54 protein-coding genes and 1 pseudogene (2 of these 55 only partly in view) are annotated in these 55,746 nt (G+C 60.1%); 28 read left to right on the top strand and 27 right to left on the bottom strand.

What is annotated here, in order from left to right; translation table 11 throughout:
• The 3 genes from EL18_RS02735 to EL18_RS02745 form a co-directional block, all read right to left on the bottom strand.
• Positions 1-3, bottom strand: partial view of an extensin-like domain-containing protein gene (locus EL18_RS02735; RefSeq protein WP_036479547.1) — the 5' portion only. Its footprint begins 690 nt before the window's first position; only the first 3 of its 693 coding nucleotides appear in the window; it begins with the start codon at positions 1-3; its stop codon lies off the left edge, out of view.
• Positions 4-60: 57 nt separating this feature from the next.
• The gene (locus EL18_RS02740) at positions 61-486 is read right to left on the bottom strand and encodes a DUF3775 domain-containing protein (protein WP_036483811.1); all 426 of its coding nucleotides are present in this window, start codon (positions 484-486) and stop codon (positions 61-63) included.
• A 68-nt stretch (positions 487-554) separates the two neighbouring features.
• Positions 555-1,451: a DMT family transporter gene (locus EL18_RS02745; protein ID WP_036479550.1), complete on the bottom strand. Its 897-nt coding sequence runs from the start codon at positions 1,449-1,451 to the stop codon at positions 555-557.
• 347 nt (positions 1,452-1,798) lie between these two features.
• Between EL18_RS02745 and greA the strand changes: the two genes are divergently transcribed.
• The 4 genes from greA (at position 1,799) to EL18_RS02765 (ending at position 5,818) form a co-directional block, all read left to right on the top strand.
• Complete coding sequence (gene greA / locus EL18_RS02750) at positions 1,799-2,272, top strand: transcription elongation factor GreA (protein WP_036479552.1); 474 nt, start codon at positions 1,799-1,801, stop codon at positions 2,270-2,272.
• Positions 2,273-2,334: 62 nt separating this feature from the next.
• On the top strand, positions 2,335-3,372 hold the full coding sequence (locus EL18_RS02755) for a glycosyltransferase family 4 protein (protein ID WP_036483814.1): 1,038 nt from the start codon (positions 2,335-2,337) through the stop codon (positions 3,370-3,372).
• Positions 3,369-4,313, top strand: coding sequence for a glycosyltransferase (locus EL18_RS02760; protein WP_036479555.1), 945 nt, complete (start codon positions 3,369-3,371; stop codon positions 4,311-4,313). Before EL18_RS02755 ends, EL18_RS02760 begins: the two co-directional genes overlap by 4 nt.
• Positions 4,314-4,390: 77 nt before the next feature.
• Entirely contained in the window at positions 4,391-5,818 is a 1,428-nt protein-coding gene (locus EL18_RS02765) for a glycosyltransferase (RefSeq protein ID WP_051913702.1), read from the top strand.
• Here the strand turns inward: EL18_RS02765 and EL18_RS02770 are convergent.
• The gene (locus EL18_RS02770) at positions 5,732-6,211 is read right to left on the bottom strand and encodes an Lrp/AsnC family transcriptional regulator (RefSeq protein ID WP_036479558.1); all 480 of its coding nucleotides are present in this window, start codon (positions 6,209-6,211) and stop codon (positions 5,732-5,734) included. The genes EL18_RS02765 and EL18_RS02770 overlap by 87 nt on opposite strands.
• A 255-nt stretch (positions 6,212-6,466) precedes the next feature.
• On the opposite strand from EL18_RS02770, the gene trxB reads away from it, so the two are divergent.
• Both trxB and EL18_RS02780 read left to right on the top strand, forming a co-directional pair.
• On the top strand, positions 6,467-7,441 hold the full coding sequence (gene trxB / locus EL18_RS02775; RefSeq protein WP_036483820.1) for a thioredoxin-disulfide reductase: 975 nt from the start codon (positions 6,467-6,469) through the stop codon (positions 7,439-7,441).
• 45 nt (positions 7,442-7,486) lie between these two features.
• Positions 7,487-8,377 (top strand): LysR family transcriptional regulator, encoded by an 891-nt coding sequence (locus EL18_RS02780; RefSeq protein WP_036479561.1) that lies wholly within the window; start codon positions 7,487-7,489, stop codon positions 8,375-8,377.
• A 345-nt stretch (positions 8,378-8,722) separates the two neighbouring features.
• On the opposite strand, the gene EL18_RS02785 is transcribed toward EL18_RS02780, so the two are convergent.
• The 3 genes from EL18_RS02785 to EL18_RS02795 form a co-directional block, all read right to left on the bottom strand.
• Complete coding sequence (locus EL18_RS02785; RefSeq protein ID WP_036479566.1) at positions 8,723-10,759, bottom strand: elongation factor G; 2,037 nt, start codon at positions 10,757-10,759, stop codon at positions 8,723-8,725.
• Positions 10,760-10,893: 134 nt separating this feature from the next.
• Positions 10,894-12,420, bottom strand: a complete 1,527-nt coding sequence (locus tag EL18_RS02790) for a putative bifunctional diguanylate cyclase/phosphodiesterase (protein WP_036479568.1) — start codon at positions 12,418-12,420, stop codon at positions 10,894-10,896.
• 113 nt (positions 12,421-12,533) lie between these two features.
• Complete coding sequence (locus EL18_RS02795; RefSeq protein WP_036479571.1) at positions 12,534-13,736, bottom strand: pyridoxal phosphate-dependent aminotransferase; 1,203 nt, start codon at positions 13,734-13,736, stop codon at positions 12,534-12,536.
• A gap of 175 nt (positions 13,737-13,911) precedes the next feature.
• On the opposite strand from EL18_RS02795, the gene EL18_RS02800 reads away from it, so the two are divergent.
• From EL18_RS02800 to EL18_RS02810, 3 genes are all read left to right on the top strand, one after another.
• The gene (locus EL18_RS02800; RefSeq protein ID WP_036479574.1) at positions 13,912-14,871 is read left to right on the top strand and encodes an EAL domain-containing protein; all 960 of its coding nucleotides are present in this window, start codon (positions 13,912-13,914) and stop codon (positions 14,869-14,871) included.
• Complete coding sequence (locus tag EL18_RS02805) at positions 14,872-15,741, top strand: EAL domain-containing protein (protein WP_036479576.1); 870 nt, start codon at positions 14,872-14,874, stop codon at positions 15,739-15,741. It abuts the gene before it with no gap.
• A gap of 92 nt (positions 15,742-15,833) precedes the next feature.
• Positions 15,834-16,433: a glutathione S-transferase family protein gene (locus EL18_RS02810; RefSeq protein WP_036479578.1), complete on the top strand. Its 600-nt coding sequence runs from the start codon at positions 15,834-15,836 to the stop codon at positions 16,431-16,433.
• Between the two features lie 54 nt (positions 16,434-16,487).
• Here the strand turns inward: EL18_RS02810 and EL18_RS02815 are convergent, their stop codons facing one another.
• Both EL18_RS02815 and EL18_RS02820 read right to left on the bottom strand, forming a co-directional pair.
• Complete coding sequence (locus EL18_RS02815; protein WP_036479580.1) at positions 16,488-17,045, bottom strand: hypothetical protein; 558 nt, start codon at positions 17,043-17,045, stop codon at positions 16,488-16,490.
• A gap of 188 nt (positions 17,046-17,233) precedes the next feature.
• A complete protein-coding gene (locus EL18_RS02820; protein ID WP_036479582.1) occupies positions 17,234-17,455 on the bottom strand; it encodes a hypothetical protein in 222 nt (73 codons plus the stop codon).
• Positions 17,456-17,933: 478 nt separating this feature from the next.
• On the opposite strand from EL18_RS02820, the pseudogene EL18_RS18350 reads away from it, so the two are divergent.
• The 3 genes and pseudogenes from EL18_RS18350 to EL18_RS02835 all read left to right on the top strand — a co-directional run.
• Positions 17,934-18,368, top strand: a pseudogene (locus tag EL18_RS18350) (transglycosylase SLT domain-containing protein); the annotation flags it as partial.
• A gap of 147 nt (positions 18,369-18,515) precedes the next feature.
• On the top strand, positions 18,516-19,523 hold the full coding sequence (locus EL18_RS02830) for a daunorubicin resistance protein DrrA family ABC transporter ATP-binding protein (RefSeq protein WP_036479586.1): 1,008 nt from the start codon (positions 18,516-18,518) through the stop codon (positions 19,521-19,523).
• A complete protein-coding gene (locus EL18_RS02835; RefSeq protein ID WP_036479588.1) occupies positions 19,520-20,323 on the top strand; it encodes an ABC transporter permease in 804 nt (267 codons plus the stop codon). The genes EL18_RS02830 and EL18_RS02835 overlap by 4 nt, the downstream gene beginning before the upstream one ends.
• A 4-nt stretch (positions 20,324-20,327) precedes the next feature.
• Here the strand turns inward: EL18_RS02835 and EL18_RS02840 are convergent, their stop codons facing one another.
• The 4 genes from EL18_RS02840 to EL18_RS02855 are packed head-to-tail and all read right to left on the bottom strand — an operon-like array spanning position 20,328 to position 21,404.
• Entirely contained in the window at positions 20,328-20,630 is a 303-nt protein-coding gene (locus tag EL18_RS02840) for a hypothetical protein (RefSeq protein ID WP_036479590.1), read from the bottom strand.
• Positions 20,627-20,848 (bottom strand): hypervirulence associated TUDOR domain-containing protein, encoded by a 222-nt coding sequence (locus EL18_RS02845; RefSeq protein WP_036479592.1) that lies wholly within the window; start codon positions 20,846-20,848, stop codon positions 20,627-20,629. Before EL18_RS02845 ends, EL18_RS02840 begins: the two co-directional genes overlap by 4 nt.
• A 59-nt stretch (positions 20,849-20,907) precedes the next feature.
• Entirely contained in the window at positions 20,908-21,213 is a 306-nt protein-coding gene (locus tag EL18_RS02850) for a type II toxin-antitoxin system HicB family antitoxin (RefSeq protein ID WP_244444501.1), read from the bottom strand.
• The gene (locus tag EL18_RS02855; RefSeq protein ID WP_036479597.1) at positions 21,210-21,404 is read right to left on the bottom strand and encodes a DUF2283 domain-containing protein; all 195 of its coding nucleotides are present in this window, start codon (positions 21,402-21,404) and stop codon (positions 21,210-21,212) included. Before EL18_RS02855 ends, EL18_RS02850 begins: the two co-directional genes overlap by 4 nt.
• 88 nt (positions 21,405-21,492) lie before the next feature.
• Between EL18_RS02855 and EL18_RS02860 the strand changes: the two genes are divergently transcribed.
• The gene (locus EL18_RS02860) at positions 21,493-22,575 is read left to right on the top strand and encodes a DUF4062 domain-containing protein (protein WP_036483824.1); all 1,083 of its coding nucleotides are present in this window, start codon (positions 21,493-21,495) and stop codon (positions 22,573-22,575) included.
• A 37-nt stretch (positions 22,576-22,612) separates the two neighbouring features.
• On the opposite strand, the gene carB is transcribed toward EL18_RS02860, so the two are convergent.
• Both carB and EL18_RS02870 read right to left on the bottom strand, forming a co-directional pair.
• The gene (carB, locus tag EL18_RS02865; RefSeq protein ID WP_036479599.1) at positions 22,613-26,110 is read right to left on the bottom strand and encodes a carbamoyl-phosphate synthase large subunit; all 3,498 of its coding nucleotides are present in this window, start codon (positions 26,108-26,110) and stop codon (positions 22,613-22,615) included.
• A 274-nt stretch (positions 26,111-26,384) separates the two neighbouring features.
• Positions 26,385-26,648 (bottom strand): hypothetical protein, encoded by a 264-nt coding sequence (locus EL18_RS02870; RefSeq protein WP_036479601.1) that lies wholly within the window; start codon positions 26,646-26,648, stop codon positions 26,385-26,387.
• A gap of 119 nt (positions 26,649-26,767) precedes the next feature.
• On the opposite strand from EL18_RS02870, the gene EL18_RS02875 reads away from it, so the two are divergent.
• The 4 genes from EL18_RS02875 (at position 26,768) to EL18_RS02890 (ending at position 31,046) form a co-directional block, all read left to right on the top strand.
• Positions 26,768-27,685, top strand: a complete 918-nt coding sequence (locus EL18_RS02875) for a LysR family transcriptional regulator (protein ID WP_051913704.1) — start codon at positions 26,768-26,770, stop codon at positions 27,683-27,685.
• Between the two features lie 112 nt (positions 27,686-27,797).
• Positions 27,798-28,709 (top strand): KPN_02809 family neutral zinc metallopeptidase, encoded by a 912-nt coding sequence (gene ypfJ / locus EL18_RS02880; RefSeq protein WP_036479603.1) that lies wholly within the window; start codon positions 27,798-27,800, stop codon positions 28,707-28,709.
• 39 nt (positions 28,710-28,748) lie between these two features.
• Positions 28,749-29,258, top strand: coding sequence for a DUF2937 family protein (locus EL18_RS02885; protein ID WP_036479605.1), 510 nt, complete (start codon positions 28,749-28,751; stop codon positions 29,256-29,258).
• A gap of 111 nt (positions 29,259-29,369) precedes the next feature.
• Entirely contained in the window at positions 29,370-31,046 is a 1,677-nt protein-coding gene (locus EL18_RS02890) for a TadE/TadG family type IV pilus assembly protein (protein WP_244444502.1), read from the top strand.
• 61 nt (positions 31,047-31,107) lie between these two features.
• On the opposite strand, the gene carA is transcribed toward EL18_RS02890, so the two are convergent.
• Entirely contained in the window at positions 31,108-32,310 is a 1,203-nt protein-coding gene (gene carA / locus EL18_RS02895) for a glutamine-hydrolyzing carbamoyl-phosphate synthase small subunit (RefSeq protein ID WP_036483830.1), read from the bottom strand.
• 308 nt (positions 32,311-32,618) lie between these two features.
• On the opposite strand from carA, the gene EL18_RS02900 reads away from it, so the two are divergent.
• The gene (locus EL18_RS02900; RefSeq protein ID WP_036483833.1) at positions 32,619-33,068 is read left to right on the top strand and encodes a GatB/YqeY domain-containing protein; all 450 of its coding nucleotides are present in this window, start codon (positions 32,619-32,621) and stop codon (positions 33,066-33,068) included.
• A 78-nt stretch (positions 33,069-33,146) separates the two neighbouring features.
• On the opposite strand, the gene EL18_RS02905 is transcribed toward EL18_RS02900, so the two are convergent.
• Positions 33,147-35,507: a bifunctional diguanylate cyclase/phosphodiesterase gene (locus EL18_RS02905; RefSeq protein ID WP_036479607.1), complete on the bottom strand. Its 2,361-nt coding sequence runs from the start codon at positions 35,505-35,507 to the stop codon at positions 33,147-33,149.
• Positions 35,508-35,706: 199 nt separating this feature from the next.
• Here EL18_RS02905 and dnaG point away from each other — a divergent pair, with 199 nt between their 5' ends.
• Together dnaG and rpoD are read left to right on the top strand one after the other, a co-directional pair.
• On the top strand, positions 35,707-37,626 hold the full coding sequence (gene dnaG, locus EL18_RS02910) for a DNA primase (RefSeq protein WP_036479609.1): 1,920 nt from the start codon (positions 35,707-35,709) through the stop codon (positions 37,624-37,626).
• Between the two features lie 319 nt (positions 37,627-37,945).
• Positions 37,946-39,940 (top strand): RNA polymerase sigma factor RpoD, encoded by a 1,995-nt coding sequence (rpoD, locus tag EL18_RS02915; RefSeq protein ID WP_036479611.1) that lies wholly within the window; start codon positions 37,946-37,948, stop codon positions 39,938-39,940.
• A 72-nt stretch (positions 39,941-40,012) separates the two neighbouring features.
• Here the strand turns inward: rpoD and EL18_RS02920 are convergent, their stop codons facing one another.
• A complete protein-coding gene (locus tag EL18_RS02920; RefSeq protein ID WP_036479614.1) occupies positions 40,013-40,420 on the bottom strand; it encodes a VOC family protein in 408 nt (135 codons plus the stop codon).
• A 65-nt stretch (positions 40,421-40,485) separates the two neighbouring features.
• Between EL18_RS02920 and EL18_RS02925 the strand changes: the two genes are divergently transcribed.
• Positions 40,486-41,199 carry a winged helix-turn-helix transcriptional regulator gene (locus tag EL18_RS02925; RefSeq protein WP_036479616.1) on the top strand — a complete coding sequence of 238 codons (714 nt, stop codon included), beginning with the start codon at positions 40,486-40,488 and terminating at the stop codon, positions 41,197-41,199.
• A gap of 13 nt (positions 41,200-41,212) precedes the next feature.
• Here the strand turns inward: EL18_RS02925 and EL18_RS02930 are convergent, their stop codons facing one another.
• Complete coding sequence (locus EL18_RS02930) at positions 41,213-41,800, bottom strand: TetR/AcrR family transcriptional regulator (protein WP_036483835.1); 588 nt, start codon at positions 41,798-41,800, stop codon at positions 41,213-41,215.
• Between the two features lie 70 nt (positions 41,801-41,870).
• Between EL18_RS02930 and EL18_RS02935 the strand changes: the two genes are divergently transcribed.
• Together EL18_RS02935 and EL18_RS02940 are read left to right on the top strand one after the other, a co-directional pair.
• Entirely contained in the window at positions 41,871-42,281 is a 411-nt protein-coding gene (locus tag EL18_RS02935; RefSeq protein ID WP_036483838.1) for a VOC family protein, read from the top strand.
• A 125-nt stretch (positions 42,282-42,406) separates the two neighbouring features.
• Positions 42,407-42,826 (top strand): secondary thiamine-phosphate synthase enzyme YjbQ, encoded by a 420-nt coding sequence (locus tag EL18_RS02940; protein ID WP_036479618.1) that lies wholly within the window; start codon positions 42,407-42,409, stop codon positions 42,824-42,826.
• A gap of 3 nt (positions 42,827-42,829) precedes the next feature.
• On the opposite strand, the gene EL18_RS02945 is transcribed toward EL18_RS02940, so the two are convergent.
• Together EL18_RS02945 and pyrC are read right to left on the bottom strand one after the other, a co-directional pair.
• A complete protein-coding gene (locus tag EL18_RS02945; protein WP_036479620.1) occupies positions 42,830-43,531 on the bottom strand; it encodes an orotate phosphoribosyltransferase in 702 nt (233 codons plus the stop codon).
• A 30-nt stretch (positions 43,532-43,561) separates the two neighbouring features.
• Positions 43,562-44,602, bottom strand: a complete 1,041-nt coding sequence (gene pyrC, locus EL18_RS02950; protein WP_036479623.1) for a dihydroorotase — start codon at positions 44,600-44,602, stop codon at positions 43,562-43,564.
• A gap of 138 nt (positions 44,603-44,740) precedes the next feature.
• Here pyrC and EL18_RS02955 point away from each other — a divergent pair, with 138 nt between their 5' ends.
• The 3 genes from EL18_RS02955 to EL18_RS02965 all read left to right on the top strand — a co-directional run bounded on the left by EL18_RS02955 (position 44,741) and on the right by EL18_RS02965 (position 46,995).
• The gene (locus EL18_RS02955; protein ID WP_036479626.1) at positions 44,741-45,124 is read left to right on the top strand and encodes a YciI family protein; all 384 of its coding nucleotides are present in this window, start codon (positions 44,741-44,743) and stop codon (positions 45,122-45,124) included.
• Positions 45,125-46,399, top strand: coding sequence for an RNA polymerase sigma factor (locus tag EL18_RS02960; RefSeq protein ID WP_036479629.1), 1,275 nt, complete (start codon positions 45,125-45,127; stop codon positions 46,397-46,399). It begins immediately after the preceding gene.
• 158 nt (positions 46,400-46,557) lie between these two features.
• Positions 46,558-46,995: an FKBP-type peptidyl-prolyl cis-trans isomerase gene (locus EL18_RS02965; RefSeq protein ID WP_036479632.1), complete on the top strand. Its 438-nt coding sequence runs from the start codon at positions 46,558-46,560 to the stop codon at positions 46,993-46,995.
• Between the two features lie 89 nt (positions 46,996-47,084).
• On the opposite strand, the gene EL18_RS02970 is transcribed toward EL18_RS02965, so the two are convergent.
• From EL18_RS02970 to EL18_RS02995, 6 genes are all read right to left on the bottom strand, one after another.
• The gene (locus EL18_RS02970; RefSeq protein ID WP_036479634.1) at positions 47,085-47,378 is read right to left on the bottom strand and encodes an HlyU family transcriptional regulator; all 294 of its coding nucleotides are present in this window, start codon (positions 47,376-47,378) and stop codon (positions 47,085-47,087) included.
• Between the two features lie 101 nt (positions 47,379-47,479).
• A complete protein-coding gene (locus tag EL18_RS02975; RefSeq protein WP_036479637.1) occupies positions 47,480-47,917 on the bottom strand; it encodes a YqaA family protein in 438 nt (145 codons plus the stop codon).
• 86 nt (positions 47,918-48,003) lie between these two features.
• Complete coding sequence (locus EL18_RS02980; RefSeq protein WP_036479640.1) at positions 48,004-48,909, bottom strand: NAD(P)-dependent oxidoreductase; 906 nt, start codon at positions 48,907-48,909, stop codon at positions 48,004-48,006.
• Between the two features lie 32 nt (positions 48,910-48,941).
• The gene (locus EL18_RS02985) at positions 48,942-49,712 is read right to left on the bottom strand and encodes a GntR family transcriptional regulator (RefSeq protein WP_152552943.1); all 771 of its coding nucleotides are present in this window, start codon (positions 49,710-49,712) and stop codon (positions 48,942-48,944) included.
• Between the two features lie 26 nt (positions 49,713-49,738).
• Positions 49,739-50,731: a D-erythronate dehydrogenase gene (gene denD, locus EL18_RS02990; RefSeq protein ID WP_036479643.1), complete on the bottom strand. Its 993-nt coding sequence runs from the start codon at positions 50,729-50,731 to the stop codon at positions 49,739-49,741.
• 23 nt (positions 50,732-50,754) lie between these two features.
• Entirely contained in the window at positions 50,755-52,572 is a 1,818-nt protein-coding gene (locus EL18_RS02995; protein WP_036479646.1) for an IlvD/Edd family dehydratase, read from the bottom strand.
• Between the two features lie 201 nt (positions 52,573-52,773).
• Here EL18_RS02995 and EL18_RS03000 point away from each other — a divergent pair, with 201 nt between their 5' ends.
• Both EL18_RS03000 and EL18_RS03005 read left to right on the top strand, forming a co-directional pair.
• Positions 52,774-53,835, top strand: coding sequence for an MBL fold metallo-hydrolase (locus EL18_RS03000; protein WP_081871071.1), 1,062 nt, complete (start codon positions 52,774-52,776; stop codon positions 53,833-53,835).
• Positions 53,836-53,929: 94 nt separating this feature from the next.
• On the top strand, positions 53,930-55,746 hold the 5' portion of the coding sequence (locus EL18_RS03005) for a TonB-dependent receptor domain-containing protein (protein ID WP_036479648.1). 112 nt of this gene lie beyond the right edge of the window; the window shows 1,817 of its 1,929 coding nt (coding positions 1-1,817); its start codon is at positions 53,930-53,932; its stop codon lies off the right edge, out of view.

The raw sequence follows: 55,746 nt of genomic DNA on the forward strand, positions 1-55,746 counted from the left end.
CATCAAATCTTCCCGGTTCAAATAACAGAACCTGGACCATGCACCCGGAATTGAGCCTTTTTATGCCCCGATCTGCTCGAGGGCGTCGTCCAGCCAGTCGCCCAGCATCGGCATGGAAAGGAGATAACCTGCCAGCCGCTTGTTGATGCGGCTTGCGGCAGCCGCGCGCGCATCTGCCAGTTCGCTCGCCTCGAAATCGGCGCGGCCGATCAGCGCCAGTGCGAGAAGATCGGTTGCCTCGTCCACATTGAGATCGGCGACAAGTTCCCTGAACTCGGCTTCGGTGAGGTCGTCTTCCTCTTCTTCGGCAAGTCCGCCATGCTGATGGGAGTCCTTGCCATCACCGGTGATTTCGATTTCGTGCTCGTGCCCGTCCTCATAGTCATCATTGACCGCGGCGCTGAGCATGCGCGCCTTTGCTGCCAAGAAGCGGACAGTGTCGGGATCGATTGACAGATCCCATTCCTTTGCGGGCCGGCTGCGTATCACCTCAAACCCTCCTCACGGGTTGCGATCATAGCGCAAATGGAAGGCTTTGGCTGCAGCGTCGCGATTTACTCCGCCGGTGCAGGGCGGCGGCCTCTCAGGAGAGGCGGGACGATCTCGACGATGAGTATGGCCGCGAAGATGAGGGCACAGCCAACGAGGCCGGCGGCAGGGATGCGCTCGGCGAGGAATATCGCGGCGAATGCGGCTGCGAAGACGGCTTCGGTCGAAAGGAAGATCGCGGCCTGCGGTCCGGTCGTGTAGCGCTGGCCGACGACCTGGAGCGTGAAGGCGATACCCCCGGAAAAGATGCCTGCATAAAGGATCTCGGGAGCTGCAGCGAGGATGGCGTTCCACTCGATGGGTTCGATGAACAGCGCGACTGCGAGTGCAATGACGGCGGTGACTGCGAATTGTGACACGGCAAGGGTAACCGGACGGCCCGTATGGCTTGCCGAGCGCGCAATGAGAAGCACCTGGCAGGCCCAGAATGCCGCGCACAGGATGGTCAGCCAGTCACCGATGGCAAGCGATATCGCGCCGCCGCCCGAAAGCAGCCAGATGCCGACGAGTGCCAGCATGGCCGACGGCCAGACCACGGGGTGGGGAAACTGCCGGAACAGGATGACGCCGAAAAAGGGCACCATCACCACGTAAAGGCCGGTGAGAAAGCCGGAATTGGTGACGCTCGTGGTCAGCAGGCCCACCTGCTGGGACGCCATCCCGCCAAAGAGCAGGACGCCGATCAGAGCGAAGTTGCGCCAGTCGGCGGATACGAGCTTGTGTTCCGCCTGTCTGCCTTCGCGCAGCGCAAAGGGCAGCATGGACAGGGTGGCGATCGCAAAACGCAGGCCAATGAAAAGGAATGGTCCGATGGCCTCCATGGCCGTCGACTGGGCGACAAAGCCCATGCCCCACATCGCGCCGGATGTCAGCAGCAGCATGTTTGCCTGGAAGCGGGTCATGGATGTTCACCTGTCATTGCATTCGGGCTTTGCAATGGCGAAGGCAAAGCGACATGGCAAGGGCTGAATCTGCGCCAGCGCATGCGGGTTCTTGGGCCAGGACCAGTGCCGTTGGACCAGCGCAGTCGCAAGCGGTATTCCCGCCCGCTTCCGATGACTCTCCCGGCTTGCCAAAAAATTTAGTGAAAATTCCTTTTGCCTTGCTTATATTCGTCCGGTTCGTGACTGGCGGTTCCGCAAGCAATTGGGCTTTCGGACCGTTTTCTTTTTGTCTTGCTGAAGGCGGAAGGTGCTTTGTCCGAGGGGGCGAAGACCGCCGTACTTACGGCATGGAAAGGTGGTGTAGGATGAACAAGGTCCCGATGACTTTGTCCGGTTTCGATGCGCTCAAGGAAGAGCTGCGCTGGCGCCAGCAGGAAGAGCGCCCGCGCATCATCGAAGCGATTGCCGAGGCGCGCGCCCATGGCGACCTTTCGGAAAATGCCGAATATCATGCAGCCAAGGAAGCGCAGAGCCTGAACGAAGGCCGCGTGAGCGAGCTTGAGGATTACCTTGCGCGCGCGGAAGTCATCGACGTCAAGAAGCTTTCCGGCGACACGGTGAAGTTCGGCGCGACGGTTGTCCTGGTGGACGAGGATACCGAGGAAGAGAAGACCTATCAGATCGTTGGCGATCAGGAAGCCGATGTGAAGTCAGGCAAGATCTCCATCTCGTCTCCCATCGCACGCGCGCTGATCAGCAAGTCTGTAGGCGATTCAGTCGAGGTGAATGCACCCGGCGGCGCGCGCGGCTACGAGATCGTCGAAATCCGCTTCGGCTGATTGGCGGGGTTGCGGCCATGCCCGATTTGCCGGATGGCAGGGCCGCGGCAGCGCGCGTGGACATGCGCGATGTCGTTGTGGTCGCTCCCAACTTCAAGAAGCGCCTTTCAGGCGTAACCAGCACCATCATTCAGCTTGTGCCGTTCCAGGCGCGCGATCTTGGTATCGCCGCGCTGGGACCGGGCCTGCCCGATGACCTGCCCAAGATGCGCTGGTGGCAGGTGCCGGCCCTGCTGCGTCGTCCGCGTGGCAAGCGATTTCGCATCTGGCATGCGCGGCGCAATACGGAAATGATTGGCGGGCTGGTGTTGCGCCATCTGTTCCGCGCACCGATGCGCCTCGTGTTCACTTCGGCCGCACAGCGCGATCACAAGCCGTTCACGCGGTGGCTGATCCGCCGTATGGATTCGGTCGTGGCAACAAGCAGTCGTTCCGGCGCTTTCCTGAAGGTGCCGCACAGGGTGGTGCGCCACGGGGTCGATCTCGACCGTTTTCATCCCCCGCGCGGGGCCGATGATGAATGGACTTCTTCCGGTCTGCCAGGAACCTATGGCATCGGCTGCTTCGGACGCATCCGGCACCAGAAGGGCACTGATCTCTTCATCGATGCCATGATCGAGCTGTTGCCGCGCCATCCGGAATGGTGTGCGGTCGTGCTGGGGCGAGTGACGGCCGACAATCGCGCTTTTGCAGATGAATTGAAGGAACGGGTGAAACGTGCCGGGCTTGAGCAGCGTATCGTGTTTCTCGGGGAGGTTCCCGACGCACGACCCTGGTATCGGCGTATCACGCTTTGCGTGGCGCCATCACGCAATGAAGGTTTCGGCCTGACGCCCCTTGAGGCGATGGCATCGCAAACCGCGGTCGTTGCAAGCGATGCGGGTGCCTATGCGGAACTGGTTGGCGAAGGGAAGACCGGCAGCATCACGCCGGCTGGCGATGGAGAAGCGCTGACGCGCGCAATTGAAGCTTACCTCGCCGATCCCGCCAAGGCTGAAGCGCACGGACAAGCGGGGCTGGAGCATGTGCGCGCGCATTTCGCCCTGGAGCGGGAGGCGCAAGGGCTGCGAGAGGTTTACGAGGAGCTTTGGCAGGGATGACCCGCACCGCCATCATCGTTGCGCGCGACAATGCCTATGGCCTGACACAGGACACGACGCTGCTCGCCGCGGCGCTTGAAGCGGCAGGTCTGAGCGTGGTGGCAAAGCGCCCGCGTGACCGGCGGCTGATTGATCGTGTATTGCGTCGAAAGCAGGCGGATCTGGTATTTCACATGGAGCGGGTCTTTCCCGCATGGGCAGGTGCCGGGTCGTACAACATTCTGGTGCCGAACCAGGAGCGCTTTCCACGTCGTCACGTAAAGCGGCTTGGGCGGATAGATCTCGTCTGGGCAAAAACCGAGCATGCGCGGGAGGTGTTTTCCGGTCTGGGAGCGAAGGCGGAATATTGCGGCTTTGCTTCACCCGATCGCCATCTTCCACGGTGCGAAAAGAACTGGCGGCGCTTTTTCCACCTGGCAGGCGGCAGCACCTTGAAGGGCAGCGAGGACGTGCTTGCGCTCTGGGAACGGCATCCGGAATGGCCCGAACTGGTTCTCGTCCAGAAGGCGGACAATGCGCCCCGGCATGTGCCTGCAAATGTAACGCTTCATTCGGGATATCTCACCGATGAAGAGCTGCGCATATTGCAGAATGAATGCGGCATCCATCTATGCCCGTCACGGTCGGAAGGGTGGGGGCATTACATATTCGAGGCGATGAGCTGCGCGTCAGTGCCGATCGTCACCAATGCCCCGCCGATGAACGAGCACGCATCCGGGAAGAACGCCATGCTGGTGGAGACGGAGCGCAGCGAGCCGCGTCACCTGGGCGTCAATTTTTTCGTCAGCCGGAGCGCGCTGGAAGCGAGTATCGAAGCGGCGCTCCTGGCAGATGAGGAAGTCCTTGCAGCCAAAGGTCAGGAAGCGCGCCGGACATTTCTCCAGCTTGGCCAGAGCTTCCATGCGCGCGTTGCCGATCTGCTCGCTGGTGAGACACCATAACGCATCACTGAAGCCGCAATCAGTCCCGAATCGTCCCATAGCGCTTGCGTTGCGGGGGCGACGGAAGAGAGGGACTGATGCCGTTGCTTGTCGACGCCACGGGCGTCTTGAACTGGGGCGCGCAGCCGCCAACGGGAATTCAACGCGTGGAGTTTGCACTCTGCAAGGCTGCTCTTGAGGACAAACGCGCAAACCTCGTGGCCTTCGATCGGGGCAGCGGTTATTTCGCTCCGCTCACGGATCGCGAACGCGACTATCTGCGCTACATTGTCGATGGATGCTGGGAAGAGTATGGCGATTTGCGGCAGGCGCAGTGGCGCTTTGCGGATCTGCAGCTCAAATATTTCTCCAATGAGGGTGCAAGACGGCTGGCAGCTTCGCTGACGGGCAAGCGCAGCGGTGCTTGCTATTCGCTCTTCAAAACAGTCATTCGGTTTGCACAGTGGATTGCTCTTGCTGCGCGGCGAGTGGGGGCAGGTTTTGCCGTGCTGGTGCGAAAGCCTAGTGCCCATGACATAAGTCGCCTCGTTCTGCTGTGCCATCACACCAACCGCAAACGGGGGCTGGACAAAGCGTTGCGGGCCTGTGATCTGAAGCCGGTCTTCCTCATACATGATGTCATTCCCGTCACTGATCCGGAACTTGCAGCGCCGCATGTGGTGCGCAGCATGCGGGGCCTGTTCGAGCGCGTGATGCTGCGGGAAGAGCGCATTATCGCCATCTCCCACGCCACGCGTGATGCCTTGCTGCAGTGGAATGACGCGGCGTTGAGAACCCCATATCGCAGGGAAGTGCCTGTCGCCCGGCTAGGAGCGGCGTTGCTCGATATCGATGGTGCCGACGCGCCAGTCGTCGCGCTTGAGGACCGGCCTTTTGCGCTCTACTGCTCGACATTCGAGAAGCGGAAGAACCACCCGTTTCTCCTCGAGGTCTGGCAGAGGCTCATTGAAACACATGGCGACAGTGTTCCGCACCTGGCGCTGGTGGGACGGCCATCCAACACATTTGCCCAGGTGCAGCGAATGCTGGTCGCAGCCCCGGCATTGGCGGCCAAGGTTCATCTGCTGACCGATCTGGGTGATCCTGAATTGCGCTGGGCTTACCGCAATGCTCGGTTCGGTCTCTTTCCATCAAGTGCCGAAGGCTGGGGGCTGGGCGTGGCGGAATGTCTGGCAAACGGATTGCCGGTTCTTCATTCCAATGTTCCGGCCCTGAATGAGGCGGCGCAGGACCTCATGCCAGCGCTCGATGTGTGTTCCCACGATGACTGGGTGCGGGCGATCGGCGGGATACTTTGCGAGGACAAACTTGACGAGTTACGGAGCAGGGCGGGGCAGTACAGGCGCGGTGGCTCCAACGCGTTCGCGAATGAGGTCTTTGCGCATATGGAGGCAATCGCCGCAGGCGAAGACGCTGCCTCACGGGCCGTCGATATTCACCAGCCCCTCATCCTTGACCTGGCGAATGGTCAAGGCAGTGCGAACCGTGTCGACATTGGGGGCTGACGTCAGCTCCTCAATGACGAATGTCTGAAAGGTGGAGAGGTCCGGTGCCACGCAGTGGAGCATGAAGTCGGAATCGCCCGACACCATCCATGCACGTCGCACGATCGGCCAGTGACGCGAGCGATCGGCAAAGGCCTTCAGTTCCGTTTCCGACTGGTGATGGAGCCCGATAAGGCAAAAAGCCACGACATCGAAGCCGAGGGCAGGGCTGTTCAAAAGCGCGCGATAGCCCCTGATGATGCCCGACTCTTCGAGACGCTTCACGCGCCGCAGGCAGGGCGGAGCGGAGATGCCGACCCTGCGGGAGAGTTCGACGTTGGTGATGCGTCCGTCCTTTTGAAGTTCGCGCAGAATCTTCCAGTCGATTGCATCAAGTTCCGCTCTAACCGGCATTCCACAGCTCCCAAAGGATCGTTGCGCACGAATCTGTCGCGTTTGTGAAATAAAACTACTTCATTTGGGGGTTGAGGCCAAGCTTGTTGCGCGCCAAAGCGGTGGGCTGGGCGATCCGGTTAGAGGCAGTGCAGCTGTTCCACAAAGGCTGAAACTGTTGGAAAACGGTTCTTCGCCTTGCATCCGGGGGTGTGGAATAATTAGATCGGTTCGAACACGGGCGGCGCGTTGCCGCGACAACAAGGAATGACGATCATGACCAGCCGACACGCACCCGTTCTCATCATCGGATCGGGGCCTGCCGGATATACGGCAGCCATTTATGCGGCGCGTGCCATGCTGAAGCCGATGCTCGTTGCGGGCATGGAACAGGGTGGCCAGCTCATGATCACCACGGAAGTCGAAAATTATCCGGGTTTTGCCGAACCCGTTCAGGGGCCGTGGCTGATGGACCAGATGCGCCAGCAGGCGGAGAATGTCGGCACGGAACTGGTTCACGACCTGATCGTGGATGTGGACGTGTCGCGGCGGCCATTCAGGCTTACCGGCGACTCCGGCACGGTTTACACTTGTGATGCATTGATCATCGCGACGGGCGCCAAGGCCAAGTGGCTCGGGCTCCCCTCGGAGCAGACCTTCATGGGCTTTGGCGTTTCCGCCTGTGCGACCTGCGACGGGTTCTTCTATCGCGGCAAGGAAGTGGTGGTCGTCGGCGGTGGCAACACGGCCATCGAGGAGGCGCTCTATCTGGCCAATCTGGCCTCGAAGGTTACAGTCGTGCATCGTCGCGACGAGTTCCGCGCGGAACGCATCCTTCAAGAGCGCCTGCTGCAGAAGGAGAATGTCGAGGTTCTCTGGGATACGGTGGTGGACGAGATTACCGGCGAGCCGCCGAAGCCTCCGCTTCCGGGATCCGTCACCGGCGTGAAGTTGCAGAACATCAAGTCGGGTACGGTCAGCGAACTCAAGACCGACGGCGTGTTCGTGGCCATCGGGCACGCGCCGGCGGTGGAGCTTTTCGTGGGCAAGCTGAAGCAGAAGCCGAATGGCTATCTGTGGACCGAGGCCAATTCCACCAAGACCGACGTGCCAGGTGTCTTCGCGGCAGGTGACGTCACGGACGACATCTACCGGCAGGCGGTGACGGCAGCCGGGCTTGGCTGCATGGCAGCACTGGAAGCTGAAAAATATCTGGCCGAAATGGAGGCGATTTCGGAAGCGGCGGAATAAACCATAAGGCTGAGCGCCACGGCCATATAAGAGGGGAACAAGGCCTTGGACTGGGATAAATTGCGTGTGTTCCATGCAGCGGCTGCTGCAGGGTCCTTCACTCATGCGGCAGAAGCCTTGCATCTGTCGCAGTCGGCCATCTCGCGCCAGGTGAGTGCGCTGGAGCAGGAAGTAGGCGTGCCGCTGTTCCACCGTCACGCGCGCGGACTGGTGCTGACCGAGCAGGGGGACATCCTCTATCGCGCAGCGCATGAAGTGCTGATGAAGCTTGAAAGCGTGAAGGTGCGGCTTTCGGAGACGAAGGACCGACCGTCCGGGCTTTTGAAGGTCTCGACCACGGTGGGCCTCGGCACGGGCTGGTTGACCGAGCGTATCCCAGAATTCGGCGAGCTTTATCCTGATATTCAGCTGCAGCTGATCCTCGACAATGAGGAACTGGATCTGACCATGCGGCAGGCAGATTGCGCCATCCGCATGCGCCAGCCGCAACAGCCCGACCTGATCCAGCGCAAGCTTTTCACGGTGCATTTCCACCTGTTTGCCTCGCCCGACTATGTGAACCGGTTCGGCAAGCCTTCATCTATCGACGATCTGGACCGCCACCGTATCGTGACATTTGGCGAGGCAGTGCCTGCGCATCTGAGCGACATGAACTGGCTGGAGACGGCCGGCCGGCCCGAAGGCTCAAAGAGAGCAGCTGCCCTTCAGATCAACAACATCCTGTCCATAAAGCTGGCGGTGCAGCGTGGCGCCGGGATCGCCATGCTGCCCGATTATGTGATCGCCAAGGACAGCAATCTGGTGCAGCTTCTGCCCGAGACCGCAGTGCCAAGCTTCGACACCTATTTCTGCTATCCCGACACGATGAAGAATCAGGCGAAGCTGCAGGTATTCCGCGATTTCCTTATCTCGAAGGCGCGTGGCTGGTCATTCTGACCAATATTTACACAGGTTGCGTGAAATCTGTCCTTCATCGCACCGGGCCAGATAGTGCCCTTTTCGCGCAGATTTATTGCTGCAATGCAGCAAATCGGCGGGTTTGGTAAGGATTGGTTAGTGTCATGCAAAATTGCATGGCTGAAATGCAAAAGACCGTGGTTGTTATTTAGGCAGCGAGCGCCCATATCGTAACCACTCCCGGGCGCGTTCTCCTCCCATTTGCACCCGGTGAGTGTTCCCCTCTGGAGGTTTAGCCTAACGGCACTTCCAACAACTCTTAGCCGGGTCCGCGAGATCCGGCTTTTTTTTGTCCGCAATTCAGAGCGCTTGCACCTTGTCCTGTCAAGCTGCCTTTCCGGACTTGGCCTGCGCGGCCTCAGCCTGTTTTCCCGTCAATTCCGCCAGGTGATCGAAGCGCGCGGTGTAGCTTGCCACACCAGCAGTTGCAGAACGCAGCTCGACGATCAGGCCACGCATCTCCGCTTCGGGCATCAAAGCCTCGACCTCGTCCCAACCATCCCAGCCGTCACGCGGGTTGAAGCCCAGGATCTGGCCGCGCCTTTGGGAGATTATGGCGGTGACGCGGGCCGTATGCTCGTTCGGGGTGAACACGCTTATGCGTTGAACGGGTTCCAGAAGGACCGGCTTGCATGCCGGCAGTCCTTCCTTCATTGCCGCGCGCCCGGCGACCTGGAACGCCATGTCGGAGGAATCGACGGAATGATAGGAGCCGTCTTTCAAGGTGACGCTTACATCAACGACGGGAAAGCCGAGCGGTCCTTCCTTCAGCGCGTCGCGCACGCCCGTTTCCACGGAGGGGATATATTGCTTGGGCACCACACCACCGCTGATCGTGTCGTTGAACGAGAAACCCGAACCGCGGGGAAGGGGAGCAATATCGACGACGATGTCTGCGAACTGGCCGTGTCCGCCGGATTGCTTCTTGTGGCGTGCACGTTGTGTGGTCGATCCGCGAATGCTCTCGCGATAGGGGATGGAAGGTTCGGCCAGTTCCACCTCTATCTGGAAGCGCCGTGAGAGACGTTCTGCCGCGACCTTCAGATGGATGTCGCCCTGGCCGGACAGGATCGTTTCGCTGCTTTCCTGCAGCTGTTCCATGTAGAGGCCAGGATCTTCCTGCACCAGCTTTTGCAGCGCCAGGGAAAGCTTGGCCTCGTCCTTGCGATCGACGGGACGCACCACCTGCTTGTGAACCGGGTTGGGGCACAGATGCATGTCTTCGGTATCTGCGGGCATGCGGGCGGAAGGCGTCAGCGTATCGCCGGTCTCCGCATTCTCCACCTTGCCAAGGAGCACGGTCTCGCCAGCTTCCGCTGAGGCGATTTTCTGCTGACCGCTCGCTTCCATTCTGTAAAGGCCGGAAATCCTGCCGGCGCCATCAAGCTCCAACCCGTCGGCTACCTTGCCTGACAAGCATCGCGCAAGCGTAACCTTGCCGCCATGGCTGGAGTGGATCGTCTGGAACACCTGCAGCAGGGGCGTTTGCTCATCTTCAGCGCCCAGACGTTCGCGCGTGGTGGCGATGTCGGGCACATCATGGCGAATGGCCTTCAATAGCCGCAATATGCCGTTTCCCTTGGCAGCCGCCCCGATGAGTACCGGCGTCACGCTTCCCTCGCGCAGGTCTGCCGCAAGGTCATCGAAAATGGCGTCACGTGGCGGCTCGATCTCTTCCAGCAATTGCTCCATGAGCTGGTCGTCGTGATCGGCAAGCGTTTCGAGCATCGAGAAGCGCGCCTCGACTTCGCGCGCACGGTCATCATCGGGGATGGGTGCCACTTCGCTCGGTGCATGTTCCCGGTAGACATAGGCGCGCTCCAGAGCCAGATCGATGGAGCCAATGACGATGCCGTTCTTGCGAAGCGGTATCTGGCGCAGCAGCAAGGGGATGCTGCTGACTTCCTGCAAGGTTTTCAACGTCTCACGGACGCCAAGGTCGCTGCGATCCATCTTGTTCAGAAAGAGCATGCGGGGAAGGCCCAGCGTGTCGAGCCGATGCAAGATCAGCTGCAATGCGGGAAGCTTGAAATCCGTGGCGTCGACAACCACGACAGCCGCATCCGCACAGCGCAGGGCAGGTTCTGCAAGATGCGCGAAATCAACGCTTCCGGGACAATCGACCAATGTCAGATGCTCACCCAGGAAACTGGTGGAGACGGTTCTGCACTCCACGCTCATCTCGTGTTCGATGGCTTCAGCTGAAGGTGGCGGACTGGACTGGCCTGTGGAGGGTGCCGTTTCACCGGCAATACTTCGCGCGAGGAGCGCATCGAAAAGGGTGGATTTTCCGCTGGCAAATGGTCCTACCAGCGCAATGCATTTTGGCCCCGAAGGGCGTTCTCTCAAACGATGGCCCATGCTCAACCTCCTCCCATGTCTCGCCATGAGCGGCGGCCGGCCTGGCGACCGTCGCATCCTTCAGCGGATGGCCGCTTCCAGATCGGGACATGGTCCCACGGAGCGGGCAGGTCGGCAAGTGGCGAGGTGGCGGCTCAGGCTGAAAGAGCGACCTGACGCATCTGCACGTCCTGGGGCATGGACAGGAGGCGCCGTTCGGGCCTGCCGAGGAGATAGCCCTGGAAGCTTGAGCAGCCGGCAGCTTTTGCGAGTTCGAATTCCGTCTCGGTTTCAATGCCTTCCGCGATGATGCTCAGACCTTGAATCCGGGCAATCTGCGTCAGCGCCGATACGAAAACCTGCGCGATCTCATCATCCTTGAGATGCTGGATATAGCTGCGGTCGATCTTGATGCAGTCGATGGGCAGCGTCTTGATATAGTTGAAGCCGCAATGACCGGTGCCGAAATCATCAAGTGCGATCTTGAAGCCCATGTCTCGAAGGGCTGTGATGCGGGCCACGGTTTCCGGGCCTGCAGCCGTTGCAACGGTCTCGGTGATCTCGAGCACGAAACTCTGGGGATCAACGCCGGTCTCATCAACCACACGCTTCATCATGGTGACGATCTCGTCGCGCTTGAGCTGCTCGCCCGACACATTGATGCTGATGCGGCAGTCACCCAGCATGGGCAGGTCCGCGCAGGCGCGCCGGAAAACCCATTCACCCAGCTGGTCGATGAGATTGGAGCGCTCCGCAACGGGAATGAACTCGGCAGGCGAGACCATTCCGCGGACTGGATGACGCCAGCGAATGAGGCCTTCAACCGCGTAGGTCTCGCGGCTGCCATTCTTGATAGGCTGGTAGTGCAGTTCCAGCTCGTTGAGATAAAGCGCTGCGCGCAATTCACGCTCGACGAAACGCCGCTGGCGTTTTTCCGACAGCATGTCCTCGTCGAAGAGGGTGGCCCGGCCACGTCCGCGGGCCTTGCTCTCATATAGCGCAAGGTCTGCCAGCTGCATGAGTTCTGTCGGCGAGGTGGCATGTTGGGGCGAGGCGGCGATGCCCACGGACGCGGAAAGCGAGACACGCGAACCTTCGAAATCCATGCCGCGGTTGAGCATGTCGATCAGGCGTTCGGCCTTCTTGCGGGCGCGCTTCAGGTCGTTGCCGGGCAGGATGATGCCAAACTCATCTCCGCCAAGCCTGCCAACCGTACCATCGGCGAAGCATTCACGTATGCAGGTCACCAGATGGGCCAGTGCCTGATCGCCAAAGCGATGGCCGAAACCGTCATTGAGCTGCTTGAAATGATCCAGATCGACAATGAGCACCGTCGCGCAGCGCTTGCGGCGCAGCGAGCCGGTGCTTTCCGCCAGCTCTTCAAGAAAGGTGCGGCGGACCTTCGCGCCGGTCATGAGGTCGGTTTCGACGAGCTCGCGCCGCTCGGCCTCAAGGCGGGCAGCTTCGCTCAGGCGGTTGACGACGCTGTGGCGCAGGCTGGCCAGCGTACATGCGGCGGCGGCAGTGCCCAGAGCTGCGGCGGCTGCAGGAATAGCTGCGGGAATTTGCTGATATTGCAGCAGGGCAGATACCGCTGCGGAGGCGCTCGCACTGGCAAGCAGTGTCTGCGTGCCGATATAGAGTGGACTGCCGTGTTTGCTGACTGCCGTAAGCAGATTCATCGCTGATCTTGAGCCCCATTACCCCGTTAAGGCTTCATCGCGCTCAAGATTTAAGATGACGTGAAGATTTGCTGCACTGCACGCAGAATTTGCGTGCAGTGCAGCCGAGATTGCTAGCGGAGGCTGGCCGTAAAGCGCTGTATGCGGCTGCAGGCTTCCTCGAGAGCCTTTTCCGACGTCGCATAGGAGATACGGAAATTCGGGCCGAGGCCGAAGGCCGATCCGTGAACGACGGCAACACCTTCGGCTTCGAGAAGCTCGGTCACGAAGTCCTCGTCGCTCTCGATCTTCTTGCCGGACGGTGCTGTCTTGCCGATGCAGCCGGCGCAGGAAGGATAGACGTAGAACGCGCCCTCGGGGACCGGGCATTCGATGCCGGTTGCCTGGTTGAGCATGGAGACGACCAGATCGCGACGGCCCTGGAAGATCTCCTTGTTCTTCTGGATGAAGTCCTGCGGGCCATTCAAGGCTTCCACGGCGGCCCACTGGGCGATGGAGCTGGCACCCGAGGTCTGCTGACCCTGGATCATGTCCATGGCCTTGATAAGCTCGATGGGGCCGCCCGCATAGCCGATACGCCAGCCGGTCATGGCATAGGCCTTGGAGACGCCATTCATTGTCAGCGTGCGGTCGATCAGCTTCGGCTCCACCTCGGCAATTGTGTGGAACTTGAAGTCGCCATAGGTGAGATGCTCATACATGTCGTCGGTGAGGACCCACACATCGGGGTGCTTCAGCACGACATCGGCAATGGCCGTCAGCTCATCTTTCGTGTAGGCCGCGCCCGACGGATTGGAGGGCGAGTTCATGAGAACCCACTTCGTCTTGGGCGTAATCGCCTTTTCAAGTGCTTCGGCCGTCAGCTTGAAGCCGTTCTCGATCGAGGTCTCCACGAAAACCGACTTGCCGTTGCAGATGGCCACCATTTCCGGATAGCTGACCCAGTAGGGTGTCGGGATGACGACTTCGTCACCTTCGTTCAGGGTCGCCATGAAGGCATTGAAAAGGATCTGCTTGCCACCGGTGCCGACGATGGTCTGCTTCCAGTCGTAATCGAGATTGTTCTCGCGCTTGAACTTTGCGGCAATGGCCTCGCGCAGCGGCTGGATGCCGGAAACGGGCGTGTATTTCGTCTCTCCGCGATTGATCGCTTCGATGGCCGCCTGCTTGATGTTGTCAGGTGTGTCGAAATCCGGCTCACCTGCACCAAGGCCAATCACATCACGACCCTGCGCTTTCAGCTCGCGTGCTTTTTGCGACACCGCGATGGTTGCGGAAGGCTTCACACGGGAAAGGGCATCGGCAAGAAACGCCATGGCACGAGAACTCCTTGTGTAGGGCTGATCTATGGCTCCCATAGACGCGTCTTTATTGTCGCATCAGCGTGAAATCGCAAGGGTGCGAACAAAACTTGTGAAAGGGCCAGTCATTAACGCGGGATAAATTCTTCACTGCCAGTTTCGGGGCCTGTTCGAGTAAAGGCGTAAACTGGTGTCGCGTTCTGAAGAGATGGCTCATATCGCCCGGCAGGCCGATGGTTCCTATTCGGCCAATTGGGGCGTGCATGTTCTGAAGAGCGCCTTTCAGCCCATTTTTGCGTTTTCCGAAGGCAAGCTCAGGGCTGCCGCATATGAGGGTCTCATACGCCCCTTCCGCGAAGGCAAGCCGGTCAGTCCGGGTGCATTCTTCTCGGCAATCCCGAAGGACGAGCAGGGGGTCGTGGAAAGTGTCGCGCGCAGCCTGCACCTGTTGAACGCGGCTGCCTGCATCGACCGCTCTGCCTTCATTTTCGTGAATTTCGATCCGCGTCACTTCGACGGTGCGCTTTCCATCCACAAGGCGCTGACCACCATGCGCGAAGCGCTTGGTGAAGCCGGAAACGTGCTCGCGCCCGAACGCATCGTCTGCGAGATAACCGAACAGAAAACGCTGACGGAAAGCTCGCTGCTCGATTTCGTGAAGGCGCTGCGCAATGGGGGCTACCGCGTTGCCGTGGACGATTACGGGGCGGAAGATTCCGACATGCGGCGTATTCAGGCGCTGCGTCCGGATGTCGTGAAATTCGACAGTGCCTGGGTCAATCGGCTGATGGAGAGCGATCCGGGCGTCAAACTTCTCAACGAGATGGTGCGGCAGTTCACCGCCCTGGGCACGCTCACCATCTTCGAGGGCATTGAACAGCACTGGCAGCTGGATCTTGCCGAAAAGGCCGGTGTCTCCATGGTGCAGGGCTTCGTTCTGGCCAAACCCGAACTTGCGCCGACAAGTTTCGGAGTCTTCAGCACTGCCACCCGCTCTACTGCCGACATGGCGGATCAGCCTGCGCCTCCACCTGCCGCAAGAACCGGAGCAGGTCCGGACGTGACGCCTGAAATACCGGTAGCGCCGAACAGGCGCACCGAAGCACGCCCGCTGCGCCCGGCCCGTGTCTTTGGAAAAAGGACCGGCTGAATGGACCACAATTTTTCCAGACCGGCGAATGTCGGTGATGCCATACTTGTCGATGAGGTGGGTATAGAGACAGGGCTTTATGGGCCCTATCACCTGCGCACCATGTACCAGCCGGTCTATTCGAGCCGCCCGGAAGGCCTCGTGCCGAGTGGTGTCGAAGGCCTTGTGCGCCCCTTTCTTGAAGGGCAACCGATCGCGCCCGTGGAATTTCTCAATGACGTGCCGGTGGAAGACCGGCTTTTCATCGAGAGCATGTGCCGGGCGCTTCACCTGCGCAATCATCGCAATATCGGGGTGGAGGGGCTTGATCTCTATTTCCACTACGATCCGCGCTTTCACCTGGGTCCCGACTGGGATCTTGGACGCATCGAGAGCATGGTGGAGCGGCTTTATGAGATCGAACTGGATCCCAGACTCCTGATCTGCGAGATCAGCGAGGACTGCGATACCGGCCTTCTTGCGGAGGTGGCGGGCGAGATGCACCGTCACGGCATGCGGATCGCCATGAAGGATTTCGGTTCCGGTGACGCCAATCTGGCACGGGTCGATGTCCTGCAGCCCGAGATCGTGAAGCTGGACGGGCCGTGGTATCGGCGCATCTGCGAACTGGAGACGGCTGCACGGCTACTTTCGGCGCTCGCCGACGCGCTGCGCCGTGAGAACCGCAAGCTTCTGATCAGCGGGATCGAATCCATCGATCAGCTTCGCACCGCCCTCGAAACGGGTGCGGATCTGCTGCAGGGCTACCTGCTGGGCGTTCCGAAGCTGGCGGGAACCTATTTCGAGATGGACCCCATTCGCGCCGAGACGCTCACCGCTCCAGACGAGAATGTCGTGCCGCTCTTTTCGCACCGGAAGAGCCCGAGCTGAAACATCAGCATCGTTGATGGCACACTGCAGACATATTCATTTTCGAAGTGCCGCGCTCATGGCTAATCTCCGCTCGCAAAAGGGGATGGCCCATGAAGCTCTATCACATGCCCGACAGCGGGAACTCCTACAAACCAAGGCTTCTGATGGCGAAGCTCGGGATCGACTGCGAGTTGATTGCAGTCAGTTCGCGGGACGGCTCCACGCGCAAGCCGGACTTTCTTGCGCGCAATCCGATCGGAAAAGTGCCTCTGCTCGAGCTTGATGCCGGACGGTATCTGGCGGAGTCCAATGCAATCCTGCTCTATCTGGCCGAAGGCAGCCGCTATATGCCGAAGGACCGCTATCAGCGGGCACTTGTCGCCCAGTGGCTTTTTTTCGAGCAATACAGCCATGAACCGAATATCGCCGTGCGCCGGGCGCTGAAGGTTTATGAAGAACGCCACGTGCTGGCTACGCCGCAGCGATTGCAGGAAACGCTGGAGGGAGGCAATCACGCACTTGGGGTGATGGAGCAAAGGTTGAGGCAGGGGGCGTTCCTCGTCGGAGACGAGATGAGCGTGGCCGACATTTCCCTTTACGCCTATACCCATGATGCAGAGCGTGGCGAATTTGATCTGGAGTTGTTTCCTGCAGTGCAGGACTGGCTCAAGCGCGTGAGACAGGATGCAGGTCATATTCCGATGACATGAAAAAAGCGGCCGGCATGACCGACCGCTTTGGTCTTCAGACCCGATCGGGGACGATCAAGCCGCTTCTTCCGCGTTCTCAGCATAGGCGCTCACCACGTCGGAATAAGACGTCCCGGCGCCTTCAGCAGCCGGCTGGAGCAGCGCTACCGCCTTCCGGGTGTCGACACTGGTCAGGCTGGAGATCATGTCGTCGATCTTGAGCTTTTCCTGCGCCTTGAGCGCTTCCTGGCGTGCCTGTGCAACGTCGTCAATCTGAACTTCTTCGACTTCCGGGCGCAGGTAGCTGCTTCCAGACGCCTGCTCGACAGGCTTGCGGGGGTTGGTTCCGCTGGCACTGCCCGTTTTCTTCGAAGCTTCGAGTGCAACCGGATTCCCGGACTTCGGCGTCTTGTCCCCTTCTGCTGCGCCAACTGCCTTGGCAGCGTCAGCAGCGGCAGATGTTGCGGCCTCGAGAGCGCTGTTGCGTGCAGCGGCATCAGCCTTCTTCGCTGCCTTCAGCTCCGCCTTTTCAGTCTCTTTCTGAACCTTGTTGCCCAGTTCCTCAAGCAGCCCGGCGCCGCCCTTGGTCTTGAAAGCGCCGGCCAGGGCCGGGCTCATTGATCCTACAAGCATTGATACCCCCGTATCGTTAGGCGCCATCATGGCACTCTGAAGCCTCGGCGCTCCATGCCGACGCTGAACAGGGGGATGTATCGCTGCGATTTCTGACCTTCTGCTTGGCCAAACCGTTAAAATTCTATGCAACCCGCGCGAATGAAGCGAAACACGCTTCTTGCGCAGTTCATGTGGTTACCGGACCATTACCCGGCATGCATGGAATGCGCGTTGCTACCACTGCGGGTGTTGGCCGTGATCGTCATCATGTCGAGCACGGCGTTGAGTTCATCCATGTCCACATAGAATGCGCGCGAGAGCTCGATCGGAATGCGCTCCTCGCTCATGCCGCGGTTGAGAAGCGTCTCCACGGCCACGATAAGCTGCGCACGGTCGGTCAGGCGACGCTTGAGAATGTCCTCACGCATGAGCGTTCTCCCGGCTCGGGTAACCCCGTTGAAATCGCTGTGCCAGAAACGCGGCGGAACGGTATCGGGTACTTCCGACCGGAGATGATGAATGCTCTCCGACCAGTTCGAATCAGTGTTAACCATATTATCCGGTTGCTCCGCTTGCTGCGCAAGACCATCTCAGGTTGACCTTGCGGGAGGCTTGCGAGACGAGAAGAGGGGCCATGAAGACCCTCAAAGATTATCGGGCGACAAGCACCAATTCCGTCACATTGCGGTGCGAGACAGGCGTGCAAGAAATCGATGTGGCTGCAGGTGGATGATGCAAAGGCTGGCGATCGGATTGATATGTGGCGGCGGATTGTTCGTGCTGGCGGGTTGCACGCAGGGTATGGACCCATCTGCAGCGAAGTCAGCGAACGAGATCACGCAAAACAGCCTCGTGGCTGAGCAGGATCGCGATATCGCCGATGTGGACGGTGACGGCAGGCCTGATGCCTATGCCGCCGGCACAGCGCGGCCAGCGGCGTTGACTGCGCTGGAAGCGGGGCAGAAGCCGCCGGTGGTCGGTGCCAACAGTCCCGAGCTTGATGCGCTGATCGCACGTTATGCCGCCCATTACGAAGTGCCGGAGCGCCTGGTTCGTCGTGTCGTCAAGCGGGAGAGCAATTTCAATCCCGCCGCGCGCAACCGCATCTATTGGGGCCTCATGCAGATCCGTCACGACACCGCGCAGACCATGGGTTATCGCGGGCCGGCCTCGGGCCTGCTGGATGCCGAGACCAATCTGAAATATGCCGTCAAATATCTGCGCGGAGCCTATCTGACAGCCGATGGCAACGAGGATCGGGCGGTGCGCTTTTATGCCAGCGGCTACTATTACGACGCCAAGCGCAAGGGGCTATTGAAGGAAACCGGCCTCAGGCCATGATGGCGCCCTCATACTGCCGACGCAGGCTGTCAGCAGTGTTCCTGCTTCTTCTTCATTAAGCGCGGTTGCGGCGATAAAGTGATTTCGACTGTCGGATTGAGCGCAGGACCGGCGTCCTTGGCCTATCCGCACCCTTGAGGGATCGTCATGAATGATGCCGCACCGATGGCAGTGATGACTGCCGAACACAGGCCGCTTGCAATTTCAGTGCGAGGGCTGAGGAAGCACTACAAGGACACCAAGGCGCTGGACGGCATCGATCTGGATGTCGAACGGGGCACCATTTTCGCCGTACTCGGGCCGAATGGCGCTGGCAAGACGACACTGATCCGCGTACTCGCCACGCTGACGCGCGCCGATGATGGTGAAGCGCGGGTGTTTGGTCATGATCTTGCCAGCGATCCGCAGGCGGTTCGCGGTGCGATTGCCCTGACAGGCCAGTTTGCCTCGCTTGACGAGGATCTGACGGGGCGGGAAAACCTCATCATGATCGCGCGTCTGTGGGGCTTTCGCGGGAGGGAGGCCAAACGGCGGGCGGATGATCTGCTTCATGCGTTCGAGCTCCATGATGCGCGCAACAAGCAGGTAAAATCCTATTCAGGCGGCATGCGGCGGAGGCTTGATATTGCGGCCTCGCTTGTCGTGACACCGGGTATCCTGTTTCTCGACGAGCCGACCACGGGGCTTGATCCCAAGGCGCGCCAAGGCGTGTGGCAGATGATCCGGCAACTGGCCGATGCGGGCGTGACCATTCTTTTGACAACGCAATATCTGGAAGAAGCCGACCAGCTTGCCTCGCGGATTGCGGTCATCGACCGCGGGCGCAAGATTGCCGAGGGCACGAGCCGGGAGTTGAAGGCGCAGATCGGTTCGGGCTTCCTGCATGTCACGCTGCATGATCAGACACGGCTCGATGAGGCCGCGCGCACACTTGAGAGCCTGCTGGGCAACCCGGTTCAGCGCAGCCCTGAAGGGGCTGAACTCTCCGTCATTGCCGCAAGTGCCGGGCAGGCGAGCGAGGCCTTGTCTGCGCTGAGGACGGCCGGCATAGAGCTTGCGGATTTCTCCATGGGCTCACCCAGCCTTGACGAGGTGTTCTTCGCCCTGACCGGCCAGCCTCTGGAAGAAGAAGTGCCAAAGGAGGCCGCCCAATGAGCGTGATCGACCCCGCATCCGTACTGACGGCCACCCGCCCGCCGCGCCCCTCCGCCTTTTCCAATGCGCTGACTTTCGGCTGGCGGGCGGTCCTGAAATTCCGCCACGTGCCCGAGCAGCTTTTCGATCTCATCATGACGCCGCTCATGTTCACGCTACTCTTCACCTTTGTTTTCGGCGGTGCGCTGGCGGGATCGCCCGACGACTATCTGCAATTCTTCCTGCCGGGCATTCTGGTCCAGACGGTGGTGTTCAACTCCGTCTATTCGGGCATGGGGCTTTCGACCGACCTGTCCAAGGGCCTTTTCGAGCGCTTCCGTTCGCTGCCGATCTGGTCGCTGTCGCCCTTTGCGGGGCTGATGGTGGGTGATGTCCTGCGCCACTTCATTGCCGGGCTTATCATCCTCGGCGTCGGACTGGCGCTCGGCTACCGGCCGGAAGCGGGGCTGGTCGGCGTGGTCGCTTCCTTCCTGCTGCTCTTTGCGATCGGCTTTGGCGTCGGCTGGATCTTCATCACGCTTGGCCTCATCATCCGCACGCCCATGACGGTGATGACCATCGGCTTCACCTTCATCTTCCCGCTGGTCTTTGCGTCAAACATCATGGTGCAGCCCGAAACCATGCCGGGCTGGCTGCAGGCCTTCGTCGACCGCAATCCGGTCTCGCATATGACGACTGCCCTGCGCGGCCTGATGGCAGGAAGTGCGACAAGCGGCGAAGTGCTGCTGGCGCTCGCCGCACCGGCGGCGTTGACGGTCCTGCTGGCGCCAGTGGTGCTGTGGCTCTACCGGCGGGATTGAGGGGTCAGTCGATCTGAAGGCCGTCGACCCAGTCGCGGCCTTCATCGCCACCCCACAGGAGCCAGGCAATATAACCTGCCGACGGATTGTCTTCGTCACCCCAGTTCTTCGCACGCTTGTCGACCTTGTGGCGCGCGAAATAGCTCTTCATTCGCTTGACCGTGTCGTCGGAGAGATTGCGGCGGTTCTTCAGGTCGCGCGCACGCGCCACGCCCACACTTGTCCCGCCGCGATTGAATGTGCGCCTGAGTTCAAGACCCTTGTTCGCGGCATCAGCGACGGATTGCGGAGGCTTGTTGCCGCTCATGACGCCTTCCTCAGCTCGGAATGGCTCTTGAGCACACGGTCGCCGTCCTCCTGCTCGATCAGATAGGCAGGCTCGTCATCACTCGCCTTGCGCTTGATTTCCTTGCCCTTGATTGTGCGGGTGACGTCGGAGGTGAAACTCTCGGCCACCTTGCCCGTGCCGGTGCCGTTGCCCCAGTCCCATTCAACCTTGCTGCCCTTGCCGAATTTGGCGCTCATGAGTTGTTCCTTTCGATGATGGTGAAGGAACAAGCGGCGAGGGGCAGGGTGGTTCCGGTTTATGCGGCTTCGGAGATGTGCGGGGCGGGTGAGACGGCAGCTACAACGGCGTCTTTGCTGTCTTCGAGAAACCGCGGGTCATTGCGCAGCGTATCCAAGGTGCGGGGCTGTGGAGCGTCTGGCAGGTCTGCAAGAGCAAATGCCAATGCAGTCGAGGCTTCGACAAGAGCTTCGTCCAAACTGGAAGCGGCAGCGATGACGCCCGGGAGATCGGGGAAGGAGACCCCGTAGCCACTTTCTGGCTCCTTGTGGATCAGGGCAATGTAGTGACGCTTGACTGCGCGAACCATGAAGCGGCCACTCACGCGGCTTCCGTAAGAGCTTCCGGTGGTAGGTGCTTGCGGGCGTCCAAGACTTCCATGCCGATTATGTGGCCGGATTCGTCGTAATCAAGAACTATACCTTCTGAAACCTCGGCACTGTCAGCAACTTCGCCCGTAGCAAAGCGGATATAGGCCGCGTTGGCTGCCGGATCATATTCGATGACTGGTTTCATGTCGGCCTCGTGAAGTTCTTGCTCTACTTGTCAAACGGGCATCGGTTATTACAATTGCTAAATTGGGTTGTATAGGCTGGGATGTGCTGTGCACAGTAAACGTTATCAAGTTTTCATAAGTTCGACATTCGAGGACCTTCGGGAGGAAAGGCGCGCTGTTCAAGATACCGTGATTAGCGCTGGAGATTTTCCTGTGCAGATGGAGTCATTCCCCGCAGCCGAAGTGGACCAGTTTGCTTTTATAAAATCACTAATCGACCAGTGCGACTATTACGTGCTGATCATAGCAGGACGCTATGGCAGTGTTGCTGAAGATGGCTTGAGCTACACGCACAAGGAGTTTCGCTACGCCGTCTTAAAGAGGGTGCCCATTCTGTTAATGTTGCACGAAGACTTGGGTGCAATCTCAGCCGACAAGTCAGAGGACACTGATGAGGGTCGAAAGCGACTGAAGCAGTTCATCGACGAAGCGCAAACCGGCCGCTTACGCAGAACCTGGGGGACTATCGACGAGTTAAAGTTACGGGTACGCGAGGCACTAGACTACGCGAAAGCCACCAAGCCAAGAACAGGCTGGGTTCGGGGTGACTCGGTGGCGAGAATCGAGACGCTGGAAGAGCTTAATGCAGTCAGGAGAGAGAACGATCAATTCAGAAAAGCTCTGGGAAAGCTTGAGATTTATGTCCCTCTTCCTGAAATTCCCGCTGCGGATGAAGAAATAGAGATAGATATACTTCCAGGGGAAGTCTCAGGTTTTAGTCAAATAAAGAGGGGGTCCACTTTTAAACTTAAAGGTACATGGGTATCGTTTTTTCCGATATTCTTCGAGAACTTAAAGTGGCAGTCCAACGATTGGAATGGGAGCTGGTATCATACAATTGATCAGGATGGCTCTTGTGTCGCTATAGGATCGGCGCTTGCCGGAGAAGTTGCTGCTATCGATGCCAGCCAGTTATTTAAGATTAGTAAAGGAACTTTTGAACGCCTCTCGAGCTACTATCAAGAAATAGGGTTGATGACCGAAGATGAAGAGAGTCTTTTCACCGAAACCGCGAAAAGACTCTCAAGACGTCATCGGATTAGTTGTGGGGCAGCTTCACAATTCGCCGTCATAGATGGTGAAGTCAAGGTGACTGTCGAAGCTTATGATATCGATGATATTCCATTCTAGTATACAATGCTTGTCATCGCGTTCAGGTAGTTAATTCTCACCCAAAATAACCCTGCAGCGGCCTGACCTCCAGGCTGCCGGCCTTGAGGGCGGCGATGGCTTCTGCAACGGCTTCGGCACCGGCCATGGTGGTGTAGTAGGGCACTTTCTGCATCAGGGTTGCGCGGCGCAGGGACTTGGAGTCGGAGACCGCCTTCTGGCCGTCGGTTGTGTTGAAGACGAGCTGGATCTGGCGGTTGCGGATGGCGTCTTCCACATGGGGGCGGCCTTCCAGAACCTTGTTGATCTTTTCAGCCTCAACACCGTTCTCGCGCAGGAAGCGGGCGGTGCCGGAGGTGGCCATGACCTTGAAGCCGAGTTCTGCCAGACGCTTGACGGCGGGCAGGACGCGCGGCTTGTCGTCGTCGCGCACGGCAACGAAGACCGTGCCGGAACGCGGCAGGTCAACGCCAGCGCCCAACTGTGCCTTGGCGAAGGCCAGCGCATAGTCGCGGTCGAGACCCATGACCTCGCCAGTGGACTTCATTTCCGGTCCAAGCAGCGTGTCGACGCCGGGGAAGCGGGCGAAGGGGAAGACGGCTTCCTTGACCGCGATATGGCCAAGGTCGCGCGCGTTCTGCTTCGTGCCATAGGGGCTGAAGGCGTCGTCGAGCTTCTCACCGGCCATGATGCGGGCCGCGATCTTCGCGATCGGGCGGCCGATGGTCTTGGCAACGAAAGGCACGGTGCGCGAGGCGCGCGGGTTCACTTCGAGAACGTAAACCTCGCCGTTCTTCACGGCATACTGGACATTCATCAGGCCGCCCACATTGAGCGCCTTGGCAAGGGCTGCCGTCTGGCGTTCCAGTTCGGCCACCAGTTCCGGCTCCAGCGAGTGAACGGGGAGCGAGCAGGCGCTGTCGCCGGAGTGGATGCCGGCTTCCTCGATATGCTCCATGATGCCCGAGACATAGGTGCTCTCGCCATCGGAAAGGCAGTCGACATCAACCTCTATGGCTTCGGTCAAATAGGTGTCGAAGAGAAGCGGGTTCTTCGACAGAAGCGTGTTGATCTGGCCGGTCTTGTCGGCAGGGTATTTCTGGCGGATTTCCTCGGTGACGAGGCCCGGCACCGTGTCCAGCAGGTAGGTCTGGAGCTGGCTCTCGTCATGCACGATCTGCATGGCGCGGCCACCCAGCACGTAGGAGGGACGCACGACCAGCGGGAAGCCGAGTTCGGCGGCGATCACGCGCGCCTGCTCCACGGAGTAGGCGATGCCGTTTTTCGGCTGCTTGAGGCCAAGCTTGGTCAGAAGCTTCTGGAAGCGGTCGCGGTCTTCGGCCAGGTCGATCATGTCGGGTGCGGTGCCGAGGATCGGGATGCCTGCCTTTTCAAGCGCGTCGGCAAGCTTCAGCGGCGTCTGGCCGCCAAACTGGACGATGACGCCGTGCAGCGTGCCGGCCTTCTGCTCCGCCTTCATGATCTCCAGAACATCCTCTGGCGTCAGCGGCTCGAAATAAAGGCGGTCGGAGGTGTCGTAGTCGGTGGAGACGGTCTCCGGATTGCAGTTGACCATGATGGATTCATAGCCCGCATCACCCAGTGCGAAGGCTGCATGACAGCAGCAATAGTCGAACTCGATGCCCTGACCGATACGGTTCGGGCCGCCGCCAAGAATGACGACTTTCTTACGGTCGGAAACGCGTGCCTCGTCGGCCAGTTCGCCTGCGAAGGGTGTCTCGTAGGTCGAGTACATATATGCGGTGGGCGCGGCGAATTCTGCCGCGCAGGTGTCGATGCGCTTGTAGACCGGGTGAACGTCAAGCTTGTCGCGAAGGGCCGCGACCTTCTCCGTTTCGATGCCCGCGAGGGAGGCGAGGCGGGAGTCGGAGAAGCCCATGGCCTTCAACATCCGCAGATTGGCCGCATCCTGCGGGAGACCGTGTTCGCGCACGCGCTTTTCCATCTCGATGATGGCCGCGATCTGCTCCAGGAACCACGGGTCGATGCGGCACATTGCGTGCACGTCTTCCAGCGACCAGCCCATGCGGATGGCCTGGGCTACCATGCGCAGACGGTCAGGCGTCGGCGTGCCGAGTGCAGCGCGAACGGCGTTTTTGTTCTCCGACGGGTCGCCATCGGGCTCGTAGCCGGGGATCTCGATCTCGTCGAGGCCGGTGAGGCCGGTTTCCAGGCCGCGCAGCGCCTTCTGGAAGGACTCGGCGAAGGTGCGGCCGATAGCCATGACTTCGCCAACCGATTTCATGGCGGTGGAAAGCGTGTTGGACGATCCGGGGAATTTCTCGAAGGCAAAGCGCGGGATTTTGGTGACGACATAGTCGATCGACGGCTCGAAGGAGGCCGGGGTCGCGCCTCCGGTGATGTCGTTTTCAAGCTCGTCCAGCGTATAGCCAACGGCAAGCTTCGCCGCGATCTTGGCGATGGGGAAGCCGGTTGCCTTGGAGGCAAGGGCGGAGGAGCGGGAAACGCGCGGGTTCATCTCGATGACGACGAGACGGCCATTCTCAGGATTAACGGCGAACTGGACATTGGAGCCGCCGGTTTCGACGCCGATCTCGCGCAGCACCGCAATCGAGGCGTTGCGCATGATCTGGTATTCCTTGTCGGTCAGCGTGAGTGCTGGCGCGACGGTGATGGAATCGCCGGTGTGAACGCCCATCGGGTCCACATTCTCGATGGAGCAGATGATGATGCAGTTGTCGGCGCGGTCGCGCACGACCTCCATCTCGTATTCCTTCCAGCCCAGAACCGATTCCTCGATCAGGACCTCGGTGGTGGGGGAGGCGTCGAGACCGGACTGGACGATCTCGAAGAATTCCTCACGGTTATAGGCAATGCCGCCGCCGGTGCCGCCCAGCGTGAAGGAGGGGCGGATGATGGCGGGCAGGCCGACAAAATCCAGCGCCTGGGCGGCAAGAGCCATGGCGTGGTTCATGTAACGCTGCTTGCGATCGGTCTCGCCGAGATTCCACTCGTTTTCCAGTTCGTCCAGCGCATCGTCGAGTTCGCTGCCGGAGAGCCTTTCCTTCAGCTCCTTGCGGCGTGCCTCATGCTTCTGGCGGTCGGCATTCTTCACGTCCGAAGCGTTGGCGAGCATGGAGCGCGGAGTTTCCAGGCCGATCTTGGCCATGGCCTCGCGGAAGAGCGAGCGGTCTTCGGCCTTGTCGATGGCGTCGGGCTGGGCGCCGATCATCTCGACATTGTAGCGTTCCAGCACACCCATTCGGCGCAGTGACAGCGCCGTGTTGAGTGCCGTCTGGCCGCCCATGGTCGGCAGCAGCGCGTCGGGGCGCTCCTTGGCGATGATCTTGGCCACCACTTCCGGCGTGATCGGCTCGACATAGGTGGCGTCGGCCAGTTCCGGATCCGTCATGATGGTGGCGGGGTTGGAATTGACCAGGATGACCCGGTAGCCTTCCTCCTTCAGCGCCTTGACGGCCTGTGTGCCCGAATAGTCAAACTCGCATGCCTGTCCGATGACGATGGGGCCGGCCCCGATGATCAGGATCGACTTGATGTCGGTACGTTTTGGCATGGAACTATTCCCGTTCGTGCGTGCGGCCCCGAAGCTTCTCCCGTGCGGGCGCGCGGGGAGGCCGGAGGCGTGTGGATGAATTGTCAGGCTAGGCGGGCCTTATAGGCAAAGGAAACGCGAAACGTAACCCCGAAAATGAGGATTTTGTCCTTGATGAACAGGACAATGGAGCCTGTTTCGGGTTCGCGCTTCGTGGAGGCCCGAAACGCAAGGCGCCCGCCGGGCAGGGGGCACGGCGGGCGCGGCACTTGAACTTGCGGTCCAAGCTTGGGAGCTAGTGTGACGCCTGCGGCAGGCGACGGGGCGCGGCGAGGCGCGCGAAGGCCCGGGACAGGCCGGTGAAAGCGGCGCGGAAGGCAGCGGAGCGCTCCTTGTTGGCCGCGCGGGCGATTTTGTGCAGCTGAGGGTTCGACCCCGTGCCCAAAGTGTAGTGCGACATGGAACCTCCTATGCCGAATCCGGCAGGAGCGACACGACCGCCCGCTTCAAGCAGGCCGGTGAATGACGCGCCCCGATCGGCGCAGATTTTGGTTTTCAAGAATTCGCTCGTACCTGCCGTTTCCGGTGGCCGATGCTTAACACTCCATATAGTTCAGTTGCGCCTGTACACAATAGAAAAGTTTTGTCTCCTTGTGTGATCTGAATTAACATGAAGCCATGAAACGCAGGCTTCCAAATCTCAACGCAGTTCGTGCCTTTGATGCGGCTGCACGCCATCAGAGCTTCTCGCGGGCTGCGGACGAACTGAATGTCACCCATGCCTCCGTCAGCCGCTACATCAAGAACCTGGAAGACGAGCTTGGCATCGAGCTCTTCGAGCGACGGCACAGGCAGGTGGCGCTGACGCCCGCGGGGTCACGTTATGCAGAGATCGTGGCGGATGCCTTGATGCTGATCTCCATCGAAACCGGCACCAAGGCCACGCGCGATGCCAAGGGCAAGGTCGTGCTGGAATGCGATTCCGACTTCGCGCTGTTGTGGCTCATGCCGCTTCTGGAAGAAAACACGCTGGATGATCTGGATATCCAGCTTGAGCTGCGCTCCTACTCCGAACCGCCGCGTACCATCGCGCCCGATACGGACATCGCGATCACCTGGGGGCCGCTGGATGTTTCCGGTTTCACCCGCGAGCTCTTCCTGCATTTCACGTCATTTCCGGTTTGTGCACCTCAGCTTGAAAGCCGTGTGCAAAAGGGTGGCCCGACCTGCTGCCGCCTCATCCATGACCGCGGCATGAGTGCCTGGGATGAGGCGTTGAAGCGCAAGGGGGCGAGCGTGAAGGATGCCAAGAGCCATCTCACTTTCCACCGTACCTATCTAAGTCTTGATGCGGCGGTGCGCGGGCTGGGCGTGGCGATCGGTGACGACGTGACGGCGGCAGCCATGTTGCGAGACGGCCGGCTCGTGCGCCCCTGCGGGCCGGACATGCCCGGGCGCAAGGCATTCTACATCTCCTCTACCGCCCGCCAGCCCATGCGCCCGCCCGTTGCAGCCTTGAGGGACTGGCTCATGGAGCAGGCGAAGCGTCACAGCGCGTGGGTGGAAACGGTAAATTTGCAGGGCAAGCGGGGATGATTGCCGGGAACCGGCCTTGATAAAGAAGCTTGTCTTCAGACAGATGTAATCTCTTTGTGGCTCATAGCCGGTATGTCCCCTAATCTGGGGTACCGATAACCAGGAGAAACCGATGCGCTGGAAAGGCCGCCGTCAAAGCAGCAATGTCGAGGATCGCAGAGGGCGCAGCGGCGGGGGCATGTTTCCCGGTGGGCTCGGGCGGGGTGGACGCATAAGGCTTCCCATGGGCGGTTCGCGCCGCGCGGGTGGCGGGTTTTCCGGCATCATTATGCTGGTGGTGCTTTTCTTCGTGCTGAAAGCCTGCGGTATCGATCCGCTGGAAATGCTGTCCGGGGGCACCATGCAGGGAGCGCCGACACAGACGCAGCAGCAGTCCACACCTGCAAATGACGAGATGGGCCAGTTTGTAAGCGTGGTCCTGGCGGAGACCGAGGATGTGTGGAACGGCATCTTCCAGTCGCAGGGCATGGATTACGAAGAACCGAACATGGTTCTCTTCTCCAATCAGGTCCAGTCGGCCTGTGGCTTCGCCTCGGCTGCAACCGGTCCGTTCTACTGCCCCGGTGACAACAAGGTCTATCTAGATCTCAGCTTCTTCGATCAGCTCGCACGCAAATTCGGTGCTTCGGGTGATTTTGCGCAGGCCTATGTGGTTGCGCATGAGGTCGGACACCATGTGCAGAACATCACCGGCATATTGCCGCGGTTCAACCAGATGCGCCGGAGCATGAGCCAGGCCGAAGCCAATGCGATGTCGGTGCGTGTGGAGTTGCAGGCCGATTGCTTCGCGGGAATCTGGGCGCATTACACCGCTCAGAAGGGGCTGCTTGAGGAAGGCGACATCGACGAGGCGCTGAATGCGGCGAACCAGATCGGTGACGACACGCTGCAGCGGCGCACACAGGGTTATGTCGTGCCGGAGAGCTTCAACCACGGCACATCGGAACAGCGCAAGGAATGGTTTGCGCGCGGACTTGAAAGCGGGCGGCTGCAGGCTTGCGACACATTCAACAATCCGATCTGATCGCGCGTGCGGGGGGCTTCAGCGAGGGAGTAGCCCGATATGAAGGCTAGCAGTGTGGTGGCTTTGGCGGCTGCCATTGCCGGTGGTGGTATCACATCGCAGGCGCCCGAGTTCTCGCAGCAGTATCGCCAGCGCCTCCATGGCGCATTGGACGAGATGCGTGCGGTGGTCGAGCGTTTCGATGCCGATGCGGCGCAAAACGGCTTGCAGCGCGAGGAGGCTCTGCAGCTCTACATGAATTCGCAGGAAAATTTTCTGCGTGACCGGGGCGTGTCCATGCAGAAGGTGCTGGAGCGGCATGAAAGCCTCGAGAAACAGGCGGAGCATTTTTCCGCGCTGCCACCGGCTTTCCGGCCTGCCGCACTTTTAAGGGTTCCCGACCGAAAGCTCATGAACAATGCCTGGCGAGATTTCGAACCAGCGGTGCCACTGACGCCGCACGGACTGATCTGGGCATTTCTTGGAGCAGTTTCCGCTTTTTGCCTGATCAAACTGGTTGCATTCCCGCTCAGGAAGAAGAGAAGAAAACTCCATGCCAGAGAAGCTTAGATTGGGCTTCTGCGAATAGAATAGAACTACAGAAAAGTTTAACTATCGCATTGAGCGGTTTTTTAAGGCCTGCCCTGTAGCCTGAGAGGTAGTCTTAGGAGATGCGGGGCCATGAAAACACTTTCTCGATACAGCTTGACGCGTGTGATGCGCAGCTTCCTTTCCGATCGTGCGGGCAACTTCGCCATGATGACCGCCATAGCTGCGGTACCACTTGTTGGTGCTGCCGGGCTGGCCGTCGACTATGCGACGATGAGCCGAACGCGGGCAGAACTGCAGCAGGCACTTGATGCCGCCGTTCTGGCCGTGGCGCAGAAGGGTGAGGACATCAGTGACGCACAGGCGCGCGAAATAGCTCGAGCCTACATGACCGGCAATCTCAAGAACGTGTATCGCGATCTTGAGATCGTGCGCGAAGGCACATCCGTCAGCATGCGGGCCAATGTGGATACGGATCTTTCATTCGGCGGCATCTTCGGGATCGACAAGCAAAAGGTGGGAGCCGCAGCGACTGCCGATCTTGCCTATGCCTCCTACGAGGTTGCGCTCGTGCTCGACACGACCGGTTCGATGCGGGGCGGCAAGCTGCAGAGCATGAAGGATGCTGTCACCGGCATGATCGATGACATGTCGAGCCAGGTACGCGATCCGGAGAAGCTGAAATTTTCGCTCGTTCCCTTCGCAACCTTCGTCAATGTGGGGCCCGAGCATGCGCCCGAGTTCGACGACAAAGGGAAGATGAAAAAGAAGACAGGTGCGCCTTGGCTGGATCTGAAGGGAAAGGCGGACTTCCCGCAGCTGGAATTGCTGCCAAAGGTCAGCCGTTTCGAACTTTATCATCACCTTGGCCAAGAATGGAAAGGTTGCGTGGAGACGCGCTTCCCCACACGCAAGGGCGCACACGATGTGGACGACACCGAGCCCGGCAAGGACAAGAACAGCTACTTTACACCTACATTCGCGATCGATGAGCCCGACGACACTCTCGGAAAAGGCCGATGGGCCACAGATTACTACGAAAACAACTATATCGATGCCAATCGCCTGATTGACGCGCTTAACCCGCTCGATGCAAGCGACAAGACCAAGAAGCTGAAGCTTGAAGAAAAATACGAAGCCCGGCACCTGCTACTGGGGCTTGGGCTCGGCTTTGGCGACGACGATGATGATGATGATCGCGGTATTCCCGGTGGTGGTCGCCTGGAGATCGATGATACTGGCGGAAAGGGCCCGAATTTCCGTTGCACGGTCAAGCCGCTGACGCCATTGACCAGCAATTATGCGGATCTGAAACTAAAGGTCCGCCAATTCGAGGCAGACGGCACGACAAACATTCTCGAGGGTGTGGCCTGGGGACAGCGCGTTCTTTCTCCTCATGAGCCGTTCACCGAGGGCAGCGACCCGCAGGGCGCTGATGGCAAGGTCGAAAAGATCATGGTTGTCCTCACCGACGGGGCCAACAATTTCGGCAACAATTCCCGGCCGTTCGGATCCTCCTACTCCAGCTTTGGCTATCTCGTGGAGGGGCGGCTCGGTGTGGTCGGCGGATCAGGTGTTACCCGCAAGATGATGGATGACAAAACGCTTGAAGCCTGCACCAATGCAAAGGAAGACGGCACGATCATCTACACGATCCGTCTGGAAGAGCCTGACCGCGCGACAGGTGACATGCTTCAGCGATGTGCAAGCTCACCCGCCCACTTCTTCGACGCGCCGTCGCGCAGTCAGTTGAAGAATGTCTTCGAGCGTATCGGCGAAGATATCGTGAAGCTGCGGCTTTCGAGCTGATCGATTTTCTCCAGCAGAAACAAGAAGGGCGGCCCGAGAGCCGCCCTTTTCGTATTCTGGATCAACGTTCTTCCAGAGCCGGTTCGCCCTTGCGCTCGCGCACAAGATTCATGAAGCGGCGGAACAGATAGTGCGAATCCTGCGGGCCCGGGGAGGCCTCCGGGTGATGCTGCACGGAAAAGACCGGCTTGCCGACCAGCGCGATGCCGCAATTGGAATTGTCGAAGAGCGAAACGTGAGTCTCTTCAACACCTTCGGGCAGCGAGTTGCTGTCGACCGCGAAGCCATGGTTCATGGATACGATCTCCACCTTGCCGGTGGTGTGGTCCTTGACCGGGTGGTTCGCGCCATGGTGGCCCTGATGCATCTTCACCGTCTTTGCACCCAGAGCCAGTGCCAGAAGCTGATGGCCAAGGCAGATGCCGAAGAGCGGGATGTCCGCCTTCAGAAGTTCCTTGATCATCGGAACCGCATATTCACCCGTTGCCGCCGGATCGCCGGGGCCGTTTGAGAGAAAGATGCCATCGGGTTTGAGCGCGAGGACGTCATCGGCGCTGCTGGTAGCAGGTACGAGCGTTACCTTGGCGCCGAGGCTTGCGATGAGGCGCAGGATGTTGCGCTTCACGCCGTAGTCGACGGCAACGATATGGGCGGTGGGCTCGCCGTTGTCGCCGTAGCCCTCGTTCCAGACCCACGGGGTCTCGGTCCAGGTGGAGGACTGTCCGGATGTGACGTCGCGGGCGAGATCGCGGCCTTCCAGGCCCGACCATTCGCTTGCCTGCTTCTTCAGGGCTTCCACGTCAAACTTGCCATCAGGCGAATGTGCGATCACGGCATTGGCGGCACCTTTCTCACGCAGAAGTGCGGTGAGGGCGCGTGTGTCCACGCCGGAAAGTGCAACAATGCCGCGGCGCTTGAGCCAGGCGTCGAGATGCTCTGCAGAACGGAAATTGGACGGGTCGGTCATGTCCGCTCGAAACACGGCGCCGACGGCGCCCGCGCGAGCGGCGGGGTTCAGGTCCTCGATGTCTTCTTCATTGGTGCCCACATTGCCGATATGGGGAAAGGTGAAGGTGACGATCTGGCCTGCGTAGGAAGGATCCGTCAGGATCTCCTGATATCCCGTGAGCGCGGTGTTGAAGCACACTTCAGCGGTGGCGCTGCCAGTGGCGCCGAAGCCCTTGCCCTCGATCACCGTGCCATCTGCAAGGACCAAGAGCGCAGTCGGTTTCGTTTCGCCCCAGGGCGCGGTTGTGGTCGCCATCATTATCTCCATGCTAAATGCGCGCAGCCGGTGCCGGGCTTGAATTTTGCACCGCAACAAGCCATATGGCGCCGCGGGCTCGCGCCTTCAACCCGGTAGCAGGCAACCTGAGGCCGGTGAAGCGCGTTTCATTCATGTCCATGCAGGGCGCGGACAATAGACGAAGGTCAACTTGCGGTCAATTGATCCGGGCAGAATGTTGGACGAGTACATAAGCAAAGAATTACAGCCACTTAAATGAACCAGAAACGGTTTGCCTCTAATGGCAGTCAGCGGTATCTTCGCGGCTGTGACGGGAGATGAATGCCATGCGCGAGCAAATCGCTCAGGCGTTGAAAGAAGCGGTCAAGAGCGAGGACAAGAGGCGCATTTCAACGCTGCGCCTGATCCAGACTGCAATAAAGGACCGCGATGTCGCCAATCGTGGTGCGGGCAAGGATCCCGTCAGCGATGAGGAAATCACGGAGATTCTCATGCGCATGATCAAGCAGCGCAAGGAATCGGCCAAGGGTTTCGAAGAAGGCAACCGGCTTGAACTTGCCGAGCATGAGCGCGAGGAAATCGGCATCATTGCCGAGTTTCTGCCCAAGCAGCTTGACGAAGATGCACTGAAGCAGGTCTGTGCCGAAGTGGTCAACGAGGTTGGCGCGGGCGGGCTGCGCGATATGGGCCGTTGCATGAATGCGCTGAAGGAGAAGCTTCCCGGGCGCATGGATGTGGGCAAGGCCAGCGGTATCGTGAAAAACATGCTGCGCTGATAGATCCGGGATCCCCGCAAAGAAAAAATCCGGCTTCGAGAGCCGGATTTTTCGTTTCTGAGTGCGCGTCCGGTGGGATCAGGCCGCGACTTCGTTCTCAATGCTTTCCAAAGGTGCCGGCCTTCCAAGGAAGTAGCCCTGACCGATCTGGCAGAACTCGCCGGCGAGGAATTTCAATTCACCTGAGGTCTCCACGCCTTCGGCGAGGACGGGCAGGCCGAGGCCGCGGCCGATGCCCAGAACCGCCTTCACGATGGTTGCTGCCTGCTGGTTCGTGTCGACCTGTCGGATGAAGGAGCCATCGATCTTGATCTTGTCGAAGGGGAAGGCACGCAAGTTGGAGAGCGACGAGTAGCCCGTGCCGAAATCATCCATCGCCACACGCACGCCGATACCCTTTAGCTGACGCAGCGTTGCCAGGGCGCGGTGCATGTCGCGGACCAACGCGGTCTCGGTGATCTCAAGCTCGAGGCGCTGCGGTGCCAGGCCCGTATTGAGCAGGATCTGGTGAACGGTCAGTGCAAAATGCGGGCTGTGAAGCTGAACGGGCGAGACATTCACCGCAACTGTAAGCGCTTCGTTCCACTTTGCAGCAGTCCGGCAGGCTTCCTGAAGGACCCATTCACCGATCTGAACGATCGCGCCACTTTCCTCGGCCACCGGAATGAAGATGCCGGGCGAGACATTGCCGCGTTCGGGGTGCTTCCAGCGCAGCAAGGCTTCGTAGCCGATGGTTTCACCGGTATCGATCTTCTTCTGCGGCTGGTAGACGAGGCTGAATTCATTGCGCGAAACTGCATGGCGCAGCTCGTGTTCCATGATCCGGCGTGCGCGGGCTTCCTGACCCATCTCGTGATCATAGAGGCGGTAGGTGTCGCGGCCTTCGGACTTCGCACGATAAAGCGCTGTATCCGCATAATTGATGAGCGTTTCCTGATCTTCGGCATCCTGCGGGAAAAGCGCAATGCCGATGCTTGTCGACATCAGGCCCTCGCTGGTGGCACTGCGATTGGCCTCGCGGAAAGCCTCCAGTATCTTTTCGGCCAGCCGGCCCGCATCATTGGCCGTTGCAATTCCTGGAGCGATGATGGCGAATTCGTCGCCGCCCAGCCGCGCGACGAGCTGGTTTTCCCCAAGCACACTCTCCACGCACGCAGCCACCTTGCACAGCATGGCGTCGCCGGCAGCATGGCCGAACAGATCATTGACTTCCTTGAAGCGGTCGAGGTCCATGCACAAAACCGCCACGGAACGGCCCTGCGGGTTCGAGGCCATGACCTCTTCCAGCCGCGCATTGAAGCTGCGGCGGTTGGGCAGGCCCGTCAGCGTGTCGTTCATGGCAAGCTTGCGGATGTTGTCTTCGGCTGCCTTTCGCTCGCGAATGTCGCGTACCGCAACGGCGCGGTGCGGGCGGCCGAAATAGTCGATCGAGCGCAGAATGATCTCGACCGGACGCTTGGTTCCATCAGCGTGGTTCAGCAGGGTTTCAAAGATTGGTTCCTGGCCCTGTTCTGCCTCGGCGACCTGCACCAGCTCTCCTAGGAGATCGGTGTAATGCATGCCCAGAAGTGCTTCGTTGTCGCGGCCTGACAGGGTGCCGAACGCATTGTTGGCGGTCACGATTTCGGTCCCGTTGCACACCAGAAGGCCTTCAACGGCTGCATTGGCCAGGCCGCGCATGCGGTTTTCCTCCATCTGCACCCGGCGTGCGTCGCGGATGTCGAGCCAAAGTGCAACGGCTGTCAGTGCCAGGATCGTGAATGCGGCCACTGCGACACCTGCGGCGAGCAATTCCGCCGGGATGGAGCTTGGGGAAATAGCAACGGAACCATCGGGAACGATCGAAATCGCGCCCATGCCGGTGAAATGCATGGAGCAGATGGCGAGCGTGAAGGTGAGGGCGCCAAGAGCCGCGCTGCGGCTGCGCTTGGAGCTTTTGCGCAAAACGATATGGGTGGCGATCGCGCCGAGCGTGACGCCCAGAACAAGCGAGGCGGCGATGAGGCGCTGATCCCAGACGAAACGTCCCTGCACTTCAAATGCCGCCATGCCAGTGTAATGCATGGCAGCGATGCCTGCGCCAGTGATGGCACCGCCGACCAGATGATGATCGCGGGTCATGCCGCCGGTTGCCGTCGCAAAGCCCAACGCGGATGCCGCCACTGCAATCAAGAGGGATCCCGCAGTGAGCGGCACGTCATAGGCGCTTGGGATGCTGGGAGAATAGGCGAGCATTGCGATGAAATGAGTTGCCCATATACCGAAGCCGAAGGAGGTGCCGCAAATGGCGATCCAAGCCAGCCGCATCATGCTCCTGGCCTTGCGGGTGTGGCGCAGCAGGCTGACTGCATTCATGGAGGCGATGAGGCAGATTGCTCCGGCAAGAAGCACCAGCCAGAGATTATGTTCGTTCACGATGCAATTATAGACCGTCAGCATTGTCGCCCGCTCAGATAAAATTGTTATAAAAGTTTCTTTGAATGTGGGCGTTTAGACTCATGTTTTGAACAAGGCGTTAAAGGCCAGGTGACGCCGCGTTTACCCTGCCGGAGCTGTGGATAATGAGAATGATCTGCCTTGCCGGTCGCGGGAGGCTTCAAACGAGGGTATAGGACAGGCGTAGGAGAACAGAACTTCCATGCGCTTCCCGCCTTCATTCCTGGACGAGATACGCGATCGCGTGCCGATTTCGCAGGTGGTCGGGCAGCGCGTGACGTTCGACAAGCGCAAGACCAATGCCGCTCGTGGAGATTTCTGGGCCTGTTGCCCCTTTCATGGCGAGAACACGCCAAGCTTTCACTGTGAAGACCGCAAGGGGCGGTATCACTGCTTTGGTTGCGGGGTCTCCGGCGACCACTTCAGGTTTCTGACCGAACTTGACGGAATGGGCTTTCCCGAAGCCGTAGAGCGCGTGGCGGAAATGGCCGGCGTGCCGATGCCCGCGCGTGATCCGCAGGCAGAAAAGCGGGAAAAGGAACGTGCCAGCCTGACCGATGTCATGGCCATGGCCGCGGAGTTTTTTCGTGAGAAGCTGCAGGGGCCGGAAGGGGCCGAAGCGCGTGCCTATCTGCGTTCGCGTGGGCTGTCGCCTGCCACACAGCAGGCATTTGGCTTAGGATTTGCGCCTGACAGCCGGAATGCGCTGAAAAACCATCTGACGCAGAAAGGCGTAGCGCCCGAACAGATCGAAGCTTGCGGGCTGGTGCGGCACGGGCCCGATATTCCGGTCTCCTATGACTGGTTTCGCGGGCGCATCATGTTTCCCATCGAGGATACGCGCGGGCGCGTGATCGCCTTCGGTGGCAGGGCGCTTTCGCCCGATGTGCCTGCGAAATACATGAATTCGCCGGACACCGAGCTCTTTCACAAGGGCAATGTGCTTTACAATCACGCACGCGCGCGCCGGGCCACCGCCAAGGGCGAGCCGGTCATTGCCGTTGAAGGCTATATGGATGTGATCGCGCTGGCGCAGGCAGGTATCGAAAATGCCGTTGCACCGCTCGGCACCGCGCTGACCGAGAACCAGCTTGAGCTTTTGTGGCGCATGTCGGGGGAGCCGGTACTTTGCTTCGACGGCGACGAAGCTGGTGTGCGGGCCGCCTATCGTGCCGCCGATCTGGCCTTACCCATGGTGCAGGCGGGGCGCACGCTGCGCTTTGCGTTGTTGCCGGAGGGGCAGGACCCCGACGATCTGGTAAAGGCGGAGGGCAGGGGAGCCTTTGACGCGCTTTTGGGACAGGCGCGCCCGCTGGCCGATCTCCTCTGGATGCGCGAAACAAATGGCCGTGTTTTCGACACGCCCGAAAGGCGCGCCGAACTTGAACAGATCATGCGCGAGCTTTCCGGGCGCATCCGCGACGAGAATGTGCGACGCCACTATGCGCAGGCGCTGCGCGAGAAGGTTCTCCATTTCTTCGGTTCCAACCGCGATCAGCGCAAGGGTGGCAAGGACCGCTATGGCAATGGGCGTGGCGGTGCGGGCGGCAAGGGCGCGCAGGCAGGTCGTCTGCCGATGAGCGAGAGCCTTGCCAGGTCAGCGCTGGTGCGCAAGGCCGGTGCAACAATGCCTGTACGCGAGGCGGTGCTCGTTCTGACGATGGTCAATCATCCGGCACTCATAGATGAATTCTTCGATGCGCTCGAACGGCTCGATCTTACAAGCCGGGATCTGGCACGTTTGCGTGCGGGAATTCTGGATGCCGTCGCTCATGACGTTCCGGCGGAACGGGACGAGATGATAAAGGCGCTTGCCGCCAGTGGTCTCGACCAGATCGTGGAGCAGGCGGAAGTGCTTGCCCGGCGTGCTCGCCAGTGGCCGGCACTCGCCGATGCGGCAGACGAAGATGCGCGCGAAGCCTTTCTCCAGGCCCTGCACTTGCACCATTCGGCGAGCTTCTTACATAAGGAGCTGAAAGCTGCAGAAATGGCGCTGGCAAACGAACCGACGGAAGAGAACTATCGTCATCTCGTTGAAATACAGGCCGAGTTGAGAAACGTGCAGGCTACCGAAGCGCTGATTGAAGGCTTCGGTCAACTTTCTGGACGCACCGGTCGCTAGTATTTTTCGATAAATGCGGACCGGACGATGCCACGGTCCGGGCGAAAGTGAAGAGTGATTCGCTTTTTTGGGGCGAATCATGGCACAGCCGCTTGACCTTTGTGACAATAAACGGAATCAGGATCGATTCGAGATGGAAGGGCGGTGTGCACGCCCTCGAAGTGCAGTCAGCGCTTCATGGACGGGTCTTGAGGCCTGCCATAGATAACAGGGTTAATCGGGCTTTAACGTGGAGGCGGCTAAGGCCTGAGTAACGCGCGAATCAGGCTGTGGGACACCAGATGTGATCCCGTACCCGGCCGGTTGGAGAAGACAAGGCATGGCGACAAAAGAGAAGGAAGAGGTCGAAACCGAACGCGAGGGCGCTGACGGCCCGCTGCTCGACCTTTCCGACGACGCAGTCAAGAAGATGATCAAGGCCGCCAAGAAGCGCGGCTATGTGACGATGGACGAACTGAATTCGGTTCTGCCGTCCGGTCAGGTGTCCTCCGAGCAGATCGAGGACACGATGGCGATGTTGTCCGATATGGGCATCAATGTTGTCGAAGATGAGGAAGCCGGCGAGGAAGCCGACCGCGACAGCGGTGAGGACTCCACCGAGCTTGCCGAACAGACCGGCACTGCTGTCCAGACCACCCAGAAGAAAGAGCCGACCGACCGCACCGACGACCCTGTGCGCATGTATCTGCGCGAGATGGGTTCGGTGGAGCTTCTGTCGCGCGAAGGCGAAATCGCCATCGCCAAGCGCATTGAGGCTGGTCGCGAGACGATGATTGCCGGGCTTTGCGAAAGCCCTCTGACCTTCCAGGCCATCATCATCTGGCGCGACGAGCTCAATGAAGGCAAGATCCTTCTGCGTGAGATCATCGATCTGGAAGCCACCTATGCGGGTCCGGAAGCCAAGCAGGCACCGGTGGTGCAGCGCGAGGAAGAAGAGGCCAAGCCTGCAGAGGACAAGTCTCGCCGCGCGCGCAGTGACGATGTGACCAATGTTGGCGGCGAAGGTCAGCCTGAAGAAGAGGATGACGAGGAAGACGAGGCAAATCTGTCTCTGGCAGCCATGGAAGCCGAGCTCAAGCCGGCCGTCATGGAAACGCTCGACTTCATCGCCGACACCTACAAGAAGCTGCGCAAGCTGCAGGATCAGCATGTGGAGTCTTCACTGGCCGATGGCGACAGCCTCTCCGACAGCCAGAAGAAGCGCTACAAGCAGCTGAAAGACGAGCTCATCAAGTCGGTGAAGTCGCTTTCGCTCAACAATCAGCGCATCGAGACGCTGGTCGAGCAGCTTTATGACATCAACAAGCGCCTTGTGCAGAATGAAGGCCGCCTGCTGCGTCTGGCCGAAAGCTATGGCGTGAAGCGCGAGGATTTCCTCAAGCACTATCAGGGTTCCGAGCTTGATCCGAACTGGGCAGAGAATGTTGCCAACCTGCCCGGCAAGGGCTGGAAGGAATTCTCCGCCAAGGAAGCTGGTACGATCGAAGGTCTGCGCTCCGAGATTCAGAATCTCGCTCAGGAGACCGCGATCTCCATCGGCGAGTTCCGCAAGATCGTGAACCAGGTCCAGAAGGGTGAGCGCGAAGCGGCAATCGCGAAGAAGGAAATGGTCGAGGCAAATCTGCGCCTCGTGATTTCCATCGCGAAGAAATACACGAACCGCGGTTTGCAGTTCCTGGATCTCATCCAGGAAGGCAATATCGGCCTGATGAAGGCCGTGGACAAGTTCGAGTATCGCCGCGGCTACAAGTTCTCCACCTATGCGACCTGGTGGATCAGGCAGGCGATCACGCGTTCCATCGCGGATCAGGCCCGCACGATCCGTATCCCGGTTCACATGATCGAGACGATCAACAAGATCGTGCGCACCTCGCGCCAGATGCTTCACGAGATCGGCCGCGAGCCGACGCCGGAAGAGCTGGCCGAGAAGCTGGCCATGCCGCTTGAGAAGGTGCGCAAGGTTCTCAAGATCGCCAAGGAGCCGATCTCGCTCGAAACGCCTGTGGGCGACGAGGAGGACTCACATCTTGGCGATTTCATCGAGGACAAGATGGCGGTTCTGCCGATCGATGCGGCGATCCAGGCCAATCTGCGCGAGACGACCACACGCGTTCTGGCATCGCTGACGCCGCGTGAGGAGCGCGTGCTGCGCATGCGCTTCGGCATCGGCATGAATACCGACCACACGCTGGAAGAAGTCGGCCAGCAGTTCTCGGTGACGCGCGAACGTATCCGCCAGATCGAAGCCAAGGCGCTTCGCAAGCTCAAGCATCCAAGCCGCTCGCGCAAGCTGCGCAGCTTCCTGGACAGCTGAGCGGTTCACGGCATCAGATTGCAAAAGGCCCGGCAATGCCGGGCCTTTTCTTTCTCGGTCCAGACTCTGTCATCAAGCAGCGTCAGCGGTGTCGATCACCCAGGTCACGCCCCAGCGGTCGTTCAGCAGACCGAAGCCTTTCGACCATGGCTGTTCGCCAAAGGGGATCTGTACGCTGCCGCCATCTGCCAATGCGTCAAAAATGCGCTTGGCTTCATCCTTCGTATCGGCGGCAACAGTAACGCCCATGCCCTTGCGACCTGAAAAATCCTGCATGTCCTGCCCCATCAGCGCCTGATCGCCGATATCGATCCATGCGTGGATGATGCGGTCCTTCTGGTCTTCCTGCACATCGCCTGCCATGCCCGGCATATCGCGATGGCTGATCATGGCCTTGATTTCGCCGCCAACAATTTCGGCATAGCTCGTGAACGCTTCGCGGCAGTCTCCGTCGAAATCGATATTAGCAAGCACTTTCATGGAAAATCTCCTTGAGGGGTAATGCGTGCTTGCCATTGAGACATTGAAAGTTAGAATTAGCAACCATGAAGTTAGAAAAAATAACTGATGGTGACAGGCGCTGTTACCCGGATGCCTGCGGAACGGCTCACGCGTTGGACCTCATCGGCGAGCGCTGGGCCTTGCTCGTGATCCGCGAAATGCTTCTGGGGCCACGGCGTTTCGCCGATCTGCGCGAGAGCCTGCCGGGCATCAGCGCGAATGTGCTGACGCAGCGGCTGAAATGGCTTGAAACCGTTGGCGTCGTTCAACGGCGCAAGCTTGCCCCTCCTGCATCCGTGCAGGTTTACGAGCTGACGGAATGGGGCAGGGAGGCAGAGTCGGTTATCGTGGCGCTTGGCCGGTGGGGTGCGCGATCTCCTTTCCAGGATGTGTCGCAACCTCTAAGCGCTGTTGGCATGGTGATGTCGTTCAGGGCGATGTTCCTGCCGTCGCAGGCAGAGTCGGTGGAGGCGAAGATTGCTTTCTCAACCGATAAAACGGCCTACAGCTTCACGATTTCCAAAGGCGCGCTCGGCTTCGATGCCGGTGTGGATGCGTCCGCGCAAGCAAGACTTTGCGGGACACCGGGTCAGCTGGCTTCGGCCGTCTATGGCATCCGACCGCTGGAGGATCTGGAGCGCGAGGGCGTGCGGATCGATGGTGAGCGCGCGGCGTTTCACCGCTTCGCCTCGGCGTTCGCTCTGCCGCCCAAGGTGGGATGGGATGGGAGCAAGGTTGCTGCCGGCAAGGGCGCGTAGATCACACGGCGTGCTATTTCCGCAGCCCCGTGATCAGCGCCTCCAGCACTTCCATCTGCTCATCAATGCTTCCGCCGCTCTCCACCGCCAGTGCAGCCTGGTCGAAGCCTGCGCCGAGTTGGGCGGTGAGCGGGCCTAGCGGCAGCTTTCTGATCAGACCTGCATCCATGGCCGCCTGAAGGCCTTCTGCCAATGTGCGGTTGCCGTTTTGCGCGTCGATCTCCTCTAGGCGTCCGCGGCCAAGAACGGTCGGACCTTCCAAGAGTACGAGGCGGGCGCGGCCTTTGTCCTGCATGGCCTGCAGATAGGCCTTGCCGCCCGCGAGCAGCGCTTCCAGCGGGGGAAGGGAAGGCGGTGTGGCCGCTTCGATTGCCTCGGCTATGGCTTTCGCCTCCTGCTCGATCACGGCGGTGAAGATCGCGGCCTTGTCATCGAAGTGATGGTAGAGCGCGCCGCGGGTAACCTGTGCCCGCGCCACGATTTCGGGCGTGCCCGTAGCGGCAAAGCCTTTCTCCAAGAACAGTTCGCGCGCGGCTTCAAGCAGTGCCTTGCGGGTGGCCTCGCTGCGCTGCCTGTTCGTGCGCCTGCTTTTCTCTTGCATACATGCAGCCTGTATGTTTTTATTCAGATACATGCAGACTGTATCTTTTTTTGAGCGCAAGGAGCAAGGCATGAAAACGACCAGCTACTACCCCGTTCTGATGGTGGATGATGTGACAGACACTGCCACGTTCTATCGAACACATTTCGGCTTCAGGGAGATATTCACCTCGGACTGGTATGTGCATCTGCAGTCGGAGAGTGACGAGAATGTCAATCTCGCCATTCTTGCCGGTGATCATGCCACCATTCCGGAGGAGGGGCGCGGGCGCAGTTCAGGTGTGCTGATCAATTTCGAGGTGGAGGATGCGCGCGTCGAATATGAGCGGTTGAAAAAGGCCGGTCTGCCGATGCTTCTGACGCTGCGCGACGAGGAGTTCGGACAGCGGCACTTCATCACGAAAGACCCCAATGGCGTGCTGATCGACGTGATCACGCCCATCGAGCCAAGCGAGGCGTTCAAGGCGCAGTATCTGGGCTGAGGGAGCGTGCTGGTCGGATGGTAGAGCGCGGTAATCCAGGCCGCAACGTCCTGCACCTTAACCCTTGCAGGCACAGAGCAGCCTGCCGACCTTGACAGGCCGCAGTCATCGCGCAAGCTGCGGGCATGCAGCACAAGACAATCAGATTTCAGACATCAGGGCAGGGGCTTTACGAATTTACCGATCGCGTGAATGCGTTCGTTCGGGAGAGTGGGGTGGATACCGGCCTGCTCACCGTCTTCGTACGTCACACATCCTGTTCGCTGATCATCCAGGAAAATGCCGATTCAGACGTGCAGCGTGACCTGATGGTGTTCTTCCACCGCCTCGTGCCGCCGTCCAGTGATCCGAAAATGGATTGGGTCGTCCATCGGCTGGAAGGGCCGGATGACATGCCGGCCCATATCAAGGCCGCGCTGACGCAGACCTCGATCGGCATACCCATCATCGACGGAGAAATGGCGCTAGGCACCTGGCAGGGCATCTATCTCTTTGAACACCGCGACCACCCGCATAACCGCGAAGTGGTGCTGATGCTATCCTGAGCCTCAATCCCGGCTTGGCAGTTCCGAGATGCCACCATTTTCGGCGGACCATTTGAGTGGTTCCTTCAGGAATTTCTCGACTTCGTTGAGCGTGTTCTCGTCAAAGCGGCCTTCCTTGCGACAGACATTGAGCACGTCCCACCAGGTGGTCAGATAGTGCAGGCGCATGCCGGCTTTCTGCAGGCGGTCGGGCGTGTCTGGGAAGATGTCGTAGTAGAAGACGGCGAAGGTGTCGGTGACTTCGGCGCCAGCCTTGCGGATGGCTTCGGCGAACTTCACCTTTGAGCCGCCATCGGTGGTCAGGTCTTCCACGAGCAGAACGCGTGCGCCATCGGCCAGATTGCCTTCGATTTGGGCATCGCGGCCAAAGCCTTTCGGCTTCTTGCGCACATAGAGCATCGGCAGCGACAAGCGGTCGGACAGCCAGGCTGCGAAGGGGATGCCGGCCGTTTCGCCACCGGCAACGGCGTCGAACTGCTCGAAGCCGGCCTTTCGCAACACGGTGGAGGCGGCGAAGTCCATGATGGCCGAGCGGATGCGCGGATAGGAAATCAGCTTGCGACAGTCGATATAGACCGGGCTCGCAATGCCGGAGGTGAATGTGTAGGGCTCATCGGCGCGGAAATGCACGGCCTCGATCTCGAGCAGCATGCGGGCGACCGTTTCGGCGATGAATTCCTTGTCCGGAAAGGTGTTGGCGAACATGGGCTTGGCTTTCTGTCTCTTGGTTGCGCGCTATTCGGCCACGCGCCAGTGAAGCGGGAACATGGGGTCGAAGACGGTAATGCGGTCACTGCCCGCCATCACGCCTGATGGGTAGTCCACCGGCTCATCCTCGCGGATGAGGGTGATGCGCTCGCGATTGGGCGTCAGGCCGTAAAAAGCCGGGCCATTGAGCGAGGTGAAGGCCTCGAGCTTGTCGAGCGCGTCTTCTTCCTCGAAGACATGGGCGAGGCAGGCCATTGTGTTGGGTGCGGAGAAGACACCGGCACAGCCGCAGGCGCTTTCCTTCAGCGGGTCGAGATGCGGTGCGGAATCCGTGCCTAAGAAGAATCGTGCCTCACCGGATGTTGCCGCCTCACGCAGCGCCAGGCGGTGCAGTTCGCGTTTGGCGACCGGCAGGCAGTAGTAATGCGGGCGAATGCCGCCGGCCAGGATTGCATTTCGGTTGATGATGAGATGGTGCGTGGTGATGGTCGCGCCGACGCGCTCGTCCTGCGAACGCGCGAAGTCCACTCCGTCCTTTGTCGTGATGTGCTCCATCACGATCTTCAGTTCCGGCAGGCGCTTGCGCAGGGGAGAAAGCACGCGCTCGATGAAGACAGCCTCGCGGTCGAATATGTCGATTTCGCTGTCGGTCACTTCGCCATGGACACAAAGCGGCAGGCCGATATCGGCCATGCGCTCAAGTACGGGCATGACCTTTTCGATATCGCGCACGCCGCTCTGGGAATTTGTGGTGGCACCGGCGGGGTAGAGTTTGACGGCGGTGATGACCCCATCGCGGAAACCTGCTTCAACATCAGCGGGTTCTGTCGCTTCGGTCAGGTAAAGAGTCATCAGGGGCTTGAAGCCCGTGTCACCGGGAAGGGCTGCCATGATGCGTTCGCGGTAGGCGATTGCATCTGTCGTGGTGACGACAGGCGGCACCAGATTGGGCATTATGATGGCGCGGGCAAAATGGGCGGCGGAATGGGGAGCAACAGCTTCAAGCACCGCGCCGTCGCGCAGATGCAGATGCCAGTCGTCCGGCTTTGCGATCTCGAGCTTGTTCATGAGTTGAGAGACATAAACGGTTTGGCGCAGGGCGCAAGACGACAGACGCCCGGGCGCGCAGGCATCCCACGAAAATTCTCGTACGCGCTGTCGGTTCGGTGCATCATCGCGCGTCTTCAGGAGGAGAAGGAGAACGCAATGCTTTATGCGGTGCTTTGCTATCACGACGAGGCAGAGGTGGAATCGTGGAGTGCCGAACAGGATCAAGCGGTCGTTGCCAAGCGTGGTGCGGTGGCGAAGGATCGTTTGCGACCGGAGCAGATGGGACCGGTATTGCGGCTTGTGCCGACGACCGGCGCGACGACGATCCGCAGTTCAGCAAGCGGAGAACTCGTCCTTGATGGGCCTTTTGCCGAAACGAAAGAGCAGCTTCTTGGACTTTATGTCGTGGAATGCGACGCGCTCGAGGAGGCCATCGAACTTGCGCGCGAGATGAAGCGGGGCGAGGGCGGGGCTTTCGAGGTGCGGCCGTTGCGGGTCTTTCGCCAGGGTATGCTCCCTTCGGACAAGGAGATCGGCTAGGTGAGCGACGCTTTCGCCATCGCCAACATGCTGACCGGGGCCAGGCCGCGGGCGATGGCCGCGCTCCTGCGCTATTTCCGTGATCTGGACCTCGCCGAGGAAGCTTATCAGGAAGCGTGTCTGCGAGCCGTGCACAACTGGCCACGGAAAGGACCGCCGCGCGATCCGGTCGGCTGGCTGGTTTTTGTGGGACGCAATGCGGCAGTTGATGGCCTGCGGCGCCAGACGCGGCATGTGGCATTGCCTGCGGAAGACGTGCTGTCGGATATTGAAGATCACGAAGCCGCAGTGGTCGAGCAGATGGACGAGGCGGACTACCGCGATGACATCCTTCGGCTGATGTTTATATGCGCGCATCCGGACCTGGTCGCAGCACAGCAGGTGGCGCTGGCATTGCGCATCGTCTCCGGGTTGAGCGTGGCGGAAATTGCGGCAGCCTTTCTTGCGAAGGAAAAGACCATCGAGCAGCGCATTACACGCGCAAAGCGCAAGGTGATGGCTGCCAATATTCCCTTCGAAGCGCCGGACGCGATTGAGCGGGCAAAGCGTTTGTCGGCGGTCGCGGCGATGATCTATCTGATCTTCAACGAGGGGTATTCCGCCAGCGGGGGCGAGAGCCATATCCGCAAAAGTCTATGCGATGAAGCCATCAGGCTCGGGCGATTGTTGCTGCGCCTGTTTCCCTCCGATCCGGAGATAATGGGACTGCTCGCCCTGATGCTTCTAACCCATGCGCGCATGCCTGCCAGGCTGGATGCTGCCGGCGGCATCATTCTTCTGGAGGATCAGGACCGCAGTTTGTGGCACACCGGGCTGATCACGGAAGGCATCGCGCTGGTGGAGAAGGCGGCCCGCCATCGTGCGGCAGGTTTTTACCAGTTGCAGGCGGCGATTGCCGCACTTCATGCAAGTGCCAAGAGGGCCGAGGACACGGACTGGCGCGGAATTGCCTTGCTCTATGAGCGCCTTGAGGCAGTCCAGCCGTCGCCGGTTGTCAGGTTGAACCGTGCGGTCGCGGTATTCAAAGCCAATGATGCTGAAACGGCTCTGATGCTGCTTGAGCCCGTGGAGGACGAGCTGGCGCGTTATTTTTATTCTCACGGTGTGCGTGGCGCCTTGCTGCAGGAGCTTGGGCAGAAGGATGCAGCCCGCGAGGCATTCAACCGGGCGATCGCGCTGGCACGTACGCCGGCTGAAGCCCGACATATCCGCGAAAGACTGGACGGGCTGGAGGCGATGGCGAAGAAGCGGAAGCGCCCGGTTTCCGCCGAGTGAAGCTTATCTGGCGGGTAAAAATCGCAGCTGGCGGGGTTTACATCACATTTTGAGGGCCTACCCTGTGAGGGAGGCTGCTTTTGAGCGGCCATTCGATGGTGCGCGGCCAAAATGTGCCAGCACCCGACAACCACCCCAGGAACGATTGAGAGTTTGAGATGGGCCAGGCAAAAAGCGGCGATACCGTACGCGTACACTATACGGGCCGCCTTGAGGACGGCACGCAGTTCGATTCCTCAGAAGGCCGGGACCCGCTGCAGTTTCAGGTTGGCGGCGGACAGATCATCCCCGGCCTCGAAAAGCAGATCGAGGGCATGAACGAAGGCGACAAGGCCACTGTCACCGTGCCTGCAGATGAGGCCTATGGTCCGCGCGACGAGCGTCAGGTTCAGACCGTGCCGCGCAGCGCTTTTCCCGCTGACCTGGATCTGAAGATGGGCGCAAGTCTTCAGGCTACCACTCCGGAAGGCCGCCAGATTCCGCTGACCGTTGTCGGCATGAGCGATGATGATGTGACCGTGGATGCCAATCATCCGCTGGCCGGTCACGATCTGGTCTTCGACGTTGAACTCGTCGAGATCGTTGCTGCTGCCTGATCGGCAGCTTTGAACAAGATGCTGACCGGGAGGTTCAGGGCTTCCCGGCAGTCTCCTCAGGTGCCGCTCATCGGATCGCGGCTCCCTTCTTAGCGAAAGATCGCTTCGCCCTGTTCATCGATGGTTTGACGTGCCTTGCGCAGAGCCTGCTCACACGCAAGGTCAACGGAGGGGAAACGGTCAGCCCGGATCATCCGGTGCTCCTTCACCTCGCCGCCAATCTCTTTCGAAATGATTGCACAGGTCTGATATTCCGAGCCTTCCTTGTAGGGAGCAGGCTGGATGGTGAAGCCCTTGTGCTCAACCGCTTCGCCATGTGCCGTCGGAGCAGGTGCGCTGCCGCTGTCGCCGCCGCCGCCAAACAGCTTCTTCCAGAATGACATGAGAACTCTCCTTCAAGGCTGATGCGAATGCTGTTTCTGTCATGGGATAGCGGGCGGGACGGTCGAAGTCCATGGATCGAGCAACCGGTGGATTACTCCGATCATCCAACGAAGCCGCTCAGCAGAGCCGCAAGCACGATGTAGCGACCGGTTTTTGCAATGGCGACGAGGATCGTAAATGACCAGAGAGGTTCGCGCAGCACGCCGGCTGCCACGGTCAGGGCGTCTCCGCCGAGGGGCGCCCAGGAGAGAAGAAGGCTCCAGCGGCCCCAACGGTGATACCATCTGGACGCCTTGTCCAGTGCCGCAGGTGAGACCGGAAACCAGCTCTTGTGCCGGTAGTTCTCGATGGCGCGGCCAAGGATCCAGTTCACGACTGCCCCGAGCGTGTTGCCGATGCTGGCCACGATCACGAGAGCGACGAGTGGGTGGCCAGCGACATACATTCCTGCCAGAACGGCTTCGGACTGTGCGGGCAGTATCGTGGCTGCCGCGAAGGAAATCAGGAACAGGCTGCCAAGGGCGAGGACGGTATTCAAGCGATGCGATCAGTCGGTTGGTGGCGCTGTGCACCACCAATAGCGACAGATCGCATGCAAGTGGAGTGCCTTGATCTGCGCCAGCTTCATGCAGGCGCCTTTGTCTCGCCCGAGCCCATGCATTTGCCGTTCATGGCTTCCAGCCAGAGCAGATAGGCGGAATGGTCGTGACGGGGCATGTCCATGAAGTTGACGAGGGTATGAAACGCGTCGCGCGCCTGCTCTGTGAGCGGCAGCTTCAGGCCTGCGTTGCGTGCGGCTTCGAGTGCGTTCTCCAGATCCTTCAACTGAAGGGCCGACGGGCCACCGGGGCGGAAGTCGCGCTCGATCATGCGCTGGCCGTGAGCGGTGAGAATTTGTGAAGTCGCAAAACCACCCATCAGCGCATCGCGAACCGCAGTGGGGTCGCAGCCGCCCTTTTCGGCCAGAAGAAGTGCTTCGGCGACTGCGCCGATGGTGACAGCAACGATGACCTGATTGGCAAGCTTGGCCATCTGGCCTGCCCCGTGGCCACCGACATGGGTCGGATTGCCCATGGATTTGAGCAGGGGCTCGGCAGGCTCGAAATCCGCTCTGTCGGCTCCCGCCATAATGGCAAGGGTTCCGGCAATCGCGCCCTTTTCGCCGCCGGAAACAGGTGCGTCGATGTGCCGACGGCCGTTGCGCTCAAGCTCTGCGGCATGGTCGCGCGCGACGGCCGGCTGGATGGAAGACATGTCGATGAAGAGCGCGCCGTCAGGCGCAGCGTCGGCAACGCCGTTCTTGCCGAAATAGATCTCGGTGACGATGGCCGAATTATCGACCATGGTGAGAACGGCATCGGCATTCTCGACGGCCTTGCGTGGATCGTCTGCGACTTTCGCGACATCGCCGAGTTTTTCGGCCTTTTCACGCGTCCTGTTCCACACGGTAACCGAAAAACCGGCTTTCGCGATATTGCGCGCCATCGGCGCACCCATGATGCCCGTGCCGATAAGGGTGATGTTCTTCATGAGGATGCCTCCCTGGGCGGGTGTGTTGGTATTCAGGCGCTGCGCGGATTGCGCAGCAGTGCGAGCGCTTCGCGGTCTGCACGTTCGCGATGGAACTGGTGGCAGCGTGCAGCCTCCGCTTCGTCACCCTTGCGGATCGCGTCGAGAATTGCGCGGTGCTCCTTGTCGGAATCGACCGGGAGTGGCCGCAGGGGAGCAATGGCCGTGCGTACGCGATATTGCTGATCCCAAAGCTGGCGCAGCATGGATTGCAGCCGCGCATTGCCGCAAAGCGCCACGATCTCGGAATGGAAGGCGTTGTCGAGCTGCGACCAGCGGTCAATGTCCGGCTTCTGCGTGGCGCGTTCCATCTGATTCAGGAGATTGTCGAGCCGCGCATATTCCTCTTCGCTCAGACCACGGCGTGCAAGAAGCTGCGCGGCCTTGACCTCAAGCGTCGAGAAGACCTCGCAGATTTCCTCCAGTTCTTCAGGACTGAGCGCGCGCACCGTGATTCCGTGGCGCGGGCGCACATCGACCAGGCCTTCCTCTTCCAGCTTGATGAGCGCTTCACGCACCGGCGTGCGGCTCATCGAAAGAAGATTGGCCACTTCCGTTTCCAGAAGGCTGGTGCCGGGGGGCAGGCGGCCTTCCAATATCCGGAATTTCAGGTCGTGATAGGCGCGCTCGCGCGCAGGCAGGCGGTTGTTGGGCGGAGGACTTGGCCGGTCACGTGCAGCCGGACCTGAACGCGTGGCCGCCTCACCGCCCATGGCGGCCTGTCGGGACGAACTGAACCGGGTGGGTTTCTCGCTGCTGGCCATCCGCACGCTCCTTGCGTTTCAGCCGCTCAACCAGCTTTTGCCAGCCGCCCAGCCTGTTCCTCATCCGCAATATGGGCTCGGATGATGCTGTCGAAATCGGCATCGGCCTTGAAGCCGACCTCCTCGGCGCGGGACGCATCGAAGTTGCGGGGCCAGCCGTCGACGATGCGGATGATCGCTTCGTCCGGCTCGTGCCGGATAAGGCTTGCTGTCTTCTCGCCTGCCACCCGCTTCAGCGCCTCGATCATTTCACCAACGGTTATCGACAGGCCAGGCATGGTCAGGTTGCGGCGTGCGCCAAGCATGGCCGTGTCCATGGTTGCCGCATGCATGAGGAAGCCGACAGCGGCGGCAGGGCTTGCCACCCAGTGGCGCACATCGGTTGATACGGGCAGGATGGCTTCCTGTCCGGCCAGCGGCTCGCGGATGATGCCGGAGAAAAAGCCTGAAGCTGCTTTGTTGGGCTTGCCCGGGCGGACCGTGATGGTGGGCAGGCGGATACCGACACCGTCCACAAATCCCTTGCGGCTGTAATCGGCCAGAAGAAGCTCGCCAATGGCCTTCTGCGCGCCATAGCTGGTCAGGGGCGTCAGGAAGAAATCATCATCGATCTTGTCGGGGAAGGGCGCACCGAAGACAGCGATGGAGGAGGTGAAGACCAGCCGCGGGCAGTAGTCGTCACCCTGTGCGCGGATTGCTTCGAGCAGGTAGCGCGTACCATCCATATTGATGGCGTAGCCCTTGTCGAACTCGACTTCCGCTTCGCCGGACACGATTGCGGCGAGGTGGAAGATGACGTCGGGTTTGTCCGCCACCAGCTTCTCCACCGTCGCCTGATCGGCGATGTCGCCGGCGCTGGCGGCAAAACTGATGCTGCCGCTCGAAGGCATGGAGGCTTCCACGACGTCGAAGCCGTGGATCGCAGTGATTGCCTCGCCGTTGAGCTGGCCTTCATCCGCCAGGCGTTTGGTGAGCTTTGCGCCCACCATGCCGGCTGCACCAATAATGAGTATCTTCATCCCAGTCTCCTCCCCGGGGTTGATCAGTGGTTGTCGCGCGGAACCGGCGGAATGTCGCCGTTTTCGCCGCCCTGCGCGAGCTTGCGATATTTGGTGGCCGGCTTGAGGACCATGCCTTCTTCCAGCTGGTCAACGATGCCGCGCTGGATTTCCTGCCATGGCGTCTGATGAGCGGGATATTTGTAACCGCCGGCGGCGTCGAGTTTCCTGCGGCGCTCTTCCAGCTCCTCATCCGAGATCAAAATGTCCGCGCGGCACTTGTTGAGGTCGATGCGCACGCGGTCGCCGGTTTCCAGCAGCGCCAGTCCGCCGCCGACGGCTGCTTCGGGGGATGCATTGAGGATCGAGGGCGAGCCGGAGGTGCCCGACTGGCGACCATCGCCGATGCAGGCGAGCGAATGGATGCCGCGCTTCAGGAGATAATCGGGCGCGCGCATGTTCACGACTTCCGCAGCACCGGGATAACCGATCGGCCCTGCACCGCGCATGAAGAGGATGCAGTGTTCGTCGATGTCGAGTGCGGGATCGTCGATGCGGTCGTGATAGTCTTCCGGGCCGTCAAAGACGATGGCGCGGCCCTCGAAGGCCATCGGATCATCAGGGTTGGAGAGGTAGCGCTTGCGGAATTCCTCATCCACCACCGAAAGCTTCATGATGGCGGAAGAGAAGAGGTTGCCCTTCAGCACACGGAAGCCGGCCTTTTCCTTCAGCGGCTGGTCGTATGGACGGATGACGCGCTCGTCCTCGATCTTCGCATCGCGGCAGTTCTCGCCGATGGTACGGCCATTTGCAGTGATCGCATCCTCGTGGATCAGGCCCTGACCGATAAGCTGGTTCACCACCGCAGGCACGCCGCCTGCATGGTAGTAGTCCTCGCCGAGAAATTCGCCGGCCGGCTGCAGATTGACCAGGAGCGGCACGTCCTCGCCATAGGTCTGCCAGTCATCCACCGTCAGCTCGACGCCCAGATGACGGGCAATCGCGTTCAGGTGAATCGGCGCGTTCGTCGAGCCGCCGATTGCGGAATTGACACGGATCGCGTTGATGAAGGCTTCGCGTGTCATGATGTCGGAGGGCTTCAGGTCCTCGTGAACCATGTCCACGATGCGCTTGCCGGAGAGATAGGCCACTTCCTGGCGGTCGCGATAGGGGGCGGGAATGGCGGCGGAGCCTGGGAGCTGCATGCCGAGAGCTTCCGCCAGCGAGTTCATGGTCGTCGCCGTGCCCATCGTATTGCAGTAGCCGGTGGAAGGGGCGGAGGATGCGACGAGCTTGACGAAGCCTTCATAGTCGATCTCGCCGGCCGCCATAAGTTCGCGCGCCTTCCAGACGATGGTGCCGGAGCCGGTGCGCTCGCCGCGGAACCAGCCATTGAGCATCGGCCCGACGGAAAGCGCGATTGCCGGAATGTTGACAGTTGCAGCGGCCATGAGCAGCGCAGGCGTGGTCTTGTCGCAGCCGATGGTCAGAACGACACCGTCGAGCGGATAGCCGTAGAGAACCTCCACGAGGCTCAGATAGGCAAGATTGCGATCGAGCGAGGCGGTCGGGCGCTTGCCGGTTTCCTGGATCGGGTGGACAGGGAACTCGATGGCGATGCCGCCGGCCTCACGTATACCTTCACGAAGGCGCTTTGCCAGTTCCACATGATGGCGGTTGCAGGGCGACAAGTCGGAGCCGGTCTGGGCGATGCCGATGATCGGCTTGCCTGACTGCAGTTCCTTTTGCGAAAGCCCGAAATTAAGGTAACGCTCAAGATAGAGCGCAGTCATGTCGGGGTTGCCCGCATTGTCGAACCATTCGCGCGAACGCAGGTTTGGCTTGCCGTCTTGCTTGCTCATGGAGAACTCCACCCAAAAGAATTTGGCCGCAATGTATACATAGGCATCTGGCTTGCAAAGCCCCGACGTCCCGCTTCAGCCGATTTTCTTCAGGCGCGGTGGAAAAACCTGCAAGCCGCGCTTGCCATGTCTGGATGTTCTGATTAGTTGACTGCAATTGTCATGTTTTAAGAATCGAGCATCCGCAGGGCAATTGCAGACATGTCTGGAGCAAAGGTTTTCCTCGCCGCGTTGACGTCAACTTCCATGCTGATCGGCGCTGCCGCATTCGCTGCCGGCTCTGGCAAGAGCGTCAGCGAAGCCGAGCGTCATGCTCAAACCGGACTTGCTGCTGCCACGGATTTCCCCGGATATGCCTCGCTGTGCGATCTCGACAGCCGTATGCGCAATGTGAATGTCCCGCGCAGGCAGAAACCTGCAGCCAAACGTGGGGCCAATGGTGGAAGCGCGAAGAAACGTTCCGGCAATCGACCGGAGCAGGGGCTGGAGCGTGTGCTCAGCCCGCTTCCGCCCATGCAGGTTTTCGACAATCTCTATTTCCTCGGCACGTCCTCTGTCAGCGCCTGGCTTTACGGCAATGGGGAGGGCTATGTGCTTCTGGACGGACTGAATACGGATGAAGAAGCCGAGACCTATATTTTTGGCGGCATGAAGCAGCTCGGACTTGATCCGCAGAAGATCAGGCATGTGCTCGTCACCCATGGTCATGGAGACCACTATGGCGGCGCTGATTATGTCGCGGAGAAGCTTGGCATCGATGTACTGATGTCAAAAGCCGACTGGGATCTGGTCGCGACCCTGGGCGACCATCCGCGCTTCGGTCCGCCTCCGGCAAAGGGTGGCACCGTAAAGGACGGCGACATCCTCGAATTCGGCTCATCGAAGATGCAGATCGTCGTAACGCCCGGTCATACGCCCGGCACGATCAGCCCGATCTTTGAGGTGTATGACAATGGCGAGGCCCATCATGCGGTGCTTTGGGGCGGCACGGGCTTCAATTTCGGGCCGAATGTCGAGATATTCGAGGATTATGCGCAGTCCGCAAACCGGCTTGAGGCGTTGTCAGAAGAGGCCGGCGTCGATGTATTCCTCTCCAATCACCCGCGGCGTGATGGTTCAAACGCGCTGATGGCGGCACTCGCGGAGCGCCAGAGCGGTGAGCCGCATCCATTCGTGAAGGGGGAAGGGGGCATGGCGCTCTTTACCGTTCTGAGCGAATGCGCGCTGGCCCAGGCCGCGCGCTTTGCAAGCCAGCAGAAATAACCACCCAGAACCGGATATCAAAGCCGCCTCCTGGCGCGCTCCCGGAATCCGGCTTCAGGCAACAACTCAGCATAAAAGCAACAGGGGGCAGGGGATGAAGCCTGCAAATATCACGCGGCTCGCACTGGCGGTCGCATCCGCTTCGGTTGTCAGTGGCTCGGCAGTTGCACAGGCACAGGACGAACCTTATCTGCTTGAGCAGCTGGTGGTGACTGCCGCGGGTATCGGCGTCGATCCGCTTACGGCGCCGGCCAGTGTCAGCGTGGTCACGGCACAGGATCTTGAGACACAGGGCATCACCAGTCTTGGGGAGGCGCTGCGCAATGTGCCGGGTGTCGCCACGATCGGCAGCGCGGGAGGCGAAGATATTTCCGTGCGCGGCCTTCCCGCCGAATACACGCTCATTCTGGTCGACGGGAAGCGGCTGAACACGCGTCCCTCGCGCACCAATGGTACCGGCGGTGTCGATCCCTTCCATCTGCCGCCGGTGTCGTCCATCGACCGCATCGAGGTTGTGCGGGGGCCGATGTCCTCGCTACACGGCTCTGATGCGATGGGCGGTGTGATCAACATCATCACCAAGAGTGCTGCGGAGCGCTGGAGCGGCTCGATCACTGTTGAAAGCACCTTCCCCCAGGATGAGAAGGATTCAGCGCATCGCCAGCTTTCCTTTTATGCCACCGGTCCGATCATGCCCGAAGTTCTCGGATTGCAGATCTGGGGTCGCGGCAGCGACCGTTCCGCGTCCGAGCGCGAGGGCGGTCCAGGCGAGCAGCAGATCAAGGATCTGCGCGGGCGCGTGACCCTGGCGCCGAATGATGCGCATGAATTTACTGCGGAACTCGGCTATACAGGGATCGAAAGCGATCCACGTCTCAATGACCGCCTCAATGGCGGGCTTGGCTATGAGGGAAGTCTTGCAGGCTGGGATGTGGATGCCGATCTTTTTTATGAACATGCGGGCCGTGAGACGGAAGGTTCTCTACGTCATCCAGAAATTTCCAACACGGTGCTCGATGCCAAGGCTTCCCGGGGCTTTGAATGGCTGGGGCACCACGATCTCACCCTTGGCGGTCAATATACCCATTCTTCATTGAGCGACCACAATCCGGGGCTGGGCGATGACGTCCATCATGAATTCTCCAACAGCCAGTTTGCGGCATATGGAGAAAACATCTGGGAAGTTTCGCCTGATTTCAGCCTCACCTTCGGCACCCGTTTCATTCATGACGAGCGTTTCGGCTCCAAGCTGACGCCGCGTGTTTATGCGCTATGGGAATTTGCGGACGGGGTATTTCTCTCGGGTGGTGTGTCGAGCGGCTATCGCACGCCTGAACTGCGTCAGTTCGTGGAGGACTACTACTACACCACCAAGCGTGGCGCGGCGGTCATTCGCTCGAACCCGGACCTTCTGCCTGAGGAAAGCATCACCTATGAGGCCGGTCTGCGTTTCGAGCGCGGGGACAGCCGCTTCTCCGTCACCGGCTTTCAGACCGACTTCAAGAACCATATCGAAAGCTTCGACACCGGTGAGACGATCGTCGTCGGTAACACGGAATACGAGCTCTACGAATATTACAATGTGGGTGAGGCCCGCATTCGGGGTGTGGAACTGACGGCAGCTCATGCCTTCACGCCGGACATCCGTGCAAGCCTCTCCTACACCTACACGCAGTCGGAGCGCCTGACCGGGCTTCTTGCCGGCGAGCCGCTTTCTGCCACACCGCTGCACAGTGCCAGCCTGCGCCTTGATTGGGCAACGCCTGTGGAAGGGCTCGATCTGTGGGGTGAGGTTCGCTACTCGGAAGAAAGTGTCGCGGTCAGCAGCACCAGCCGCGGATCATCGATCACCCATTATGATCCCTACACAACGCTCGATCTGGGAGCGGTCTATGCTTTCAACGAGAATGT

It is taken from the genome of Nitratireductor basaltis, assembly GCF_000733725.1.
Classification (GTDB): Bacteria; Pseudomonadota; Alphaproteobacteria; order Rhizobiales; family Rhizobiaceae; genus Chelativorans; species Chelativorans basaltis.

What these genes read in the sequence shown, in the direction of transcription:
- EL18_RS02745 (WP_036479550.1), bottom strand. Translation starts at nt 1,451, where the DNA reads ATGACCCGCTTCCAGGCAAACATGCTGCTGCTGACATCCGGCGCGATG.
- greA (WP_036479552.1), top strand. Translation starts at nt 1,799, where the DNA reads ATGAACAAGGTCCCGATGACTTTGTCCGGTTTCGATGCGCTCAAGGAA.
- EL18_RS02755 (WP_036483814.1), top strand. Translation starts at nt 2,335, where the DNA reads ATGCGCGATGTCGTTGTGGTCGCTCCCAACTTCAAGAAGCGCCTTTCA.
- EL18_RS02760 (WP_036479555.1), top strand. Translation starts at nt 3,369, where the DNA reads ATGACCCGCACCGCCATCATCGTTGCGCGCGACAATGCCTATGGCCTG.
- EL18_RS02765 (WP_051913702.1), top strand. Translation starts at nt 4,391, where the DNA reads ATGCCGTTGCTTGTCGACGCCACGGGCGTCTTGAACTGGGGCGCGCAG.
- EL18_RS02770 (WP_036479558.1), bottom strand. Translation starts at nt 6,211, where the DNA reads ATGCCGGTTAGAGCGGAACTTGATGCAATCGACTGGAAGATTCTGCGC.
- trxB (WP_036483820.1), top strand. Translation starts at nt 6,467, where the DNA reads ATGACCAGCCGACACGCACCCGTTCTCATCATCGGATCGGGGCCTGCC.
- EL18_RS02785 (WP_036479566.1), bottom strand. Translation starts at nt 10,759, where the DNA reads ATGGGCCATCGTTTGAGAGAACGCCCTTCGGGGCCAAAATGCATTGCG.
- EL18_RS02790 (WP_036479568.1), bottom strand. Translation starts at nt 12,420, where the DNA reads ATGAATCTGCTTACGGCAGTCAGCAAACACGGCAGTCCACTCTATATC.
- EL18_RS02795 (WP_036479571.1), bottom strand. Translation starts at nt 13,736, where the DNA reads ATGGCGTTTCTTGCCGATGCCCTTTCCCGTGTGAAGCCTTCCGCAACC.
- EL18_RS02805 (WP_036479576.1), top strand. Translation starts at nt 14,872, where the DNA reads ATGGACCACAATTTTTCCAGACCGGCGAATGTCGGTGATGCCATACTT.
- EL18_RS02810 (WP_036479578.1), top strand. Translation starts at nt 15,834, where the DNA reads ATGAAGCTCTATCACATGCCCGACAGCGGGAACTCCTACAAACCAAGG.
- EL18_RS02815 (WP_036479580.1), bottom strand. Translation starts at nt 17,045, where the DNA reads ATGCTTGTAGGATCAATGAGCCCGGCCCTGGCCGGCGCTTTCAAGACC.
- EL18_RS02820 (WP_036479582.1), bottom strand. Translation starts at nt 17,455, where the DNA reads ATGCGTGAGGACATTCTCAAGCGTCGCCTGACCGACCGTGCGCAGCTT.
- EL18_RS02830 (WP_036479586.1), top strand. Translation starts at nt 18,516, where the DNA reads ATGAATGATGCCGCACCGATGGCAGTGATGACTGCCGAACACAGGCCG.
- EL18_RS02835 (WP_036479588.1), top strand. Translation starts at nt 19,520, where the DNA reads ATGAGCGTGATCGACCCCGCATCCGTACTGACGGCCACCCGCCCGCCG.
- EL18_RS02840 (WP_036479590.1), bottom strand. Translation starts at nt 20,630, where the DNA reads ATGAGCGGCAACAAGCCTCCGCAATCCGTCGCTGATGCCGCGAACAAG.
- EL18_RS02845 (WP_036479592.1), bottom strand. Translation starts at nt 20,848, where the DNA reads ATGAGCGCCAAATTCGGCAAGGGCAGCAAGGTTGAATGGGACTGGGGC.
- EL18_RS02855 (WP_036479597.1), bottom strand. Translation starts at nt 21,404, where the DNA reads ATGAAACCAGTCATCGAATATGATCCGGCAGCCAACGCGGCCTATATC.
- carB (WP_036479599.1), bottom strand. Translation starts at nt 26,110, where the DNA reads ATGCCAAAACGTACCGACATCAAGTCGATCCTGATCATCGGGGCCGGC.
- EL18_RS02875 (WP_051913704.1), top strand. Translation starts at nt 26,768, where the DNA reads ATGAAACGCAGGCTTCCAAATCTCAACGCAGTTCGTGCCTTTGATGCG.
- ypfJ (WP_036479603.1), top strand. Translation starts at nt 27,798, where the DNA reads ATGCGCTGGAAAGGCCGCCGTCAAAGCAGCAATGTCGAGGATCGCAGA.
- EL18_RS02885 (WP_036479605.1), top strand. Translation starts at nt 28,749, where the DNA reads ATGAAGGCTAGCAGTGTGGTGGCTTTGGCGGCTGCCATTGCCGGTGGT.
- EL18_RS02890 (WP_244444502.1), top strand. Translation starts at nt 29,370, where the DNA reads ATGAAAACACTTTCTCGATACAGCTTGACGCGTGTGATGCGCAGCTTC.
- carA (WP_036483830.1), bottom strand. Translation starts at nt 32,310, where the DNA reads ATGGCGACCACAACCGCGCCCTGGGGCGAAACGAAACCGACTGCGCTC.
- EL18_RS02900 (WP_036483833.1), top strand. Translation starts at nt 32,619, where the DNA reads ATGCGCGAGCAAATCGCTCAGGCGTTGAAAGAAGCGGTCAAGAGCGAG.
- EL18_RS02905 (WP_036479607.1), bottom strand. Translation starts at nt 35,507, where the DNA reads ATGCTGACGGTCTATAATTGCATCGTGAACGAACATAATCTCTGGCTG.
- dnaG (WP_036479609.1), top strand. Translation starts at nt 35,707, where the DNA reads ATGCGCTTCCCGCCTTCATTCCTGGACGAGATACGCGATCGCGTGCCG.
- rpoD (WP_036479611.1), top strand. Translation starts at nt 37,946, where the DNA reads ATGGCGACAAAAGAGAAGGAAGAGGTCGAAACCGAACGCGAGGGCGCT.
- EL18_RS02920 (WP_036479614.1), bottom strand. Translation starts at nt 40,420, where the DNA reads ATGAAAGTGCTTGCTAATATCGATTTCGACGGAGACTGCCGCGAAGCG.
- EL18_RS02925 (WP_036479616.1), top strand. Translation starts at nt 40,486, where the DNA reads ATGAAGTTAGAAAAAATAACTGATGGTGACAGGCGCTGTTACCCGGAT.
- EL18_RS02930 (WP_036483835.1), bottom strand. Translation starts at nt 41,800, where the DNA reads ATGCAAGAGAAAAGCAGGCGCACGAACAGGCAGCGCAGCGAGGCCACC.
- EL18_RS02935 (WP_036483838.1), top strand. Translation starts at nt 41,871, where the DNA reads ATGAAAACGACCAGCTACTACCCCGTTCTGATGGTGGATGATGTGACA.
- EL18_RS02940 (WP_036479618.1), top strand. Translation starts at nt 42,407, where the DNA reads ATGCAGCACAAGACAATCAGATTTCAGACATCAGGGCAGGGGCTTTAC.
- EL18_RS02945 (WP_036479620.1), bottom strand. Translation starts at nt 43,531, where the DNA reads ATGTTCGCCAACACCTTTCCGGACAAGGAATTCATCGCCGAAACGGTC.
- pyrC (WP_036479623.1), bottom strand. Translation starts at nt 44,602, where the DNA reads ATGAACAAGCTCGAGATCGCAAAGCCGGACGACTGGCATCTGCATCTG.
- EL18_RS02955 (WP_036479626.1), top strand. Translation starts at nt 44,741, where the DNA reads ATGCTTTATGCGGTGCTTTGCTATCACGACGAGGCAGAGGTGGAATCG.
- EL18_RS02965 (WP_036479632.1), top strand. Translation starts at nt 46,558, where the DNA reads ATGGGCCAGGCAAAAAGCGGCGATACCGTACGCGTACACTATACGGGC.
- EL18_RS02970 (WP_036479634.1), bottom strand. Translation starts at nt 47,378, where the DNA reads ATGTCATTCTGGAAGAAGCTGTTTGGCGGCGGCGGCGACAGCGGCAGC.
- EL18_RS02980 (WP_036479640.1), bottom strand. Translation starts at nt 48,909, where the DNA reads ATGAAGAACATCACCCTTATCGGCACGGGCATCATGGGTGCGCCGATG.
- EL18_RS02985 (WP_152552943.1), bottom strand. Translation starts at nt 49,712, where the DNA reads ATGGCCAGCAGCGAGAAACCCACCCGGTTCAGTTCGTCCCGACAGGCC.
- denD (WP_036479643.1), bottom strand. Translation starts at nt 50,731, where the DNA reads ATGAAGATACTCATTATTGGTGCAGCCGGCATGGTGGGCGCAAAGCTC.
- EL18_RS02995 (WP_036479646.1), bottom strand. Translation starts at nt 52,572, where the DNA reads ATGAGCAAGCAAGACGGCAAGCCAAACCTGCGTTCGCGCGAATGGTTC.
- EL18_RS03000 (WP_081871071.1), top strand. Translation starts at nt 52,774, where the DNA reads ATGTCTGGAGCAAAGGTTTTCCTCGCCGCGTTGACGTCAACTTCCATG.